The sequence below is a fragment of the Pseudomonas sp. CFBP 5748 genome (assembly GCF_053850495.1).
Genome location: NZ_JBSPTN010000003.1, coordinates 113,259 through 170,256 on the forward strand (window position 1 = coordinate 113,259; position 56,998 = coordinate 170,256).

50 protein-coding genes and 1 pseudogene (2 of these 51 only partly in view) are annotated in these 56,998 nt (G+C 61.0%); 32 read left to right on the forward strand and 19 right to left on the reverse strand.

Annotated features, from left to right (window positions below; genetic code table 11):
- On the forward strand, nucleotides 1-186 hold the end of the coding sequence (locus ACWNZ1_RS08195; RefSeq protein WP_456027551.1) for an energy transducer TonB. It extends 624 nt beyond the left edge of the window; only the last 186 of its 810 coding nucleotides appear in the window; its start codon lies off the left edge, out of view; it ends in the stop codon at nucleotides 184-186.
- 84 nt (nucleotides 187-270) lie between these two features.
- On the opposite strand, the gene ACWNZ1_RS08200 is transcribed toward ACWNZ1_RS08195, so the two are convergent.
- Genes ACWNZ1_RS08200 through ACWNZ1_RS08215 form a run of 4 tightly spaced genes read right to left on the reverse strand, consistent with a single transcriptional unit; the run spans nucleotide 271 to nucleotide 4,893 of the window.
- Nucleotides 271-738 carry a response regulator gene (locus ACWNZ1_RS08200; protein WP_135845397.1) on the reverse strand — a complete coding sequence of 156 codons (468 nt, stop codon included), beginning with the start codon at nucleotides 736-738 and terminating at the stop codon, nucleotides 271-273.
- Nucleotides 735-3,047 (reverse strand): ATP-binding protein, encoded by a 2,313-nt coding sequence (locus tag ACWNZ1_RS08205; protein WP_256452848.1) that lies wholly within the window; start codon nucleotides 3,045-3,047, stop codon nucleotides 735-737. Before ACWNZ1_RS08205 ends, ACWNZ1_RS08200 begins: the two co-directional genes overlap by 4 nt.
- Entirely contained in the window at nucleotides 3,044-3,712 is a 669-nt protein-coding gene (locus tag ACWNZ1_RS08210; RefSeq protein ID WP_135845399.1) for a response regulator, read from the reverse strand. The genes ACWNZ1_RS08205 and ACWNZ1_RS08210 overlap by 4 nt, the downstream gene beginning before the upstream one ends.
- Nucleotides 3,709-4,893 (reverse strand): sensor histidine kinase, encoded by a 1,185-nt coding sequence (locus ACWNZ1_RS08215; RefSeq protein WP_256452849.1) that lies wholly within the window; start codon nucleotides 4,891-4,893, stop codon nucleotides 3,709-3,711. The genes ACWNZ1_RS08210 and ACWNZ1_RS08215 overlap by 4 nt, the downstream gene beginning before the upstream one ends.
- Nucleotides 4,894-5,054: 161 nt before the next feature.
- Between ACWNZ1_RS08215 and ACWNZ1_RS08220 the strand changes: the two genes are divergently transcribed.
- From ACWNZ1_RS08220 to ACWNZ1_RS08235, 4 genes are all read left to right on the forward strand, one after another.
- Nucleotides 5,055-5,576 (forward strand): SgcJ/EcaC family oxidoreductase, encoded by a 522-nt coding sequence (locus ACWNZ1_RS08220; RefSeq protein ID WP_256452850.1) that lies wholly within the window; start codon nucleotides 5,055-5,057, stop codon nucleotides 5,574-5,576.
- 177 nt (nucleotides 5,577-5,753) lie between these two features.
- A complete protein-coding gene (locus ACWNZ1_RS08225) occupies nucleotides 5,754-6,263 on the forward strand; it encodes a sigma-70 family RNA polymerase sigma factor (RefSeq protein ID WP_135845402.1) in 510 nt (169 codons plus the stop codon).
- Nucleotides 6,263-7,207 (forward strand): FecR domain-containing protein, encoded by a 945-nt coding sequence (locus ACWNZ1_RS08230; RefSeq protein WP_456027552.1) that lies wholly within the window; start codon nucleotides 6,263-6,265, stop codon nucleotides 7,205-7,207. The genes ACWNZ1_RS08225 and ACWNZ1_RS08230 overlap by 1 nt, the downstream gene beginning before the upstream one ends.
- Before the next feature lie 67 nt (nucleotides 7,208-7,274).
- Nucleotides 7,275-9,698 (forward strand): TonB-dependent receptor, encoded by a 2,424-nt coding sequence (locus ACWNZ1_RS08235; protein ID WP_256452851.1) that lies wholly within the window; start codon nucleotides 7,275-7,277, stop codon nucleotides 9,696-9,698.
- Between the two features lie 36 nt (nucleotides 9,699-9,734).
- On the opposite strand, the gene ACWNZ1_RS08240 is transcribed toward ACWNZ1_RS08235, so the two are convergent.
- The 3 genes from ACWNZ1_RS08240 to ACWNZ1_RS08250 form a co-directional block, all read right to left on the reverse strand.
- The gene (locus tag ACWNZ1_RS08240) at nucleotides 9,735-10,136 is read right to left on the reverse strand and encodes a hypothetical protein (RefSeq protein WP_135845405.1); all 402 of its coding nucleotides are present in this window, start codon (nucleotides 10,134-10,136) and stop codon (nucleotides 9,735-9,737) included.
- Between the two features lie 251 nt (nucleotides 10,137-10,387).
- Nucleotides 10,388-10,864 (reverse strand): nuclear transport factor 2 family protein, encoded by a 477-nt coding sequence (locus ACWNZ1_RS08245; protein WP_135845406.1) that lies wholly within the window; start codon nucleotides 10,862-10,864, stop codon nucleotides 10,388-10,390.
- A gap of 49 nt (nucleotides 10,865-10,913) precedes the next feature.
- The gene (locus tag ACWNZ1_RS08250) at nucleotides 10,914-11,480 is read right to left on the reverse strand and encodes a TetR/AcrR family transcriptional regulator (protein ID WP_256452852.1); all 567 of its coding nucleotides are present in this window, start codon (nucleotides 11,478-11,480) and stop codon (nucleotides 10,914-10,916) included.
- A gap of 122 nt (nucleotides 11,481-11,602) precedes the next feature.
- On the opposite strand from ACWNZ1_RS08250, the gene pssA reads away from it, so the two are divergent.
- From pssA to ACWNZ1_RS08305, 11 genes are all read left to right on the forward strand, one after another.
- Nucleotides 11,603-12,946 carry a CDP-diacylglycerol--serine O-phosphatidyltransferase gene (gene pssA / locus ACWNZ1_RS08255; protein WP_135845408.1) on the forward strand — a complete coding sequence of 448 codons (1,344 nt, stop codon included), beginning with the start codon at nucleotides 11,603-11,605 and terminating at the stop codon, nucleotides 12,944-12,946.
- Nucleotides 12,947-12,957: 11 nt separating this feature from the next.
- Nucleotides 12,958-13,974 carry an AraC family transcriptional regulator gene (locus ACWNZ1_RS08260; RefSeq protein WP_256452853.1) on the forward strand — a complete coding sequence of 339 codons (1,017 nt, stop codon included), beginning with the start codon at nucleotides 12,958-12,960 and terminating at the stop codon, nucleotides 13,972-13,974.
- A gap of 306 nt (nucleotides 13,975-14,280) precedes the next feature.
- Nucleotides 14,281-15,252 carry an NAD-dependent epimerase gene (locus ACWNZ1_RS08265; protein ID WP_256452854.1) on the forward strand — a complete coding sequence of 324 codons (972 nt, stop codon included), beginning with the start codon at nucleotides 14,281-14,283 and terminating at the stop codon, nucleotides 15,250-15,252.
- Nucleotides 15,253-15,284: 32 nt separating this feature from the next.
- Nucleotides 15,285-16,028, forward strand: a complete 744-nt coding sequence (locus ACWNZ1_RS08270; RefSeq protein ID WP_135845411.1) for a glycosyltransferase family 2 protein — start codon at nucleotides 15,285-15,287, stop codon at nucleotides 16,026-16,028.
- 1 nt (nucleotide 16,029) lies between these two features.
- Complete coding sequence (locus ACWNZ1_RS08275) at nucleotides 16,030-16,323, forward strand: lipid-A-disaccharide synthase N-terminal domain-containing protein (RefSeq protein WP_135845412.1); 294 nt, start codon at nucleotides 16,030-16,032, stop codon at nucleotides 16,321-16,323.
- Between the two features lie 67 nt (nucleotides 16,324-16,390).
- Nucleotides 16,391-17,848 (forward strand): ArnT family glycosyltransferase, encoded by a 1,458-nt coding sequence (locus ACWNZ1_RS08280; RefSeq protein ID WP_256454396.1) that lies wholly within the window; start codon nucleotides 16,391-16,393, stop codon nucleotides 17,846-17,848.
- Nucleotides 17,849-18,043: 195 nt separating this feature from the next.
- Nucleotides 18,044-19,708 carry an AMP-binding protein gene (locus ACWNZ1_RS08285; RefSeq protein WP_135845413.1) on the forward strand — a complete coding sequence of 555 codons (1,665 nt, stop codon included), beginning with the start codon at nucleotides 18,044-18,046 and terminating at the stop codon, nucleotides 19,706-19,708.
- A 16-nt stretch (nucleotides 19,709-19,724) separates the two neighbouring features.
- Complete coding sequence (locus ACWNZ1_RS08290) at nucleotides 19,725-20,486, forward strand: SDR family NAD(P)-dependent oxidoreductase (protein ID WP_135845414.1); 762 nt, start codon at nucleotides 19,725-19,727, stop codon at nucleotides 20,484-20,486.
- Nucleotides 20,487-20,498: 12 nt separating this feature from the next.
- Nucleotides 20,499-21,686 carry an acetyl-CoA C-acyltransferase gene (locus tag ACWNZ1_RS08295; RefSeq protein ID WP_456027619.1) on the forward strand — a complete coding sequence of 396 codons (1,188 nt, stop codon included), beginning with the start codon at nucleotides 20,499-20,501 and terminating at the stop codon, nucleotides 21,684-21,686.
- A gap of 9 nt (nucleotides 21,687-21,695) precedes the next feature.
- Nucleotides 21,696-22,823, forward strand: a complete 1,128-nt coding sequence (locus ACWNZ1_RS08300; RefSeq protein WP_135845415.1) for an acyl-CoA dehydrogenase — start codon at nucleotides 21,696-21,698, stop codon at nucleotides 22,821-22,823.
- Between the two features lie 13 nt (nucleotides 22,824-22,836).
- A complete protein-coding gene (locus tag ACWNZ1_RS08305; RefSeq protein WP_135845416.1) occupies nucleotides 22,837-23,610 on the forward strand; it encodes an enoyl-CoA hydratase in 774 nt (257 codons plus the stop codon).
- Nucleotides 23,611-23,736: 126 nt separating this feature from the next.
- On the opposite strand, the gene ACWNZ1_RS08310 is transcribed toward ACWNZ1_RS08305, so the two are convergent.
- The 9 genes from ACWNZ1_RS08310 to ACWNZ1_RS08350 form a co-directional block, all read right to left on the reverse strand.
- On the reverse strand, nucleotides 23,737-24,888 hold the full coding sequence (locus tag ACWNZ1_RS08310) for an acyl-CoA dehydrogenase family protein (RefSeq protein ID WP_135847990.1): 1,152 nt from the start codon (nucleotides 24,886-24,888) through the stop codon (nucleotides 23,737-23,739).
- Nucleotides 24,889-24,891: 3 nt separating this feature from the next.
- A complete protein-coding gene (locus ACWNZ1_RS08315; RefSeq protein ID WP_135845417.1) occupies nucleotides 24,892-25,998 on the reverse strand; it encodes an enoyl-CoA hydratase/isomerase family protein in 1,107 nt (368 codons plus the stop codon).
- Nucleotides 25,999-26,132: 134 nt separating this feature from the next.
- Complete coding sequence (locus ACWNZ1_RS08320) at nucleotides 26,133-26,840, reverse strand: HPP family protein (protein ID WP_135845418.1); 708 nt, start codon at nucleotides 26,838-26,840, stop codon at nucleotides 26,133-26,135.
- A gap of 176 nt (nucleotides 26,841-27,016) precedes the next feature.
- The gene (locus tag ACWNZ1_RS08325; protein ID WP_256452855.1) at nucleotides 27,017-28,396 is read right to left on the reverse strand and encodes a UDP-glucose dehydrogenase family protein; all 1,380 of its coding nucleotides are present in this window, start codon (nucleotides 28,394-28,396) and stop codon (nucleotides 27,017-27,019) included.
- Nucleotides 28,397-28,492: 96 nt separating this feature from the next.
- Entirely contained in the window at nucleotides 28,493-29,266 is a 774-nt protein-coding gene (locus ACWNZ1_RS08330) for a metal-dependent hydrolase (protein WP_256452856.1), read from the reverse strand.
- A 3-nt stretch (nucleotides 29,267-29,269) separates the two neighbouring features.
- Nucleotides 29,270-30,238, reverse strand: coding sequence for a fatty acid desaturase family protein (locus ACWNZ1_RS08335; RefSeq protein WP_135845421.1), 969 nt, complete (start codon nucleotides 30,236-30,238; stop codon nucleotides 29,270-29,272).
- A complete protein-coding gene (locus tag ACWNZ1_RS08340; protein ID WP_256452857.1) occupies nucleotides 30,231-31,511 on the reverse strand; it encodes an MFS transporter in 1,281 nt (426 codons plus the stop codon). The genes ACWNZ1_RS08335 and ACWNZ1_RS08340 overlap by 8 nt, the downstream gene beginning before the upstream one ends.
- Nucleotides 31,508-32,284 (reverse strand): hypothetical protein, encoded by a 777-nt coding sequence (locus ACWNZ1_RS08345; protein ID WP_178084256.1) that lies wholly within the window; start codon nucleotides 32,282-32,284, stop codon nucleotides 31,508-31,510. Before ACWNZ1_RS08345 ends, ACWNZ1_RS08340 begins: the two co-directional genes overlap by 4 nt.
- Nucleotides 32,285-32,399: 115 nt before the next feature.
- A complete protein-coding gene (locus ACWNZ1_RS08350) occupies nucleotides 32,400-32,924 on the reverse strand; it encodes a hypothetical protein (RefSeq protein ID WP_135845423.1) in 525 nt (174 codons plus the stop codon).
- A 367-nt stretch (nucleotides 32,925-33,291) separates the two neighbouring features.
- On the opposite strand from ACWNZ1_RS08350, the gene ACWNZ1_RS08355 reads away from it, so the two are divergent.
- Genes ACWNZ1_RS08355 through ACWNZ1_RS08365 form a run of 3 tightly spaced genes read left to right on the forward strand, consistent with a single transcriptional unit; the run spans nucleotide 33,292 to nucleotide 36,381 of the window.
- Nucleotides 33,292-34,731, forward strand: coding sequence for a coniferyl aldehyde dehydrogenase (locus ACWNZ1_RS08355; RefSeq protein ID WP_256452858.1), 1,440 nt, complete (start codon nucleotides 33,292-33,294; stop codon nucleotides 34,729-34,731).
- A gap of 19 nt (nucleotides 34,732-34,750) precedes the next feature.
- The gene (locus ACWNZ1_RS08360; RefSeq protein WP_256452859.1) at nucleotides 34,751-35,722 is read left to right on the forward strand and encodes an alpha/beta hydrolase; all 972 of its coding nucleotides are present in this window, start codon (nucleotides 34,751-34,753) and stop codon (nucleotides 35,720-35,722) included.
- Complete coding sequence (locus ACWNZ1_RS08365; RefSeq protein ID WP_135845426.1) at nucleotides 35,722-36,381, forward strand: TetR/AcrR family transcriptional regulator; 660 nt, start codon at nucleotides 35,722-35,724, stop codon at nucleotides 36,379-36,381. The genes ACWNZ1_RS08360 and ACWNZ1_RS08365 overlap by 1 nt, the downstream gene beginning before the upstream one ends.
- A 19-nt stretch (nucleotides 36,382-36,400) precedes the next feature.
- Here the strand turns inward: ACWNZ1_RS08365 and ACWNZ1_RS08370 are convergent, their stop codons facing one another.
- A complete protein-coding gene (locus ACWNZ1_RS08370) occupies nucleotides 36,401-38,230 on the reverse strand; it encodes a sigma-54-dependent Fis family transcriptional regulator (RefSeq protein ID WP_256452860.1) in 1,830 nt (609 codons plus the stop codon).
- A 272-nt stretch (nucleotides 38,231-38,502) separates the two neighbouring features.
- Here ACWNZ1_RS08370 and ACWNZ1_RS08375 point away from each other — a divergent pair, with 272 nt between their 5' ends.
- The 7 genes and pseudogenes from ACWNZ1_RS08375 (at nucleotide 38,503) to ACWNZ1_RS08405 (ending at nucleotide 48,122) form a co-directional block, all read left to right on the forward strand.
- Entirely contained in the window at nucleotides 38,503-39,270 is a 768-nt protein-coding gene (locus ACWNZ1_RS08375) for a coniferyl-alcohol dehydrogenase (RefSeq protein ID WP_135845428.1), read from the forward strand.
- A gap of 110 nt (nucleotides 39,271-39,380) precedes the next feature.
- Nucleotides 39,381-41,027 (forward strand): DUF1302 domain-containing protein, encoded by a 1,647-nt coding sequence (locus ACWNZ1_RS08380; protein WP_135845429.1) that lies wholly within the window; start codon nucleotides 39,381-39,383, stop codon nucleotides 41,025-41,027.
- Nucleotides 41,028-41,045: 18 nt separating this feature from the next.
- Entirely contained in the window at nucleotides 41,046-42,407 is a 1,362-nt protein-coding gene (locus tag ACWNZ1_RS08385) for a DUF1329 domain-containing protein (protein WP_135845430.1), read from the forward strand.
- 85 nt (nucleotides 42,408-42,492) lie between these two features.
- Nucleotides 42,493-43,572: a WD40/YVTN/BNR-like repeat-containing protein gene (locus ACWNZ1_RS08390; RefSeq protein WP_406550132.1), complete on the forward strand. Its 1,080-nt coding sequence runs from the start codon at nucleotides 42,493-42,495 to the stop codon at nucleotides 43,570-43,572.
- A gap of 43 nt (nucleotides 43,573-43,615) precedes the next feature.
- Nucleotides 43,616-46,051, forward strand: coding sequence for an efflux RND transporter permease subunit (locus ACWNZ1_RS08395; protein WP_256452862.1), 2,436 nt, complete (start codon nucleotides 43,616-43,618; stop codon nucleotides 46,049-46,051).
- A gap of 112 nt (nucleotides 46,052-46,163) precedes the next feature.
- A pseudogene (locus tag ACWNZ1_RS08400) lies at nucleotides 46,164-47,267 on the forward strand (methyl-accepting chemotaxis protein); the annotation flags it as partial.
- Nucleotides 47,259-48,122 (forward strand): methyl-accepting chemotaxis protein, encoded by an 864-nt coding sequence (locus ACWNZ1_RS08405; RefSeq protein ID WP_406550174.1) that lies wholly within the window; start codon nucleotides 47,259-47,261, stop codon nucleotides 48,120-48,122. The pseudogene ACWNZ1_RS08400 and the gene ACWNZ1_RS08405, both read left to right, overlap by 9 nt.
- Here the strand turns inward: ACWNZ1_RS08405 and ACWNZ1_RS08410 are convergent.
- Nucleotides 48,037-48,795, reverse strand: a complete 759-nt coding sequence (locus tag ACWNZ1_RS08410; RefSeq protein WP_256452864.1) for a class I SAM-dependent methyltransferase — start codon at nucleotides 48,793-48,795, stop codon at nucleotides 48,037-48,039. The two genes, ACWNZ1_RS08405 and ACWNZ1_RS08410, sit on opposite strands and share 86 nt — an antisense overlap.
- A gap of 63 nt (nucleotides 48,796-48,858) precedes the next feature.
- Nucleotides 48,859-49,488: a LysE family translocator gene (locus tag ACWNZ1_RS08415; RefSeq protein ID WP_256452865.1), complete on the reverse strand. Its 630-nt coding sequence runs from the start codon at nucleotides 49,486-49,488 to the stop codon at nucleotides 48,859-48,861.
- A 293-nt stretch (nucleotides 49,489-49,781) separates the two neighbouring features.
- On the opposite strand from ACWNZ1_RS08415, the gene ACWNZ1_RS08420 reads away from it, so the two are divergent.
- The 6 genes from ACWNZ1_RS08420 to ACWNZ1_RS08445 form a co-directional block, all read left to right on the forward strand.
- Nucleotides 49,782-50,192 carry a hypothetical protein gene (locus ACWNZ1_RS08420; protein ID WP_116642573.1) on the forward strand — a complete coding sequence of 137 codons (411 nt, stop codon included), beginning with the start codon at nucleotides 49,782-49,784 and terminating at the stop codon, nucleotides 50,190-50,192.
- Between the two features lie 70 nt (nucleotides 50,193-50,262).
- A complete protein-coding gene (locus ACWNZ1_RS08425; RefSeq protein ID WP_135845436.1) occupies nucleotides 50,263-50,661 on the forward strand; it encodes a hypothetical protein in 399 nt (132 codons plus the stop codon).
- Between the two features lie 18 nt (nucleotides 50,662-50,679).
- Nucleotides 50,680-51,978: a hypothetical protein gene (locus tag ACWNZ1_RS08430; protein WP_456027553.1), complete on the forward strand. Its 1,299-nt coding sequence runs from the start codon at nucleotides 50,680-50,682 to the stop codon at nucleotides 51,976-51,978.
- A gap of 13 nt (nucleotides 51,979-51,991) precedes the next feature.
- A complete protein-coding gene (locus ACWNZ1_RS08435; protein WP_116642570.1) occupies nucleotides 51,992-52,858 on the forward strand; it encodes an exonuclease/endonuclease/phosphatase family protein in 867 nt (288 codons plus the stop codon).
- Nucleotides 52,855-53,490 (forward strand): hypothetical protein, encoded by a 636-nt coding sequence (locus tag ACWNZ1_RS08440; RefSeq protein WP_116642569.1) that lies wholly within the window; start codon nucleotides 52,855-52,857, stop codon nucleotides 53,488-53,490. Before ACWNZ1_RS08435 ends, ACWNZ1_RS08440 begins: the two co-directional genes overlap by 4 nt.
- Nucleotides 53,491-53,510: 20 nt before the next feature.
- A protein-coding gene (locus tag ACWNZ1_RS08445) for a hemagglutinin (RefSeq protein ID WP_456027554.1) crosses the window boundary here: on the forward strand, nucleotides 53,511-56,998 show its 5' portion. The gene runs 139 nt beyond the window's last position; 3,488 of the gene's 3,627 nt are visible here — the first part of the coding sequence; it begins with the start codon at nucleotides 53,511-53,513; its stop codon lies off the right edge, out of view.

Consider the following 56,998-nt stretch of genomic DNA (forward strand, 5'->3'; position numbering starts at 1 on the left):
GTGGAGTACAGCGTGACGCCGGACGGAAGGATCGCCAGCCCCAAAGTGCTCGACGGTTGCCATCCGCTGTTCATCCGACCATCCCTGGCCGCCGCCCAGACCTTCCGCTACCAACCGCGTATCGTCGAAGGCAAGGCCGTGACCGTGCTGGCGGTGCGCAACACCTTTCACTACCGGATCAAATAAAAAACCGAGCCGATACAGGATCCCCCAGTGGCAGGCGAATTGATACAGGCTCAACTGCCTTTGTGGCGAGGGTATGGTTCGCTTCTAGACCGGATCGACAGTTGGCCGATGCTGACGCAACAGTTCGATCTGCTGGGAGGGGATCAAGTCGCGCAACGCCTTGTACAGCGCTCGGGTCTCCAGCAGGTTCCAGATGCGCAGCATGGTTTCCAGCGCATCCAGGGGTTTGCTGATGAAGTCCCGGGCGCCGAGGGCCAGGGCGCGCAGGCGGGTGTCACGGGTGGCGTCGGCGGTCAGTACCAGGATCGGCAAGTAGTCGTTGGCCGGGATGCGCCGGTTGAGTTGTTCCAGCACGGCGAAGCCATCGAACGCCGGCATGTGCAAGTCCAGGATGACCAGGTCCGGCTCGAAGCTGTTGAACAAGTCGAGGGTGCGCAGGGGCTCGGTGCTGCTCAGCACATTGTGCAGCCCTTCGCGGGCCAGCAGTTGCTCCATCAGGTCCAGGTTGGGGCGCTGATCGTCGACGATCAGGATGCGTAAATCGCGATTCATGCGGGCTCCGGTAAATAGTGCTCGAGGTGGCCCAAAAAGGCCTGGATATGAATGGGTTTGGTCAGGATCGCCGTGGCGCCGGCGTCGTGCAGGGTGCGGTGAGTCAGGTCGCTGGCGTCGGCGGTGATCATCAGCACCGGCGTCGACGCGGTGGCCGGGGAGTGGCGCAGGCGCCGCAGCACCTCCAGGCCATCCAGGTCCGGCAGGGTTACATCCAGCAGGATCAACTGCGGAGCGTGCTGGCGGGCCAGGTCCAGGCCCATCTGGCCCTGCATGCTCGACAACAGCTGAATGCCGGGGCGGCGCTGCATCAGGGTCTCGATCAGCGCCAGGCTCGACAGGTTGTCTTCGATGCACAGGACTTTGCCGTGATACTCGACGGGCGGGCGCGTCACCGTCAGTGCCGCGATGGGTGGCAGATGGGCGCCGGACACCAGGGTGCCAGGCAACTGCAGGGTGAAACAGCAACCTTGTCCCGGCTCGCTGTGTACCTGGAGGCTGCCCTGCATCATTTCCAGCAGGCTCTTGCTCAAGGACAGCCCAAGGCCAGTGCCTTCGACCTGGGGATCGGCGTCCAGGCGCTCGAAGGGCTTGAACAGGTGATCCAACTGTTCGAGAGCGATTCCATGGCCGGTATCGCTGACGGCGATGCTCACTTGTCGGGCCTGTATCGTCACTTCAATGCGTACTTCACCACCGGGCCGGTTGTATTTGATGGCGTTGGACAACAGGTTGAGCAAGACCTGCACCAGACGCTGACGATCGGCGAGCACACCGCTGCCATCGGGTAGTGGCGGCAGGTCGGCCAGATGAATCCCGGCATCGGCCGCCATGGGTGACACCAGCGTCAGGGCTTCGTGCAACACCGTCGACAGGGCGATCGGCTCGATGTTCAGCGGCAGGCGCCCGGCCTCGATCCGGGCGATGTCCAACACCTCGTTGATCAATGCCAGGAGGTGCTGGCCGGCACGCAGGATGTGACTGACTTGGGGGCGCTGGCCTGCCGTGGAGTCCATGTCCAGCAGTTGTGCAAAGCCGAGGATGGCGTTCAGCGGCGTGCGCAGTTCGTGACTCATGCGCGAGAGAAACTCACTCTTGGCCCGGCTGGCGCTTTCCGCTTCTTCGCGGGCGGTGCGCAGGGCGATCTCGGCGGCGCGTCGGTCGGTGATGTCGCGGGTGATCTTGGAAAAGCCGCGCAGGGCGCCGGTACTGTCGTATTGGGCGGTGATGACCACGCTGGCCCAGAAACGGCTGCCGTCCTTGCGGCAACGCCAGCCTTCCTCCATGTAATGACCGTCGCGGGTGGCTTCGCGCAGGGCCATGTCCGGGTGCGCCGGGCATTCTTCGACCAGGTAGAACAGGGAAAAATGCCGACCGAGGATTTCCTGCTCGGTGTAGCCCTTGATCCGTTCGGCGCCGGCGTTCCAAGTGGTGACATAGCCTTGGGCATCCAGGGCGAAGATCCCGTAGTCCTTCACCCCGTCAATGATCAGCCGCAAGCGCTCTTCATTATCGCGCAGCGCACGCTCACGCTCGGCAAGCAGTTGCCCGGCCTCCACCAGGCGAGTGCCCAGTTGGCCGATTTCGTCTTGCTCCGGCGGTTGCGGCAGCAGGGGTTGGCCCAATGCCAGGCGCTGGGCGTTGCCTTGCACCTGCTGGACCCGGGCGACAATGCCCTTGGACAGGAACAGCACTGCGACAATCGCCCCGAACAGCCCGCACACCGCCGCCAACAGGGTGGCGAACAACAACCGCATGCGCGTGGCCGAGGCGGCGGCGCTGCGGTCGGCGAGCAAGGCATCCTCGCGGACCCGCATGGCACTGATCTGCTCGCGCAACACATCCAATACTTGTTTGTTTTCGATCAGGATCGCGGTGATGGCCTCGGTGTCCCCGGCCTTGCCGTTGCGCAACGCGACCAACCCGTCGAGTTTGTCGGCGATCAGCGGGGTGATGGTCTTGAGGTGCTCGCGCATCTTGGCGTCGCGGATGTTCTGGTCCAGTCGTTGCAACGCGGCCTTGATCAGCGGTGTGGCCTGCTCGTAGCTGGGCAGGAAGTCTTCACGGCGGGTCAGCAGGTAACCGCGCACGCTGGCCGCGGCCTCGGCCAGCAGGGTATGCACTGTCTGGATATCACCCTGGACCAGCAGCACCCGCCGCACGTCCTCCTCGGCCCGCGCGGTCTGGCGTTCGGTGATGTAAATCAGTACCAGCGACAGCAACAGCACCACCAGCGGCAGGGAAATCACCACCAGTGCCTTGCCCCGCAATGGCAGGTCGGCCCAGCGGCGGGCGGCGAGAAACCTCATGGCCATTGCCCGGCAGGTTGCGCCACCAGCCCCAGGGCAACGCCGCGCACGGCGGCCTGGGTGCGGTCGGCGGCGCCCAGCTTGCCTATGACTCGTTCCACGTGGGCCTTGGCGGTGCCGGGGGCGATGCCAAGTTTTTCGCCGATTTCACGGTTGCTGAAACCGCCGGCCACCAGCCCCAGCACCTGGCGCTCGCGTGCTGTCAGGGCCTGGACCTGGGTGGCGCCACTGGCACTGCGCTCGGCCATGCGCCGCAGCAGGCGCGCGCTAACGGAACTGTTCAGCGCCTCTTCGCCCTGGGCCACCCGTTTGAGGGCGTCCAGCACTTCATCGCGGCTGGCATCCTTGAGCAGATAACCGACGGCGCCCGCACCGATGGCGGCTTCCAGATGGTCGGGGCTGTCGTCCATGGTGAAGATCACCACTTTAATCGCAGGCTGGCGCTGCTGCAGGATCCGCGCCGCGCCCAGGCCGTTGAGCACCGGCATGCGGATGTCGAGAATCGCGATGTCCGGTTGCAGCCGTTCACACAGGTCCAGGGCTTCCTGGCCATCGCTGGCCTGGCCGACGACTTCGAACCCCGGGTTGCCGGCCAGCATGCTGATAAACCCGGTGCGGGTGACTTCATGGTCATCGGCCAACAGCAGGCGTAAAGGACGGTTCATGGGTGGACTCCGTGGGCCGGTAGCGGCACGCTGGCGAGTAATCGGGTGCCGTTGTCGGGTTGACTGCAGCAGGTCAGGTGGCCGCCCAAGAGATTGGCGCGCTCCTGCATGGCGGCCAACCCCAGGTGGCAGGTGCCGTTGGTCTCGATGGGTTGTTCCAGGGCAAAGCCACGGCCGTTGTCTTCCACTCGCAGGCAAGCGTGGCCGTCCTCCACCGCAAGCCCCAGGCACACGTGGCTGGCCTGGGCATGTTTAAGAATGTTGTTGATACCTTCCTGTGCGATGCGAAACAGGGCGATCTCCGTGTGGCCCGGCAGGCGAGCCGCGCTGTGTTCGGCCCAATGCACCGTCAGGCCCGCGTCACGCAGGCGATCGGCCTCCTTGTCGACGGCTTTGTACAGGCCGAAATCGTCCAGCACGTGGGGGCGCAGGCCGCCGATCAGTTGCCGGCCTTCGCCGACGCAGCCTTGGGCCAGGTCAAGAATCGTGCGCAACTCGTTCGCGAGTTCCGGAGCCAGGGATGGGCAGCGACCAGCGAACCCTTGCAAACGCTGATGCAACCCGGCCAGGTTCTGCGCCAGCCCGTCATGCAGGTCGTAAGCCACGCGCTTGCGTTCGTCCTCCTGGGCGCTGAACAACCGATGGACCAGCTCGGACATGGTGCGCTCACGGGCCTGGAGCGCTTCGAGCAGACGACTGTTCTCCAGGTGCGCCGCCAACAGGGTCGCCAGCAATTGCAGCGACTCGATGTCTTCGTTGTCCGGTGCGCCGAGCGCCACGCTGTTGCCCAGCATCAATGCACCGAACACCGCGCCGTCGGAGGCCCGCAGCGGGACGCGCAGGACCTGGGGCAGGGCGCTGTCGGGATATTCCAGCCATTGCGGGCCGGGCGAGGGCGGCTGGGCCAGGCTGGCGAGCAGATCGAGGCGTTCGCCGCTGCCGTGGCTGGCGACGGTGCGCAGCGGCGTATCTGGCGCCCATTCCAGCAACAGGCCGTGGTCCATGGCCATGAACGCGCAGGCCCGCTGCACGGCGCGTTGACGCATCTGCGCCAATGGCAGTTGAGTCAGCTCATGGCCGGCGCCCAATAACAGGCCAAGGCGCGCGGCACGGCTTTGCGACTGGCGATACTGGCTGCGGATGGCCAGGGCGCTGCCGGGGTCATGAGGTGGGCTTTGCATAGGAAAACTCCAGCGTGAAGGGGCGCGGTGGCGTCATTAAAGCCTGCCATCGACACTGGGCCTATCTGCCGAATGGCATAGACGATACGCACCGGTTGGCCGATGGCGAAGACCGCGAAGGCCGGCAAAGTGGGCTCATTGAAACCCAAAGGAACGCTTTGATGAAAATGAAAACCTGTGCCATCGCTGCCTTTTTCCTGCTGGGCGCGCCGTTGGTTCATGCCGCCGAGGCCACGCCTTACGTGTACCGCACCGTGGCCGAACAGCCCAAGAACGTGAATGACCGTGAGGTCGCTGCGCTGTTCGATCGCTGGAACGCCGCGTTGCAAACCGGCAGCGCCAGCGCGGTGACAAGCCTCTACGCCCCGGACGCAATTTTGCAACCGACTGTTTCCAACAAGGTGCGCAACACGCCAGCGCAGATCCAGGATTACTTCGAGCACTTTCTGGCGGCTAAACCGGTCGGCCAGATCAACTACCGGGAGATCCGTCATCTGGGGCCCGACGCGGCGATGGACAGTGGAGTCTATACCTTCACGCTCACCAATGCCGATGGTTCAAAACGTGATGTCCAGGCGCGCTATACCTTCCTCTATGAGCGTCTCGACGGTCAGTGGAAGATTATCAACCATCACTCATCGGCGATGCCCGAAGTGCCGAAAGCATTGCACGCCAGTCACTGATACCGCGCCTTGTGCCGAGGGTGCTGTCGCTGGGCTGCTTGGCAGCCCAGCGACTTCTCCCAAAGCCATAGGCCTTCAGCGTATTTTCACGGTCCTGCATAAAGAGCTTGGATTAGCCTGCGAACATTAATTAGAATCAGTCTCATTTGAGACATTCTTTGCGCAAGGCTTCCTGACATGTTTGACGCAGCTACGCCGACGGAGCACTCCCTCCATGCGTTGTACCGCGACCACGGCGGCTGGCTGGAAGGCTGGTTGAGACGGCGCATGGGCAATGCCTGGGATGCGGCGGACCTGCGTCAGGATACGTTTCTGCGCGTTCTGTCCAGCGCCCAACCGCTGGCCGATTTGCACGAGCCTCGCGCCTATCTGCTGACGGTCGGCAAGCGTCTGCTGAGCAATTTCTACACCCGCCGCAACCTGGAGCAGGCGTACCTCGATGCCCTGGCGAGCCTGCCCGAAGACAGTGTGCCGTCTCCGGAACAGCGCTGGCTGCTGCTGGAAACCCTGCAAGCCCTGGACGAATTGCTCGACGGCCTGCCGCCCCTGGTGCGACGGGCTTTTTTGTGGAGCCAGCTCGAAGGCCTTGGCTATCGAGAGATAGCCGAGCGCATGCAGGTGTCCGAACGCACCATCAAGCGCTACATGGCCCAGGCCTACGAGCACTGCCTGTTGGTAGACTTTTGATGCGCCCGGCGCCATCGCCCGAAGCCCGTGAAGCCGCCCGGGCGGCTGCGCGCTGGCTGACGCTGATGGAGTTCGACGGTGACGCGTTCGACTCGGCCGCCCTGCAACGCTGGCGCGATAGCAGCGCGGACCACGAAGCGGCCTGGCAAAAGGCGCTGCGCTTGCGCGAGCGATTCGCCGGGGTGCCGCCCTCGTTGGGCATGGCGACCCTGGATCGTCCGGCAATGGCCCGGCGTGCGGTGCTCAAGCGCGCCTTGGGCGTCGCCGCATTGGTGCCGGCCGCGTGGCTGCTGGGGCGAGAGCTGCCATTGGAGGTCTGGCGTGCCGACTTGCACACTGCCACGGGCGAACAACGGCGGTGGTCGTTGATCGATGGCAGCACCCTGCAGTTGAACACTGACAGCGCCGTGGACCTGGACCTCAAGGCCCGGCGGTTGGTACTGGTACGGGGCGAGGTGGCCCTCAAGGTCACAGGCACTACACCATTGGCCGTTCAAGCGCCTTATGGGCTCATTACTGTCAGTCGCGGTGAGGTCTGCGTGCGCTTGAGCGAACACCGCTGTCGGGTCTCGGTGGTTAGCGGTTCGGTGCCGCTGCAGCCGTTGCGCGGGCCGTCGCTGATGCTGGAGCAAGGCCAGCAAGTCAGCCTCCAGGCGGCGGGTGCGGGGCCGGTGGGGGCCTTTGACGGAGCGCAACCGGATTGGCGCGACGGGGTGCTGGTGGCACATAACCAACCGCTGGGGGATTTTCTCCGCGAGCTGGGTCGCTATCGTCCGGGTGTATTGCGCTGGGACCAAGCCCTGGAATCCCTGCGTGTCACCGGCAGCTTTCGGCTGGAAAACACCGACCGTATCCTCGCGCTGCTCTCGGCCAGCTTGCCGCTGGATGTGCAAATGCGCACCCGCTACTGGGTCACGTTAACGCCGCGCAAAAATATTGCGTGAAGCCTGTCCCCTTTTTTTGTCTCGCTTGTCATTCATGGCAACTGAACAAAAATGAGAGCGCCTTCCAATGTCCGCAGCAGTACCTTTGCGTTTTCGTCCAGCCGTTGCCGGCTGCCGCGCGCTGTTCAACCTGAGTCTCATTCTGAGTCTGGGCACCAGTCCATTTTTCATCTCATCCAGCCAGGCCGAAGAAGTGGCCCGACGCAGCTATCAGGTGCCGGCTGGCAGCCTCAGCGCGGCGCTGACTCGCTTCGCCGGGCTGGCGGGTGTCAACCTGTCGGTGGACCCGGCCCTGGTGAGCGGGCGCAACAGCGCCGGGCTTTCGGGTGAGTATGGGGTGCAGGAGGGTTTTGCCCGGCTGTTGCAGGGCTCCGGCCTGCAACTTCAGCCGGTAGGCGAGCAGGCATACATCCTGACCCCCGCGCCAGAAGGCGGCTCCCTGCAACTGGCCCCCACATCGATTCTCGGCGCCGCAGCCTCGACCGAAAACGAGGTGTATGCCGGCGGCCAGGTTGCACGCCGCGGGTCGCAAGGCCTGCTGGGCTCGCGCGACTTCATGGAAACGCCGTTCAGCATGACCACCTACACCAGCCAGACGGTCAAGAACCAGCAGGCGCGTACCTTGGGCGACCTGATTGCCAGCGACCCGTCGGTTCGCGCCACCAATCCGGCTGGCGGGCGTTATGAGCAGTTCACCATTCGCGGGTTGAGCCTGTTCAACAGTGATGTCGCCTACAACGGTCTCTACGGCGTCCTGCCCACCTATACGATCGACATGGAGATGGCGGATCGCGTCGACATTCTCAAGGGCCCGACCCAGCTCATCAACGGTATCTCGCCACGGGGTAGCGTGGGCGGCGGGATCAACGTGGTGCCCAAGCGCGCCACGGACAAACCGATCACCTCGTTCACCGGCAGCTATGCGTCCAACAACCAGCTCGGCGGAGCCGTGGATGTGGGGCGGCGCTTTGGTGAAGAGAACAAGTTCGGTATCCGCTTCAACGGTGTGAAGCAGTCCGGCGACACAGAATGGGATCACCAGAGTGTTGACCGTGACATGGCCGTGCTAGGCCTGGATTTTCGCGGTGAGCGCTTGCGAATCTCGACGGACATCGGGCGCACCGAACGTGATACCGATGCGCCGCAAGAACGTGTCCAGGTCGCCGCCGCTGCGCCGGTACCTCGTGCCAGCGATGTGGATCGCAACTATGCGCAGTCCTGGAGCAAGGCGCGCACCCAGGACACTTTCGGCGCGATAAACGCTGAGTTCGATGTCAACGACTCCGTCATGCTGTACGGTGGTGCCGGGGCGCGCAAAAGTAATCATGAGTTCCTCCGGCATGCCGTTTCGGTCCTCAACGAGGCTGGGGATTTCCGCGTTCAACCCCGTGATTTCACCCGCGACGAGAATGTCCGGACCGCCAATGCCGGGGTGCGCAACTGGTTCCATACCGGGCCGGTCAGCCACGAAGTCAACCTGGCCGCCAGCTATTTCTACATGGACTTCACCAATGGTGGCGCCCGTTACGGTCAGTCCGACAGCAACCTGTATGACCCGGTGGAAACACCAACGCCGAGCGTTATCACGCGGTCAGATCCAAAGGTCTACACCGAGAACCATTACAGCGGCGTGGCGTTGTCGGACACCTTGGGCTTTTTCGATGACCGCTTGCTACTGACCCTTGGCGCCCGCTGGCAGCGAGTGGAGGTTGACGACTGGTCGAATGGCGTCAAAGGCCGCACCGCCTACGACGAGGTAAAGGTTTCGCCGTCGGGCGGCATCCTGTTCAAGGCCACCGACAAACTGTCGCTGTATGCCAATTACATGGAAGGCTTGAGCCAGGGCAAGATCGCGCCATCAACGTCGAACAACGAGGATGAGATCTTCCCACCGTTCATCAGCCGTTCGGTTGAAGTCGGAGGCAAGTATGACGCGGGCCCGTTCGCCTTTACCGTCGCCGTATTCCGGATCAAGCAGCCGGCCTACGAGACCAACGCCACGACGCGGGTTTTCGGCCCCAATGGCAAGCGTGAAAACACCGGTGTGGAACTGAGTGTGTTCGGTGAACCGTTCAAGGGTACCCGTTTGCTCGGTGGCGTCATGTACATCGACAGCAAATTGACCAACACCACCGACGGCAATTTCGATGGCAACCGCGCACCCGCCACACCGAAATACAACGTCAACCTGGGGGCCGAATGGGACGTGCCGACCGTACAAGGACTGACCCTCACCAGCCGCGGCATCTATTCCAGCTCGCAGTACCTGGATCAGGCCAACACCAAGGAAATCGACTCCTGGGAGCGTTTTGACGTGGGGGCACGCTACGCGTTCAAGGTCGACGACAAGCACATCACCCTGCGTGCCAATGTCGAGAACGTGGCGGACAAGCGCTACTGGAGTTCGGCCGGGGCCTCGGATGACAGCGAGCCAGGCTTGACGCTGGCGACCCCGCGCACCTACCTGTTGTCCGCAACCGTCGACTTCTAGGCTACTGTGCGGCTCCAAGGAGGGAGCCGATTGCGTTCAGGCATCGCGGAACAGGTCGTGGGCATCGAGCAAACGCCAGGCGATTTCAGGGCGTTTTTCCAGCCCGCGCCGTATGGCGGTGGGGATCGATTGACGTATCTTGCGGCACAGGCCGGGTTGATCCTGGAATTCGATGGCAATGCCACGCATGGTTCGTACTTCGTTGTAGCCGGGTTCGACGGTCAGGCGGATCCCCAGGTTTTCGTACAGGCGTTGCTGCAAACGCTGGAGTTCATCAAGGCTCTGGATGTTCTCCAATCGTTCAAGCAGGCGCTTTTCTTCCTGGCGGTTCAAGCACAGGATGCGCAGGTCGCTGCCAGGCGTTTGCAGCAACGCATCACGCCCGCAATCGCAGACGCCGGGCGGGCAGGGGGGACGGATCGGGGGCGACGCGGTCATGGGCTTCACAAAGTCTGCAACATCACGAAACTGGCTCCAGGCAATGTGATGCCTGAGGGCACGCGGGTCAACCCTGTTATGTGGGAGCGGGCTTGCTCGCGAAGGTGGTGTGTCAGTCACAGCAATCTTGGATGTGCCGACCCCTTCGCGAGCAAGCCCGCTCCCACAGGGTTTGGTGGTGTCCACAAAGGTTGCGTTCATCACAGATCCATTGTGGGAGCGGGCTTGCTCGCGAAAGCGGTGTGTCGGGCCTACAGCCCCAGCTCAGACAACCCCGGGTGATCATCCGGCCGGCGGCCCAGGGGCCAGTGGAATTTGCGCTCGCTTTCCTTGATGGGCATGTCGTTGATGCAGGCGTAGCGGTTGTACATCAGGCCTTGCTCGTCAAACTCCCAATTCTCATTGCCATAGGAGCGGAACCAGTTGCCCGAGTCGTCGTGCCATTCGTAGGCGTAGCGCACCGCGATGCGATTGCCGGTGAAGGCCCAGAGTTCCTTGATCAGCCGGTAATCGAGTTCCTTGGCCCACTTGCGGGTGAGGAACGCCTTGGCTTCTTCGCGGTTATGGGCGAATTCGGCGCGGTTGCGCCATTGGGTATCGAGGGTGTAGGCCATGGACACTTTTTGTGGATCGCGCGAGTTCCAGCCGTCTTCAGCCAGGCGAACTTTTTCGATGGCTGACTCACGGGTGAAAGGCGGCAGGGGCGGGCGAACTTCAGGGGATGACATGGCAGATCTCCAGGTTAAGTTGCACAAGGGTTCAATGGGACGGGTGTTATCAACGGCTTACTAATAAAGTTTCCAGCATGTCCTGGGCATGATCCGCAGCGCTGTGGTCGCCCATGACCAGCGCCACGGTAATGGCGCCGTCGATCAGAATCAGCAGTTGCCGGGCCAGCGCGTCGGGCTTCTCGACACCTTGCTCTACGCACAACCGGGTCACGTAATCGAGTAACTTCTGTTTATGCAGCTTCGCCAGTTGGCGCACCGGATCCTGTGGATCGCCGGTTTCGCCGCTGGTATTGATGAACGCACAGCCACGAAAACCTTCGCTGTCGAACCACCCCTTGAGCACGGTGAACAGGTTGAGCAACCGTGCTGCCGGTGTCGGGGCCTTGTCGACCTCGGTACTGAACCAGTGCATCCAACGTTCATCCCGCCGCTTGAGGGCGGCCAGGATCAGATCGTCCTTATTGGTGAAGTAGCGGTAGATACTTTTCCTGGAGACGCCGGCAGTTTTCACCAGAAGGTCCATGCCAGTGGCGGCGATGCCACTTTTATAGATCAACTTTTCGGCGACATCGAGAATGATGTCTCGTGTTTCATTGCTATTGATTTCGTTCATGTGGCTTACAGTAGAACGATCGTTCTCCTTGGTCAAATCTTTTTTCATGACGACGGGAAGACCCCACCCCATCCCATGGTGTAAGCTCATCCGTTCTTCGGAATCGACCTTTTGCGAGCCCTATGCCGTCGCTCTTCAAACGCTCCCTGCTGCCCAAACTGCGCAGCTTTGCACTGACCGCCGATGCGGTGACCATCCTCGATGGCGCCGCCGAGTTCCGCCGTTGCCTGCTGGAGAAAATTGCTCAGGCCACCCAGCGCATCTACATCGTCGCCCTGTACCTGCAAGAGGACGAGGCCGGCCAGGAAATTCTCGATGCCCTGCATGCTGCCAAAGCCGCGCGTCCCGAACTGGACATCGTTGTGGTGGTGGACTGGCTGCGGGCCCAACGTGGGTTGATCGGCGCCAAGAAGCAGCCGGGCAACTCGGCGTGGTACCAGGAACAGACGCGCACCCATGCCAGCGAAGTGCCGATCTACGGCGTACCGGTGCAAACCCGCGAGCTGTTCGGCGTGTTGCACTTGAAAGGCTTCGTGATCGACGACTGCGTGCTCTACAGTGGCGCGAGCCTGAATAACGTCTACCTGCACAAGTTCGACAAGTATCGCTACGACCGCTATCACTTGCTGCAGAGCACGCCTCTGGCCGACTCGCTGCAGCACTTGGTGCAGCATGGTCTGATTGCGTCCAAGGCCGTGCATCGCCTGGACCTGCCGAACCTGCCCAGCACCCGCAGCCTGCGCAAGGACATTGGTGACCTGCGCAGCCGCCTCAAGTACGCGACGTATGACACCACCACCGGTAGCGTCGACAAGAGCGGCCTGTCGGTAAGCCCGCTGCTGGGTGTGGGCAAGAACAACCCGCTGAGCCGAGTGATCGGCGAGCTGATCGCCAGCAGCCGTCAGCAACTGACCATTTGCACGCCATACTTCAACCTGCCCCTGGCCGTGACCCGCGAGATCAACCGCGCCCTGGCCCGCGGGGTGAAGATCGACATCATCGTCGGCGACAAGACCGCCAACGATTTCTACATGGCGCCGAGCGAGCCGTTCAAGATCATCGCCGCGCTGCCCTATCTCTATGAGATCAGCCTGCGGCGCTTCGCCAAACGGCACCAGCGCTACATCGACAGCGGCCAGTTGAACCTGCACTTGTGGCGTGACGGCGACAACACTTATCACCTCAAGGGCATGTGGGTCGACGAGCGCTACACCTTGCTGACCGGCAACAACCTCAATCCGCGGGCCTTTCGCCTGGATCTGGAAAACGCCCTGTTGCTGGACGACCCCAAGGGCGAGTTGCTTGCGCCGCGCCAGGCCGAACTTGAGCAGATCTATCGGCATACTCGCCGGATCGAACGTTACCAGGACCTGGAGACCCTGCCGGACTACCCCGCAGCAGTCGGCAAGTTTCTCAAGCGGGTCAGCCGGGTGCGGATCGAGCGGTTGCTTTACCGGATCCTGTGAACACCCGCGCCATGTCGGAAAAAGACACCATCTCCATCCAGTTGGTGCGTGAGGCGCTGCTGCAAAGCTGCGCTCCCGGCGCCGCCACCGAAGAAGTCCTGAGCAAGGTCGGTATCGACCCGGCGTTGCTCGGCGATGCTCAGGCGCGTGTGCCGGCCCATGCCTATGCTCGGCTGTGGCGGTTGCTGGCCCGGCGGCGGGATGACGAGTTCTTCGGCATGGACCCGCGCAAGCTCAAGTCCGGCAGCCTGGCGTTTCTCTGCCAATGCGCCATGGCCCAGCCGACACTGGCGAGCGGGTTGACGGCGGCGCTGGGGTTTCTCTCGCTGATGCTTGAGCACCTGCCGGCCCAGTGGGTCCGCCAGCAGAGTCTGGCGGAGATTGTCCTGTTGGAGGACGAGCAGGAACCGCGTCGCCCGTTCACGTATTTTACCTACTGGATGATCGTCCATGGCGTGGCCTGCTGGCTGGCCGGGCGGCGCATTCCGATTCTTTCCGTCGAGTTACGCTGTCCGGCACCGGATTTCTGCGACGACTACCGGGTGATGTTTTCCCAGAACCTGCGCTTCGACCGGCCCCGCACCCGGATGATTTTCGCCGCCGAGTTCCTGGACCTGCCCATCAAGCGCAGCGCTGAAGAACTCAAGCGCTTCCTGGCCCAGGCGCCGGCCAACATTCTGGTCAAATACCGCGACCCGCAAAGCCTCGCCAGCCGCATCCGGCACGACCTGCGCCAGTTGCCCGCCCAACAATGGCCGGAAACCGAGGCCCTGGCCCAGCAGCTGTGTGTTTCCGCGTCCACCCTGCGCCGCCGCCTGGCGGAGGAGGGCCAGACCTATCAAGGCCTCAAGGACAGCGTGCGCAAGGAACTGGCGATCACCTGGCTGGCCGAGCCTTCGATCAGTTTCGTCGACATCGCCTCGCGCCTGGGTTTCGCCGACGCCAGCTCCTTCTACAAGGCGTTTCGCAAGTGGTCCGGCTCCAACCCGGGGCATTATCGCAGCTTGATTCTCAACGACCTCGACTGACCTGTTGTCGGGCCGCGCCGAATCCTGTGGGAGCGCGCTTGCTCGCGAAGAGGCCGGCAAATCCAGCATCTCCGTGACTGACATACCGCTTTCGCGAGCAAACCCGCTCCCACAGGGATTTCGCTCAGGCGACTGGCACGCTCACAAAACCGTCATTTCTTTTTGATACAAGCCTGTGCAGGTGCCGGAGAAGCCAGGCCATCAAGCAGAGTAAGGTATGCAAGTGACCGTTTTGGGTAGCGGCTATGTCAGTTTGAATGAGTTTTCCTGCCTCGTAGTTGAGCAAGGTCCGCAAGGACGAGGCGAATGAAAATACTGGTAACCGGTGTCGCAGGTTTTATCGGCTTTCATACGGCCAGGCGGCTGTGTGGAGATGGCCACCACGTGATCGGCATCGACAATCTCAACAGCTACTACAGCGTTGAGTTGAAACAGGCTCGACTCTCGCAACTGGCGACCTGTGACAATTTTCAGTTCCAGTGCCTGGATGTCGCAGACAAACAGGCGCTGCTGGATATCTTTGCCGACAACGCCTTTGACCAAGTCGTCCACCTGGCGGCACAAGCCGGCGTGCGTTACTCCATCGACCACCCGGATGTTTATGCGCAAAGCAATCTGGTGGGCTTCCTCAACGTGCTGGAAGCCTGTCGTGCCCATCGGCCGGCGCACTTGATCTATGCCTCAAGCAGCTCGGTGTATGGCCTGAACGAGCGCCTGCCGTATGCCACCACTGACCCGGTCGATCAGCCGGTGTCGTTCTATGCCGCGACCAAGCGCGCCAATGAACTGATGGCGCACGCGTATTCGCACCTCTATGGCATTCCCACCACCGGCCTGCGGTTTTTTACCGTGTATGGGCCTTGGGGGCGGCCGGACATGGCGCCGTTCAAGTTCACCGACGCCATCCTCAACGGCCGCCCCATCGACGTCTACAACGACGGCGCGATGTCGCGTGACTTCACCTACATTGACGACATTGTCGAGGGCCTCGTGCGCCTGCTCCCGCTGCCGCCTACCGATCAGGCCGGAGTCCCCAACAAGGTCTACAACATCGGATTCGGTTCACCGGTGAGGCTCCTGCAATTTATCGAGTGCATCGAGGAAGCTCTGGGGATCCGCGCAATTAAACACTTCTTGCCGTTGCAGTCGGGCGATGTGGTTAACACCTGGGCGGACACCCGTGAACTGGAGGACCGTGTGGGGTTCAGGCCGCAGGTTTCGGTGCCTGTCGGTGTGCAGGCGTTTGTCCATTGGTATCGCAGCTATTACAGCGTCTGACCACTCATTTCCCAGCCTTTTTCTGGAGCATCATGCACGAAATCCCCTATGTGTCGGTCCTGATTCCGGCCAAAAACGAGGCAGGCAACCTTGTTCCACTTCTCGAAGAAGTGCGCTCGGCGCTGGCCAACGAGGCCTTTGAAGTCATCGTGGTCGACGACGGCAGCACCGACGCCACCGCCGCTGAGTTACGCACCTTGCAAGACCGTGGCTACCGGCAGTTGCGGGTACTCAGTCATGCTCGCTCCCTGGGCCAGAGCACCTCGATTTACCACGCCGCCGAGGCAGCGCGCGGGTCTTGGTTAGCAACCCTGGATGGCGACGGTCAGAACGATCCCGCTGACTTGCCGAAGATGCTCGACCTGGTGCGCGGTTCGGAGGGCCAACCGGCAGGGGTCAAGCTGGTGGCGGGGCATCGGGTCAACCGCCGCGACACGGCGAGCAAACGCTGGGCATCGCGCTTTGCCAACAAACTGCGCGCCAGCCTGCTGAAGGACCAGACGCCCGATACTGGCTGCGGCATCAAGTTGATCGAGCGCGAGGCATTTCTACGCTTGCCGTATTTCGATCACATGCACCGCTTCATTCCTGCGTTGATCCGCCGGCACAACGGCCGAATGCTGGTGCACCCGGTGAACCACCGTGAGCGTGGGGCAGGGGTTTCCAACTACGGAAACCTCGATCGGGCGCTGGTGGGCATTGTCGATCTGTTCGGGGTGTGGTGGCTGATCAAGCGCACTCGCCTGGACGTCAACGCACAAGAAACCGAGGTCTGAGATGGGCAGAGAATCTTTGTGGCTGGCCGTTGGCTTCGGTGGCCAACTGGCGTTCACCGGGCGTTTTGCCCTGCAATGGCTCTACAGCGAATACAAAAAGCGCAGCATGATCCCGGTTGGATTCTGGTACCTGAGCATCGTCGGCAGCGCGTTGTTGCTGGCTTACGCGATCTACCGCGAGGACCCGGTTTTTATCGTCGGTCAGTCCTTCGGTTTCGTCGTGTACCTGCGCAACTTGCAGTTGATCGCCAAGCATCACCAGCGGGAAAGCGGCGAACTGGATAAAAAGGGCTGAGACGGTGCGGATACGATTGTCTTCCTCGCGGCTGGAGTTGCTGGCTTTTGTGCTGTTGACGTTGCTCATGGTCGGTGCCGGTCTCGGCTGGCGCCAACCGATGAACGTCGATGAGGAGCGTTTTCTCGGCGTGGCCCTGGAAATGCTGCAGAACGGCTCCTGGTTCATTCCTCACCGCGCCGGCGAAATTTACGCCGACAAGCCGCCACTGTTCATGTGGGCGGTGGCGCTGTTCATACAGTTGACCCACTTGCCAAAAGTCGCCCTGTATTTGCCGGCGCTGCTGGCAAGTGCCGTTACCACGGCCTGTTTGTATGACTTGGGGCGACGCTTGTGGGGGCGGCGTGTCGGGGTAATCGCGGCGCTCCTGTTTCTCGCGACCTACCAGACCTACAGCATCTTGCGGACCGGACAGATTGACGGCTTTCTCGCGCTTTGGACGATTCTGGGGATCTATGGCTTATGCCGGCATTTGTTGCTGGGTCCGGCGTGGCGCTGGTACTACGTGGCCTGCGCAGCGATGGGCTTGGGCATCATCAGCAAGGGCGTGGGCTTTCTGCCGGTGTTGATGCTGATCCCCTACGTCTATGCCGTGCGCAAAGGTTGGAACGGTGTGGTGTCCATGCCTGGCGAGGCGGGGCGCTGGTGGTTGGGGCTGGCCGTGGCGCTGGCAGCCATCGCGCTATGGCTGGTGCCTTTGCTGGTGATCGTGGCTCAGGGCAGCCCCGACAGTTTGGCGTACGCCGAGGAAATCCTGTTGAAGCAGACGGCCGGACGCTATGCCAATGCCTGGGAGCACCGCGAGCCCTTCTGGTATTTCCTGGTCCAGGTGATTCCGAAGTACTGGCTGCCGATCTTTTTCATGTTGCCGTGGCTGGTGCCGGCCTGGCGCAGACAATTGCTCAAGCACGACGCTCGAGTGTTGCTACTGCTCGGCTGGGTCCTGCTGGTGCTGTTGTTTTTTAGCCTGAGCAGTGGCAAACGCAAGCTGTACATCTTTCCGGCGCTGCCTGCCTTGATTCTGCTGGTGGCGCCTCTGCTACCGTGGATGCTGCGCCGTGGGTTCCTCGGGCGGGCGAGGGGCAAGGTGGTATTCACCGTATTGACTGCGCTGTGGCTGGGTGCCTGGTTTGCCCGCGGCTTCATCGAGCCCCACAGGGAAGGCATCAACCCCCACGAAACCCTGATGCGCGATGTGGCACGGCTCAGTGGCAATGCCGAATTGGTGCTGGTGGGCTGGCGGGAGGGGCATTGGGTTTTCGCGCAGCAACCTATCGTGCATTTTGGCTTTTATAACGGCCACTCCCTGGAACAATCCGCCCTCTGGCTGCGCAGTCACCCGCAAGCCTATGCCTTGGTGCCCGCGCGGGACCTGGCACGCTGTTACGACCCGCAAAAAGCCCGCCGTGTCGGCGCTACCTCGAGGGCCGAGTGGTTCCTGGTGGGGGCTGATGCAGACAACCAGCGTTGCCAGTCCCCGGTGCCGGAGAAGGTCTATTCATTCGCCTGGAAACAGCCGCTGTAGCAGCCATCAAAAATCCCTGTGGAAGCGAGCTTGCTCGCGATAGGGCCCTCACTGACAACACATTCCCCGGATCATGGCCAAACCAGTCAAGCAACTTGATGGCTTTGACCATTGCCGCCAAAGCCCTTCGGCGCGAGTATTTCCCTGCTGTTTACGGTTCCCCCCAACCAATAAAAATACAGAGGGATTCTGGTCATGCGCGATCATTCGTCCGCCACGTCGCAGTTCGATTACCTGCACACCGTCAACGCCGCGCTGCACGGCTCGCTCGAGGCGCTCAATGCCTGTGTCGAGTGTTGCGACCGGCACGCGTTGCCGGGGCGTATTGCCTTGTTCTGGGAGGGGCGCGACGGCAGCGAAGCCACCTGGACATACCGTGACTTGCAGGACAACGCCGCGCGCTTCGCCAATTTCCTGCTGGCCCAAGGCGTCGGCAAGGGCGACAAAGTGGCCGGCCTACTGCCGCGTACCGCTGAGTTGCTGATCGTGGTGCTCGCCACCTGGCGCATCGGAGCGGTGTATCAGCCGCTGTTCACCGCGTTCGGGCCCAAGGCCATTGAGCACCGCCTCGGCAGCTCCGGCGCCCGCATCGTCGTCACCGACGCCGTCAACCGCCCGAAACTCAACGAAGTCGCCGCTTGCCCCACCATCGTCACGGTCGGTGGTGAAAAAGGCCAGGGTATCGTCCGGGGTGACTACAGTTTCTGGGCTGAAGTGGCGAACCATTCCAGCCAGTGCGAACCGCTCATGCTCACGGGCGAAGACCCGTTCCTGCTGATGTTCACCTCCGGCACCACCGGGCCGGCCAAGGCCCTGTCGGTGCCGCTCAAGGCCATCGTTGCGTTCCAGAGCTACATGCGTGACGCCGTGGACCTGCGCCCGGAAGACGCCTTTTGGAACGTCGCCGACCCGGGCTGGGCCTATGGCATCTACTTTGGCGTGACCGGGCCGCTGGCCATGGGGCATCCCATCACTTTCTACGATGGCCCATTCACCCTGGAAAGTACCTGTCGGATCATCAATAAATACAGCATCACTAACCTCGCGGGCTCCCCCACGGCCTATCGTTTGTTGATCGCTGGGGGCGAGCAGTTCGCCCGCTCGATCAAGGGCAAGCTGCGCATCGTCAGCAGCGCCGGTGAGCCGCTGAACCCGGAGGTAATCCGCTGGTTCGCCGACAACCTGAACGTGGTGATCAACGACCATTACGGTCAGACCGAGCTGGGCATGGTGCTGTGCAACCACCACGGGCTTGAACACCCGGTGCACCTGGGGGCGGCCGGTTTCGCCTCGCCGGGCCACCGGATCGTGGTATTGGATGATAACTACCAGGAACTGGGCGTCGGCCAGCCAGGCATTCTCGCCGTCGACCGCAGCCAATCACCGATGTGCTGGTTCGCCGGTTACGAAGGTGGGCCGACCAAAGCCTTCGTCGGCAACTACTACTTGAGCGGCGATACCGTTGAGTTCAACCCCGACGGCAGCATCAGCTTCGTCGGCCGCAGCGACGACGTGATCACCACCTCGGGCTACCGCGTCGGCCCGTTCGACGTGGAAAGCGCCCTGATCGAACACCCGGCCGTGGTCGAAGCCGCCGTGATCGGCAAGCCCGATCCAGAGCGTACCGAGCTGGTGAAGGCCTTCGTGGTGCTCAGTGCCCAATACCGCGCAGCGCCAGAACTGGCCGAAGAGCTGCGCTTGCACGTACGCAAGCGCCTGGCGGCTCATGCGTACCCTCGTGAAATCGAATTTGTCAGCGACTTGCCGAAAACCCCCAGCGGCAAATTGCAGCGCTTTATCTTGCGCAACCAGGAAATCGCTAAAGCCCAAGAGGCTGCGGCGCATAACGTTTCGGCTTGAATCCAAGGAAACCATGATGCAGATCGACAACAAGATTTTCCTCGTCAGCGGCGGCGCGTCCGGCCTCGGTGCGGCCACCGGCGAGATGCTGGTCAAGGCCGGCGCCAAAGTGATGCTGGTGGACCTCAACGCCGACGCCGTGGCCGCCCAGGCGCAAAAGCTCGGCTGCCAGAGCGTGGTGGCGGACATCAGCGACGAGGCGGCGGCTGAAGCGGCGGTCAAGGCCACCGTGGCGGTGTTCGGTGGTCTCAATGGCCTGGTGAACTGCGCCGGTATCGTGCGCGGCGAGAAAATCCTCGGCAAGAACGGCCCGCATGCCTTGGCCAGCTTCAGCCAAGTGATCAACGTCAACCTGATCGGCAGCTTCAATCTGCTGCGCCTGGCTGCCGCGGCCATCGCCGAAACCGAGGCCAATGCCGACGGCGAACGTGGCGTGATCATCAATACCGCTTCGGTGGCAGCCTTCGACGGCCAGATCGGCCAGGCTGCCTATGCCGCATCCAAAGGCGCCATCGCCAGCCTGACCCTGCCGGCGGCCCGGGAACTGGCCCGCTTCGGTATCCGCGTGATGACCATCGCCCCGGGCATTTTCGAAACCCCGATGATGGCCGGCATGACCCCTGAAGTGCGTGACTCCCTGGCCGCCGGCGTGCCGTTCCCGCCGCGCCTGGGCAAACCCGCCGAGTACGCGGCGCTGGTCAGGCATATCATTGAGAACAGCATGCTCAACGGCGAGGTGATCCGTCTCGACGGTGCCTTGCGTATGGCTGCCAAATAAGGAGGATTTATGATGTCCAACGATCCGATTGTCATCGTCAGCGCTGTCCGCACCCCCATGGGCGGTTTCCAGGGTGAACTCAAAAGCCTCACGGCCCCGCAACTGGGGGCTGCCGCGATCAAGGCCGCGGTGGAACGTGCCGGCATCGCGCCGGATTCGGTTGAAGAAGTGCTGTTCGGTTGTGTACTCGCCGCCGGCCAGGGCCAGGCTCCGGCACGTCAGGCCGCGCTGGGCGCCGGGCTCGATAAGTCGACTCGTTGCACCACGCTCAACAAAATGTGCGGTTCGGGCATGGAAGCGACGATCCTCGCCCACGACATGCTCATCGCCGGCAGTGCCGAGGTGGTGGTGGCCGGCGGCATGGAAAGCATGTCCAACGCGCCGTACCTGCTCGATCGCGCCCGCGGCGGTTACCGCATGGGCCACGGCAGGGTACTCGACCACATGTTCCTCGACGGCTTGGAAGACGCCTACGACAAGGGCCGCCTGATGGGCACCTTCGCCGAAGACTGCGCTGAAGCCAACGGCATCAGCCGCGAAGCCCAGGATGCTTTTGCCATTACCTCCACCACCCGCGCCCAGCAGGCGATCAAGGACGGCAGTTTCGACGCCGAGATCGTGCCGTTGCAGGTCATGGTCGGCAATGAGCAAGTGACCATTCGCCACGACGAGCAGCCACCGAAGGCGCGGATCGACAAGATCGCATCCCTCAAGCCGGCGTTCCGGGAAGGCGGCACCGTGACAGCTGCCAATGCCAGTTCGATTTCCGATGGCGCCGCGGCCCTGGTGCTGATGCGCCAGAGCCAGGCGCAGCAGCGCGGCTTGCAGCCGTTGGCGGTGATTCATGGTCATGCGGCGTTTGCCGACACGCCGAGCCTGTTCCCCACGGCCCCGATCGGAGCCGTGCAGAAGCTGATGCAGAAAACCGGTTGGTCGCTGGCTGATGTTGATTTGTTCGAAGTCAACGAAGCCTTCGCCGTGGTCGGCCTGGTGACCATGAGCAAGTTGGAAATTTCCCATGACAAGGTCAACGTTCATGGCGGTGCCTGTGCACTCGGTCACCCGATTGGTGCCTCCGGGGCGCGAATTCTGGTGACGCTGCTCTCGGCCCTGCGCCAGAAAGGCCTCAAGCGCGGCGTAGCGGCCATCTGCATCGGCGGCGGCGAAGCCACGGCCATGGCCGTCGAATGCCTGTATTAAGGAATCACCATGCTCCCGACTGAAGAACAGACCCAAATCAGCGAAGTGGCCCGGCAGTTCGCCCAGGAGCGCTTGAAACCGTTTGCCGCCGAGTGGGACCGTGAGCACCGCTTTCCCAAGGAAGCCATTGGTGAAATGGCCGAACTGGGCTTTTTCGGCATGCTCGTGCCGGAGCAGTGGGGCGGTTGCGACACCGGTTACCTGGCCTATGCCATGGCGTTGGAAGAAATCGCCGCCGGCGACGGGGCGTGCTCGACCATCATGAGTGTGCACAATTCGGTGGGCTGCGTGCCGATCCTCAAGTTCGGCAACGATGAGCAAAAGGCCAAGTTCCTCACGCCCCTGGCCAGCGGCGTGATGCTTGGCGCCTTCGCCCTGACCGAACCCCAGGCCGGTTCGGACGCCAGCAGCCTCAAGACCCGGGCGCGGCTGGAGGGTGATCATTACGTGCTCAATGGTTGCAAGCAGTTCATCACCTCCGGGCAGAACGCAGGGGTGGTGATCGTGTTTGCGGTGACTGATCCAAGTGCCGGCAAGCGCGGCATCAGCGCGTTCATCGTGCCGACCGACTCGCCGGGCTATAGCGTGGCGCGGGTCGAGGACAAGCTCGGCCAGCACGCCTCCGACACCTGTCAGATCCTCTTTGAGGATGTGAGGGTGCCGCTGGCTAATCGCCTCGGGGAGGAGGGCGAGGGCTACAAGATTGCCCTGGCGAATCTGGAAGGCGGGCGCGTGGGCATCGCCGCACAATCGGTGGGCATGGCTCGCGCCGCCTTCGAGGCTGCCCGGGACTATGCCCGGGAGCGGGAAAGTTTCGGCAAGCCGATCATCGAGCACCAGGCCGTGGCATTTCGCCTGGCGGACATGGCGACCCAGATCGCCGTGGCCCGGCAAATGGTGCATTACGCCGCCGCGCTGCGGGACAACGGCCAGCCTGCGCTGGTAGAGGCGTCCATGGCCAAGCTGTTCGCCTCGGAAATGGCCGAAAAAGTCTGCTCCATGGCGTTGCAAACCCTGGGTGGCTACGGTTACCTCAACGACTTCCCGCTGGAGCGCATCTACCGCGACGTGCGGGTCTGCCAGATCTACGAAGGCACCAGCGACATTCAGCGCATGGTCATTTCGCGCAATCTTTGAACAGGAGTCCTGCATGAGCTACGAAACGATTTTATTGGAGATCAAGGACCGGGTCGGCCTGATCACCCTCAACCGTCCCCAGGCATTGAATGCCTTGAACGCGCAGATCGTCAGCGAGTTGAACCAGGCGCTGGACAGCCTGGAAGCCGATCCGAAGATTGGCTGCATCGTGCTGACCGGCTCGAAGAAAGCCTTCGCCGCCGGGGCCGACATCAAGGAAATGGCCGATCTGACCTACCCGCAGATTTATCTGGATGACCTGTTCAGCGACAGCGACCGCGTGGCCAACCGTCGCAAACCGATCATCGCGGCGGTGAACGGCTTTGCTCTGGGCGGAGGCTGCGAGCTGGCGTTGATGTGCGACTTCATCCTGGCCGGTGACAACGCCAAGTTCGGCCAGCCGGAAGTCAACCTCGGCGTACTGCCGGGCATGGGCGGCACCCAGCGCCTGACCCGGGCGGTGGGCAAGGCCAAGGCCATGGAAATGTGCCTGACCGGACGCTTTATCGACGCGGTGGAAGCTGAGCGTTGCGGCATTGTCGCGCGTATCGTACCGGCCGATGAGCTGCTGGATGAGGCGCTGAAAACGGCGGCGTTGATCGCTTCCAAGTCAGTACCCATCAGCATGATGGTCAAGGAAAGCGTCAACCGCGCCTTTGAAGTCAGCCTGTCCGAAGGTGTGCGCTTCGAGCGCCGGGTATTCCACGCGGCCTTTGCGACGCAGGATCAGAAGGAAGGCATGGCGGCATTCGTGGCCAAGCGGGCGGCCGAGTTTCAGGACAAGTAAGGCGGCGTCCTTACTGACGCCATCGCGAGCAAGCCCGCTCCCACAGTGGATCTGGGGTGTACGCAGTATTTGCGTACACCATTGAACCCTGTGGGAGCGAGCTTGCTCGCGATGCTTTTCCAGCCATCAAACCAGGTAGTGTTTCAACTCCCGGGCAATCACCATCCGCTGTATCTCGCTCGAGCCTTCGTAGATCTGGGTAATCCGCGCATCACGGTAGTAGCGCTCCACCGGGTAATCCTCGAGATACCCATACCCACCATGAATCTGTATCGCCGAGGAACAGACCTTCTCGGCCATTTCCGAGGCGAACAGCTTGGCCTGGGAGGCTTCGGACAGGCACGGTTTGCCAGCGCTGCGTAACCGGGCGGCATGCAGGATCAGCAAGCGCGTGGCGTTCAGGCGGGTGTGCATGTCGGCCAGCAGGTTGGCGATGCTCTGGTGCTCGATGATCGGTTTGTCGAATTGCACCCGGTCCCGCGCATAAGCCAGGGCCGCTTCAAACGCAGCACGGGCGATGCCCAGGGCCTGCGCGGCAATGCCGATGCGGCCACCTTCGAGGTTGGAGAGGGCGATCGCCAGGCCTTTGCCGCGAGCCCCCAGCAGGTTGGCCTCGGGGATGGTGCAGTTGCTCAAGGTGACAGCACAGGTGTCCGAGGCGCGGATACCCATTTTGTGTTCAGTGCGATCGACGATGAAGCCCGGCGTATCGGTCGGCACCAGGAACGCCGAAATACCTTTCTTGCCCAGCTCAGGGTCGGTCACTGCGAAGACAATCGCCAGTTTCGCCCGTTTGCCGTTGCTGACGAACTGCTTGGCGCCGTTGATCACCCATTGACCGTCCCGCAGTTCGGCGCGGGTGCGCAGGTTGTGTGCTTCGGAGCCGGCCTGGGGTTCGGTCAGGCAGAAGCAGCCAATGGCCTGGCCGCTGGCAAGATCGGCCAGCCAGGTCTGTTTCTGTTCATCGGTGCCGAAATTGAGCACCGGCCCGCAACCCACCGAGTTGTGAATGCTCATCAACGCCCCAGTGGCGCCGTCGCCCGCGGAGATCTCTTCCACCGCCAGGGCATAGGCCACGTAATCGACATAGGTGCCACCCCATTCCTCCGGCACCACCATGCCCAGCAGGCCCAGTTCGCCCATTTTCGACACCAGGCCGTCGTCGATCCAGCCGGCCTTTTCCCAGGCCTGGGCGTGGGGGGCGATTTCGCCACGGGCGAAATCCCGGGCCATGTCGCGGATCATCACTTGTTCTTCGGTCAGTTCGAGGTCATGCATCATTCAATTCCCGTGGTCGTCGAAGCCGTCGAAGAAACTCGCCACGTGGCGGGCGTCCAGCGCCTCCAGGGTCGGAGGGTTCCAGCGCGGATTCTTGTCTTTGTCGATCAGCAAGGCGCGCACGCCTTCGATCAGGTCGCCGCGTTCGAACCATTGCCGGTCCAGGTGCAGCTCCAGGGCAAAACAGTTTTCCAGGCTCAGGTGCCGACCCCGACGCAGCATTTGCAGGGTCACGGCCATGGCCAGGGGCGAACGGGTGTCCAGCAGGTCGGCGGTTTTCACGGCCCAATCGTGGCTGTTGGCGACCGTGACCTGGCGCAGTTGCTCGACCATGCTCGGTACATCGGGGAGGGCAAAAAAATGATCGATAACCGGGCGCAGGTCGGCCAGGGGCGGGGCGGGCAGTTGTTGCACGCCGAGTTTCGCCAGCAGGCTTTGCAGGTCCTTGAGGGGGGTATCACCCCATTCCAAGCGATCGAGGCGCGCGTCGAGCTGTTCAAGCTTGCGACTGTCCAGATACCAGTCGGCCAGCCCGCAATACAAGGCGTCAGCCGCGCGGATCTGCACACCGCTGACGCCCAGGTAGGTCCCCAGTTCGCCAGGAATACGCGACAGGAAGTAACTGCCACCCACGTCCGGGAAGTACCCGATGCCGACTTCCGGCATCCCCAGGCGGCTGCGCTCGGTCACCACCCGCAGGTCGGCGCCTTGGGCCAGCCCCATGCCGCCGCCCAGCACGAAGCCATCCAGCAGGGCGAGGATCGGTTTGCGGTAGTGATGGATCGTCAGGTCGAGGGCGTACTCCTCGACGAAAAACTCTTCATGCAGGGTATCGCCCTGCTTGTGGCTGTCGTACAGCGAGCGGATATCGCCACCCGCGCAAAACGCCTTGTCGCCGGCGCCACGCAGGACCACTGCGTGAATCTGTGGGTCGAGGGCCCAGGTATCGAGTTGTTGCTGCAAGCTGCGCACCATGCCCAAGGTCAGGGCATTGAGGCCGGCGGGGCGGTTCAGGGTCAAGTGACCGATATGGTTGCGGACTTCGACCAGCACCTCATAGGCCATCGCCTCGACGGTCCCTGTGGCTTGGGATGAAACCTGAGCAGTCATCGCTAACTCCCTGCTTTTATTGTTCTTTATAAATTGTGTCGCGCGTACCTGGCCAGGATCGTAACAGTGCAAATTTGCCTTGCACAACCGGGATACGTGCAGGTCCTCTCTGCATATTTATAGCAGCCACAGGATCAGCCGCGACCCGAAAGCACCTCCGTGATGCTCCGCCGCTTGGCATTTCGCTCGCTGACGTGAATCAATTGCTCAAGATCCTCAGGGGTGACGTCAAAGAACGCTTCCATCTCTGCCAGGGCCTGTTTCAGGTCTTCGCGGGTGATGGCCTGGCGGTCCACGGGAGGATGGTCCGCCGGTATGACGCCCGCCGGCTCACTGGCGCGCTTCGGATAGCGCACGCGTGTCAGGTTGTTGTAGGCCAGCGCACTGACCAGCAGGCCGGAACCGGCCAGCATGGCCGCACCCACGGCCTGCCAGTCCAGGGCAATGATGGAAGGGTCTGCCAGTACCAGCGTCGCCGCTACCGCACCCGCCGGAGGGTGCACGCAACGCAGCCAGCACATCAACACCAGCGCCATGCCGGCAGCCAGGCACGCGCTGCCCAGCGTGCGCCCCAGCACGTGGGCCACCAGCAACGCCACGACCGACGCGCACAGATAGCCGCCAAAAATCGACCAGGGTTGGGCGAGGGCGCCCGAAGACACGGCAAACAACAGCACGGCCGATGCACCGAGAGGGCCGATCAGATGTTGCGCCACCTCGAGGCCATAGACCTGGCTACAGAGCCAGACACTGAACATCGTCCCCAGGGCCATGCCGATGGCGGCGCGACTCCATTCAGTAGGACGGGTATTGATCGCAGCGGGGAACCAGCGAGAAAGCATTCAGCAGAAATCCAAAAAACGAACAAAAAAATGGGCTTACGGGAAGATCCCTGAAAGCCCTTTAAGTGTTCCAACAGTTGGGGGAGGAACGATGCACAGTGTGCCGGTCGTTCCTCTCGCTTACAAATTCATATTAATGCTGCTTGAGTGCATTTATTTTGAGGTAAGGGGCGTTCTCACGCACTTCTCGAGGCTTGGAACCAGGTTTGCGGGGCGATGGGCAGGTTGCGCGATTGCCCTCGGCCCATCGGGAAATAGGTAAACCCCTTGTCGGCCATGCGTTCCGGGTCATACAGATTACGCCCATCAAAAATCACCGGGGCCTTGAGCCGTTGCTGGATAAGCGCGAAGTCCGGCGCCTTGAACGGCTGCCATTCGGTACAAATGACCAGCGCATCAGCGCCTGGTAGCACCGACTCCGGCGTGCCCATCAGCATGAGCTTCGACTCATTGGGGTAGAGCAGTTGGGTCTGCTGCATCGCCTCCGGGTCAAAAGCACGGACGCTGGCACCGGCGGCCCATAGCGACTCCAGGAGCGTGCGGCTCGGCGCATCGCGCATGTCGTCGGTGTTGGGCTTGAAGGCCAGTCCCCACAGGGCAAAGGTTTTGCCGCGCAGGTCGCCTTTATAGAAGGCATTGATCCGCTCGAACAGCTTGTGTTTCTGCCGGCGGTTGATGGACTCCACCGCTTGCAGCAGGTCGCTGGAGCAGTGGGCTTGCTCAGCCGTGTGGATCAGCGCGCGCATGTCCTTGGGGAAACACGAACCACCGTAGCCGCAACCCGGGTAAATGAAGTGATAACCGATGCGCGAGTCGGCTCCGATGCCCAGGCGCACCGATTCGATGTCGGCCCCCAGGTGTTCGGCCAATTCGGCGATCTGGTTGATGAAGCTGATCTTGGTCGCCAACATGCCGTTGGCCGCGTATTTGGTCAGCTCGGCACTGCGCACATCCATGAACAGGACGCGGTCGTGGTTGCGATTGAACGGTGCGTACAGGTCGCGCATGATCTCGCGGACTTCATCGCGCTCGCAGCCGATCACGATGCGATCCGGGCGCCGACAATCGGCAACGGCCGAGCCTTCCTTGAGGAATTCGGGGTTGGAGACGATATCGAACTGCAGCAGGCGACCGGCCTTGAGCAGGCATTTGTCGATGTGCTCCCGCAGGACATCGCCAGTGCCCACCGGCACGGTGGACTTCTCCACCAGGATGAGGGGGTGCTCACGGTAGCGGGCGACAGCTTCGCCGACGGCCAGGACTTGGCCCAGATCGGCCGAGCCGTCCTCCCTGGAAGGCGTGCCCACGGCGATAAACAGTACCTGGCCGTGCTGCACGGCAAGCTGCTCATCGCAGGTGAAATGCAACCGCCCGGCCTCGAGCCCTTCGCGCACCAGCGTCGCCAGCCCAGGTTCGAAGATACTCACCTGGCCCTGGCGCAGGTTGTCGACTTTGCGCTCGTCGATGTCCATGCACACCACGTCATGACCGACCTCGGCCAACACAGCGGCTTGGACCAACCCTACATAACCACTTCCCAATACACTGATTTTCATGGCGGACTCCCTGGATCATTTCCGAGCGGGCGGACATGCACAACCAGCCGTTCGCCGCAGTGCGCTGCGCTCAGAATAAGTCGGGGATGTTGCAGTTCACTGACAGTCCCTAGCCTTGTTGGCTTTCAGCGGAAGAAAGTAGGCCGCCCAACCGCGCGCCATCAACATCAGGTTGGTGCCATCGCGTAACAGCAGGCTAGCGGTTGCCCGGCGCACCTCTTTGACGCTGACGCGACCGCGGGCGATGTCGAGACGGGCGAAGCCGTGCAGATGTCGCAGCACGTCGAACGCCATGAGTGCCGATGCCGCCAGGAAATAAAGGATGCGCTGCCAATAGGGAATGCCCAATGCTTGCAGCAGATCTGTGGTGACGTGCTGATGCGCGACTTCTTCCTGACAGTGCCATCGCCACAGGCGCGTCTGTGACGATGCGTTGGCCGAGAGCAGGCCGTGCTTGCGCAGGGCCACCCCGGAGATCACCGCCGTCACGTGTTCGAACGCCGCAGCCAAGGCCAGTTGCGCATTCAGTGACCATTTCGATTGCAGGGCTTGGAGATCCTTTTCGATCCCCAGTTCGTACTGCTTGACCTCAAAGCCCTGCTTTTCCAGCTGCTGGTTGTAGAGCCTATGGGCGCGTTGGTGGGCCCGTTCCTCGGCGACAAAGCGGCGCGAGTCCTCAGCAAGCGCCGAGGTCTGTTGCAGCTGCGCGGCGGACTTCTCCACCACCGAAATCACGAATTGTTCGCCGGCAGGGAGCAGCACCGAAAAGGCATCGAACAAGTACGTCTTGATCGGCGTGTCGTTCCAGAAAGGCTTGAAAGTATCGGCGTCGCAAGGCTTGTCGATGACCTGCTGTGGGGAAAAGTCCAAGGGTCAGTCCTTCATGCTTGAATGCGTGGCGCCGGCGGCAGCTATCTCGCGGATCAGCCCGGTGCAATAGCCATGAGTGACCTGCGCTTTTCGGGCATACACGTCGTCCTTCATGAGCGCGGCATGCACGTGGGGCAGGCGAAAACCCGGGATAGCCGGGTATAGGTGATGCTCGGCATGAAAGCCGACCCCGTGGGGGGCGATCAAGAGACGCTCCCACCAGGATGCAATGACCGTTCGAGAGGCGCCGTGGCCGGGCTGAGGCATCGCGAAGTGCTCCGCCACGTCGCGCCAATACAGCAGCGCCATCAACACCGTGAACATCGGTATAAGCCAGTACACCAGTGCCGCCAGCCACAAGTGGAACCCGGTCAGCACCGCCGCGAGCAGCAGGGCGAAAATCCATTGCCTGTACTGAGTGGCGGGAGGGCACTGCGAGGCCATTTTTGACGTCACCAGGGCGGTTCTGAATTCGTGGAGGCTGAACAGCCCGACGCAGTGCTTCAACATCAGCACAAGCATGCCGATGGCCGATTTGGGGAACCTGAATCGGTCCTGTCCCTTGCATGACACCCAGTTGGGGTCGTGGTCAGTGGCGGTATGCCGATGATGGGCGGCGTGGTCGCGACGAAAACCGAACAAGGTAATGGTGAAGGGCAGCGCCGTGAGAAAATCGCCCAATGTGTCGTTAAGCTCGGGACGAGTCCGGCTGAATTGCCGATGTGAAAACTCATGCATCAGGATCAGCAATGCATGCTGCCGGGTGGCGATGAACACAACGGCCAGCACCGAGGCGAAAATTGTCTGGGCCTGGATGGCCAGGCCCGCCGCAGACAGAATCAGCGCCCATTCCCAAAGCGTGCTGGCAAGCAAGCGCAAGGGCGCGGGGCGCCCCCACTCCAGTAACCGGGCACGCTCGACGGTATGTTCGTGCTGCCTGCGTGATTGCGCAGGCTCGGTAGGGTTAAACATCCGACAGCCTCCTCAGGCCCGAACCAAAGTAAGAAATGAGTACGGCTGCCAGGAGCAGCGCGCCGGTGGCAAGGAATACGGCCTGGAGGGACACGAACTGCAGAACCCAGCCCGCAATCGCCGCCGAGACTGGCGCCAGGCCAAAAAACACCAGCATGAACAGGCTCATGCCGCGCCCAAGCAGCCTCGGCGGCAATGAGCGCTGCAGCCAGGTGAATGCCATGACCTGGACGAAACCGCCGCAAACCCCGATAGCAAACAGCAATGCCACGCCTTGCCAAAGGGCGTCTATCCATCCCAATGGCATCAGCAGTACGGCGATGGCGGCGTCCACGACGAGCAGGGTGATGCCCAGATTGACCATTCGCAGTTTTGGCCGGGCGGTAAACATCAGCATGCCAAGCAGCGTGCCAGCCCCCTGCGCGCCGAACAGCCATCCCAGCGCGGTCGCCTCGGGCGTGAAGCGTTCATGGGTCAGCAGCGGCAAGGCGACCTGCACCGGCCCGCTCATGAGTAATGTCATGGCGGCCATGTAGGTCAGGTACGTGCGCAGACGTCGATCCTGAAAGAAATACCGCAAGCCCTCTGCCGTCGTCGTGATGACGCCGGCTTCGGGGCCAGGGGCTCGGCGCACAGGCAAGGCGCGTAGCCCGAACGCCGCCAGGGCGAAGGTGAACGCGTCGAGGGCGAATGCGATGACATAGCCGTCCAGCGCACCGTTAGCTGCCGACCTGGCGCCAGCGGGCAAGAATGCGCTGGCGATGACGCCTCCGGCGGCCACCGGACCGAGGGCGATGGTCACTTGCCGCAGTGCCAGGAAAACCCCGTTGGCCCGCTCCAGGTCGCGGGCATTGACGATGCCAGGCACCAGCGCACTGCCGGCGGGCAGCGTCAGGGCACTGAACAACCCCAACAGCGCCGCGCCCCCATAGATCACCGGTAAGCTCGCGTGACCGTGATAGACCGCCCAGGCCAGGCCGGACAACGCCAGCGCACTCGCGTAGCAGCCAAACATCCAGATCGAGCGGGCACCGAAGCGGTCAACCAGTGAGCCGCCCGTCAACAGGAACAGGGCACGGGGCAGGGCGAGTGCGGCGAATGCCCAACCAAGTGCCATCGGGTCTGGCGATACCACCATGATCAGCAAGGGGAAGGCGACCAGGGTGAACTGATCACCCAACATCGATGCCACGGCGCACGCCAGCAGGCGCCGGAAGTTTCGGTCGCGAGCCAGCGCCGGTGCCGGGCGCTCCAGCGCGAGGGCGGTGTTCACAGGCACGCGAAGAACAGTTTTTTCATGCGTTGCAACCAGGGCAGCGGGACACGCTTCCATATGAACGAAAGCCCGGACAGCGGCACTTTACCCAGAATCAACACGCCGACATCCAGCGAAGGCTCGTGGGGGAAATAGTTGTCTTTGATGGCGACAATCTTGCGAAAGCCTTTTTTGAAGTAGTAGCGCAACTGTGGGTCCAACGGCAGGCCCTGGCGCTCACTGCGCACGTACTGGGCGACCGTGATATCGGGATTCTTCGACAGCCAGCCCCTCAGGCCCGGAACGGGGGAGCCCAGGTAGACGTCTGACCATCCCTGTTTCAAGGCATAGGGCCAGAAAAATTCGAAAATGGCATTGGCCGCTTTCGAGTCGACACTGCTCAAGCTGATGCCGAACAACGTGCCGGTTCTGATGGCATCGTCACCGTGCTGTTTCCTGGCGCAATCTGCCCAGGTCGAGCACTGGCGTATGAGATCGTGGCGGGTAGGTTTCATGAACAACGACGCCAGCGCGGTACCGGTACGCGAACAAAACGCACCGACGCTCAGGGCAGGAAACGCGGCGATTCGTGAGGCCAGCATGGAAGCATCGGCACGCTGTTCCTCTGTCCATTTCCTGTGCTCGAGTTCGAGCAGTGAGGGGATATCGTCGCGGGATAGAAATCGAACGTTGATCTCACCAGCAAGGGTGGAGTCGTGGGGCTGCACGTCATGCGCCTGTTGCCAGGCGTTCGGGTATTCGGAAGCTGGGTTCTTCAGAAGTTTTTGCATCGCGTGGGCGGCTCACCGATTGAAGTGGATTGAATCAATCGGCGCCCACGCTATGGCACTGGTGTGAAAATCTGATGACGAAATGAATTTGGGCAAGCGAGGCCTTTGGCAGCGCCTACAGGTACTGGATCACCTCTCGCAACTCGCCAAGATCCGGCACGTTGCTGATGGCCGCTGCGGGGCTGGACCATGGATAGTCCAGGCTCGAGACCCAGGCCATGATGGCCGGCAGATCGCTCGCCGGCAGGGTTTTCATGTGCTCGATGGTGATGGTCAGGCGCTCGGCCAGTCTCGACTGGGGGTTGAATTGCCAGTCATACAAGCCACAGCCAACACGGGCCTCGCCGCTGCTCTTGTCGGACATCGCCACCAGCCATTTGCACCGGAACACGTTGGCGTCCGCCGCCGGTGGGGCGCCCAGGCAAAACGTGTAGACGTTTTCGAAGGTCTGGCCAAAGCGCCGGACCAATACGTCGCCAATGGCCGCCCGGCCTTCAACGTGGCCGGGAAAGGAAATAGAACCGGTGCGCACCACCATGTCCAGAACGGCATCTGGCGCAAAGGCCTGGTTCAGCAGGTGAGGGCGGTTACCGTCCTTGGCGTGGATGTACTGTTGAATCGAGAGTAGAGCCGTGTTCATCGCATGTCCTTATCAGGTTGAGAACGGCCTCGACCGAGGCTCACACATCACTGTTACATAAACCGAGCTCATGAAGATTGCCGGCAAACAGGTTAACTAAATTAATCAGTTTTCAGTCATTTGCGAATTTCCGGCAATTGCTTAAGCTTCCAGAGTCGCAATGCATTGGTCCGGCGTTATGCCTGAGATTATCAATATCGCCTTATTTTGCGTCTATCGATGGCTTTTATGAGCCTAAAAATTAAGAAACTTAACGGTTTCCTTTGGCGTTTTTTTTGGCATACTCCCTCCAGCGAGTCTGCCTCGGTGCCTGCTCGCTGAATATTAGTGCTGAATAATAACAATCCAACCAGCAGGAATTCACGCCATGAGCATCATCGGTCACCAAGCTGCGGCGGTCAGCGCCGAACAACTCGCCACAACGCTCGCGCAAATGAAGCAGGCCCATCTGGAGGAGGGGCCCGCAAGCCTGGAACTTCGCCACGATCGCCTCGACCGGGCAATTGCCCTGCTTCTGGAGAACCGCGAAGCCATCGTTGCCGCGGTGTCGGCGGACTTCGGTAATCGCGCCCGCGAGCAGACGCTGCTGTCCGATATCGCCGGTTCCGTGGCAAGCCTCAAGCATTGCCGCGAGCACCTGGCCGAGTGGATGCGACCAGAGTCGCATCCGGCGCCGTTCCCCGGTTGCCAGGCGCGGGTCGACTACCAGCCGGTGGGTGTGGTGGGTGTCATCAGTCCGTGGAATTTCCCTATCGTGCTGGCTTTCGGGCCCCTGGCAAGCATCTTTGCCGCCGGTAACCGGGCCATGCTCAAACCCTCTGAACTGACCCCGCGCACTTCGACGTTGATCGCCGAACTGATTGCCCGTTATTTCGACGCCCGTGAACTCACCACGGTGTTGGGTAGCGCTGAGGTTGGTGCGCTGTTCAGTGCGCAACCCTTCGACCATCTGATCTTTACCGGGGGCACCGCGGTGGCCCGGCACATCATGCGCGCAGCCTCGGACAATCTGGTGCCGGTGACCCTGGAGCTGGGCGGCAAGTCACCGGTGCTGGTCTCGCGTAGCGCCGACCTCGCCACGGTGGTGCAGCGGGTCCTGACAGTGAAGACGTTCAACGCCGGGCAGATCTGCCTGGCTCCAGACTACGTGCTGCTGCCGGAAGAGTTGTTGGAGGACTTCGTCGCCGAGGCCGTAGGCTTTGTCAGTGCCATGTACCCCACCTTGCGTAGCAACCCTGATTACACTTCTATCATCAACCCGCGTAATTTCGACCGTTTACAGGGTTACCTCGTCGATGCCCGCGCCAAAGGCGCGCGGCTGGTCGAGATCAACCCGGCCCAGGAGGATCTGAGCGATCGCGAGGTTCGCAAGATTGCCCCGACCCTGGTGCTCGATACCCACGAGCAGATGCAGGTGCTGCGCGAGGAAATCTTCGGCCCGCTGTTGCCGATCAAGACCTATCGCGATTTCGCTACGGCGATCGACTACGTCAACAGCCAGCCACGACCGTTGGCGGCCTATTATTTCGGCGAGGACGCCGCTGAGCGTCAGCAGGTGCTGGAGCGAACGACTTCGGGCGGCGTGGTGATCAATGACGTCATGAGCCATGTGCTGTTCGAGGCGCTGCCGTTCGGCGGTGTCGGTCACTCTGGTATGGGGGCCTATCACGGCGTCTATGGTTTCCGTACCTTCAGCCATGCCAAGGCGGTGGTGGTGCAGAGCCCGATCGGTGAGTCGAACCTGGCAATGCGCGCGCCCTACGGCGCAATGATCCATGGCTTGCTGGATCAATTGCTGACGGCTTGAGCCGCGAAGGAGTTTGACCATGAACGCGATGCAAACCCTCAAGGCCAAGCTGCTGCGCGCCTTTGCCAAGCGCATGAAAGGCAAGTTCACCTATGACGCGGCGCAGTATCCGCTGCGCGCGGTCGACGAGAAACTCATCCCGACGGCCTGGGGGCCGGCGCGGGCGCTGTTCTATTGGCCCAATTCGCCGTCCAGCGAACCTCTGCCGGTCTATCTGAACCTGCATGGCGGCGGTTTCGTGGCCGGGGTACCGGAGCATGACGACAGTTATTGCCGTCGCCTGGCACACAACCTCGGTTGCCTGGTGGTCAATCTGGATTATGTCCTGGCCCCCGAACATCCCTTTCCCGCAGGCTTGCGACAGAGCTTCGAGGTGCTTGAGTGGCTGGCCGGACAGGCCACGGCCCTGGGGATCGACCCACAACGCATCGCCGTCGGCGGGCACAGCGCCGGGGGCAACCTCGCTACCGGCGTGGCCAATCTGGCGCGGGGGCACCAACGGTTGCGGGTGGTGCATCAGGTCATCGACTATGCGGCATTGAATTTTACCCAGGATCCCGAGCTGAAGCTTTCGCCTCTCGACAATCCGTTACTCGGCACTGGCCTGATGCGCTTCTTCAATAGTTGCTACCTGAGTGATCCGGCCCATGCCCACGACCCACTGGCCTCACCGTTGCTGGCGCCGGTCGAGGCGTTGCAGGGAATGCCCGCCACCACGTTGATCACCGCCGAGTACGACATCCTGCGCGCTGAAGGGCAGGCCTATGCAGAGAAACTGCGTCAGGCCGGCGTTCCGGTAAACGAAAAAATGTTCCCAGGTTGCGACCATATGTTCACCCATCTGGGGCCGGATGCCTCGGCGCAGGAGGCCTGGCAACTCATCGAGGACTCCCTGCGTGAGGCGTTTTCAGGCCATTGCGTTAAGCTAGACACCTTTGCGAATGCATCAGCGCCGGGACACGTGCACCATGCCAATCAACAGGGCTCGTAATGCCTGACATCACTGCGCGGCCCGCCAAACGCGGTCGCCCGCCGCTGCGCAGCCGCGAGGAGCAGATGAGTCTGCTGCTGGATGCGGCGGCGCAGGCGCTCGGCAGCGGCAACTTCGCCAACGTCACCATGGATGCCATCGCCCGCGCCGCCGGCATCTCGAAGAAGACTGTGTATCTGTTGGTGGCGAGTAAGGAAGAGCTGCTCTCGCAGTTGGTGGCCCGTGACTTGTCCACCCTTGAACTGCTACTGGAAAGCGGTATCGACTGCGCCGAGGATCTGCTCAGCGAATTACGCATGTACCTGACCCTGTGGGCGCGCCTGACCCTCTCGCCATTGGCTCTGGGTCTTTATCTCATGGCTGCACAAGGGCGCGAGAATGCACCGGGCATTGCCCGGATCTGGTATCAGGAAGGCGCCGAGCGCTGCCTGAGTCTGTTGCGTGGCTGGCTGGGCAAGGCGGCGGGCAAGGGGTTGCTGGCAAACGAGAATGTCGAGGCGGCAATCGAATTGATCGATGCGCTGCTGATCTCCCAACCGCTCAAGCTCTTCACCCTCGGGGTGCAACAGAGCTGGTCCGACGAGCAGATCGAGCAGCGGGTCGAAGTGGCCATTGGCATGTTCGGTCGCTGTTTTATCCAGCATGCGCCCGCGCCTTGAGCGCACTCGGACGACACCGTTACTCCCTCGCCGATCTGCGCGACAGGCGATAGGACAACTGGGCGCGGGTCAGGCCGAGCCGACGGGCCGCTTCAGAGACATTGCCTTTCACCTCGCTCAGGCAGTGGTCAATCATGGTGTCCTCGATCTCTTGCAGCGACAGTCGACTCAGATCCTTTCCGCCGAACAGGGCCTGGATCGCTTCATCGCCTGTGTCGGCTGCCGCGGCAGTCGGACGCTGGACGGGTGCCTGGTCATTCGGGGCTGCAGCCAGTTGGCCGCGAGTGCCGATGGAGAACATCGGCAGGGCCAGGCGTTCACCGCTGGTAAACAGGTGCGCCAGGTCGATTGCGCCGCCATCCGGGGCGCTGATCACGCCACGTTCCACCAGGTTCTGCAACTCGCGAATATTGCCCGGAAAGTCATAGGCCAGCAGGGTGTCGGCGGTGCGCGGGGTGAAGCCGCTGATCTGCCGACCGTGGCGCTGGGTGAAGCGATGCAGGAAGTGAGTCATCAGCAGCGGGATGTCTTCCTTGCGTTCGCGCAGCGGCGGCAGGTGAATCGGAAATACGTTCAGACGGAAGAACAGGTCCTCACGGAACTCGCCACGCTGGGCGGCGGCGCGCAGGTCGACGTTGGTCGCAGCGACCACCCGTACATCGACTTTCAGGGTACGACTGCCGCCAACCCGCTCGACCTCGCCTTCCTGGAGTACGCGGAGCAGCTTGCCCTGGGCCACCAGGCTGAGGGTGGCGATCTCGTCGAGGAACAACGTGCCGCCATCGGCGCGCTCGAAGCGTCCAGCGCGCGATTGAGTGGCACCGGTGTAGGCTCCGCGCTCGACACCAAACAGCTCCGACTCCATCAGGTTTTCCGGAATAGCCGCGCAGTTGATGGCGACGAAGGGCTCATCGTGGCGTGGGCTGATGCGATGCAGCATCCGGGCGAACACTTCCTTGCCGACCCCCGACTCACCGGTAAACAGCACCGTCGCCTGGGTCGGCGCGACCCGCCTTAACATGTGACAGGCGGCGTTGAAGGCCGAAGAGATGCCGACCATGTCGGTGTCTTGCGCCGGTGTCGGATCCGCTTGCAGGCCAGCGGGCAGGGCACCTTTATCGTTACGGCTGTCCGCCGACACGCTGCGCCCGCCGGTGCTGACGAAGGGTTCGGCGTTGAGGTCGGCCAGATCCGCTTCGGCGTCTTCCCATTCCTCGGCGGGTTTTCCGACCAACCGGCAGATGCTGGAGCCAGTGGAGCGGCATTCGACCTCGCGGTAGAGGATCAGTCGCCCAACCATCGCCGAGGTGTACCCGATCGCGTAGCCGGTCTGCATCCAACAGGCCGGCTCGGTGCCGATGCCGTATTGGGCGATGTGCTCATCATCCTCGCTGGAGTGGTGCCAGAGGAACTCGCCGTAATAGGTGCCCAGATTCATGTCGAATTCGAAGTGCACCGGCTCGACCTTCACCGCGCCCTCAAGCGCATGGATGATCGGGCCGGCGGCAAACAGCGCGAGGATGTCGGCTTCGGGAAAGCGTTCCTTGATCAGTGCCGCGTCCCGCGCGCCGCAATGGTAGCCGGTGCGCAGCATGATCCCGCGCGCGCGGGCCAGGCCCATGCTTTCAATCAGTTCCCGGCGTAGCGCACCGATACCGCTGTTGTGCATCAGCAGCATGCGTGCGCCATTCAACCAGATGCGCCCATCGCCGGGGCTGAACAGCAGGCATTCGGTCAGGTCTTGCAGGGTGGGGGCAGCGCCGGGTGGCAATTGCTCGCTGGCGCCACGCCCGGGTTTCTTTTGTGCTCCACGGGAGAGTTCGGCCAGGGAAATCAGCTTGTCTGCCATAAGAAACCCTTAATTTGAGTAATCATAATCTGCATAGTGCAGCATGAAATTACTGAAATCATCACTTTTCTGAAGCCCTCCATCCCACTCGCTTCACGCCTTTTATCCCTATGTCGGCTGAATGCCCCGTGCTTGAGCGGTTGCCTTGTCATTGCCAAGAGATGGCATATCGCTTGCTACAACTAGTTACCGATATTAACTAATTCGGCAAGAACAATATGGCTTGGTTGTCGCTTTCGTGAGGCAGCACAAGCGTGAATCGGGGAACCCGTATGAAGCTGACTAATAAAAGGATCGTCGTGACCGGGGTCTCCTCGGGCATCGGCGCTGAAACAGCTCGAATCCTGCGTGCCCACGGCGCCATCGTCATCGGCATGGATCGCAATGAACCCCACCTGAGCCTGGATCATTTCATCCAGGCTGATCTCAGCCACCCAGACGCCATCGACGCGGCGGTGCAGCAACTGCCGGACACCATCGACGGCCTCTGCAATATCGCCGGGGTGCCGGGCACCGCCGATCCACAACGGGTTGCCCAGGTCAACTACCTGGGGCTGCGCCATCTCTGCGCAGCGGTGCTGCCACGCATCCAGGCCGGTGGCAGCATCGTCAACGTGGCTTCGATCCTTGGCGCGGAGTGGCCACAGCGGGTGGATCTGCACAAGGCGCTGGCCCGTACCGATAGTTTTGCTGACGGCCAGGCCTGGCTGGCCGAGCACCCGGTACCCCGGGAAAGCTGCTACCAGTATTTCAAAGAAGCCTTGATCGTCTGGAACGCCCTGCAGGCCCAGCCATGGTTTATGCAGACCTCGGTGCGTATGAACTGCGTGGCACCTGGGCCGGTGTTCACCCCCATCCTGGGTGATTTCGTCGCCATGCTCGGTAAAGAGCGCATCGACGCTGACGCCCATCGCATGAAGCGCCCGGCCTACGCCGACGAGGTGGCGGGCGCTATTGCCTTTCTGTGCGCCGACGAATCTCGCTGGGTCAATGGCATCAATCTGCCCGTTGATGGCGGCCTGGCATCCACTTACGTCTGAACGAGGAACCTTAAGCCAACGCTTTTTCGTGCAACTCACTGCCGGTCGTTTTCGAGCGAACGGTCGGCTCATAAAACATGCTTCCAACAACAAGAATAATGAGGAACAACATGCATAACTCTCGTTGCTATCCAGGCTTCAAGCGTTCCGCCATGGCGCTCTCGGTTTGTCTGGCGAGCTGGGCCACCCAGTCCCAGGCCGCGCAAATAGATTTGGGCGACAGTGAATGGCGTTTGCGTTGGGACAACACCATCAAGTACAGCCAGGCCTGGCGACTCAAAGGCGCTGACAACAACCTGGTCAACGCCCCCACGGCAGGCGGCTTGTATCCCTCGATACAAAGTCAGGGCGACAAGAACTTCAGCAGCGGCCTGGTCTCCAATCGCCTGGATCTGTTCAGTGAAATGGACCTGAGTCGAGAAAACTACGGCCTGCGCCTCAGCGGCGCGGCCTGGTACGACGATGTCTATAACAAGGACACCGACAGCAGCGAACAGCGGGATTTTCTCGACGATACTCGCGAATTGCACGGGCGTGACGCCGAGTTGTTGGATGCCTTCGTGTTCGTGCGTGGTGATGTCGGCGAGTCGAGCCAGGGCACCGTGCGCCTCGGCCGGCATAGCCTGATCTATGGTGAAAGCCTGTTCTACGGTGGCAATGGTATCGCCGCCGCCCAGGGGCCTAGCGACATCGTCAAGTTGCTCAGCGTACCGGGTACCCAGTTCAAGGAAATCCTGCGTCCGGTCAATCAAGTGTCCGGGCAATTGCAGATCAACCCGCAATTGTCCGTGGGTGCCTACTATCAATTCGAATGGGAGCGTTCGAACCTGCCAGGGGCGGGCAGCTACCTGAGCGATAACGATGGCATCGGCAAAGGTTCGGGCGATTGGACTGAAGTGTTTGGCAACACCACCGTCCATGCCTCCGATATCGAGGCCAAAAATTCCGGGCAGGGCGGCATGCAACTGCGCTACAAGCCGGAAGGCACCGAACTGGAGCTGGGCTTTTACGCCGCCAAGTACCACGACAAGGCCCCTAGCGCGCTCTATGCCTACCTGGACGGTGCGGCGGCGGCCGCCACCGGGCTGCCGATCCTCGGCTCTTACCGCCAGGTCTACGCCGAAGACATCAAGACCGTCGGGGTCAGCTTCTCCACCGCTCACGGCCCGTTCAACTTCGCCGGCGAGACCTCGGTGCGTTGGGATGCCCCATTGGTGAGCAACCTGCAGGTGGTGACGCCTGGCATGGCCGCGGACAACAGCGGCGACGCGCTCTACGCCAAGGGCAAGACCGCCCACGTTAACCTCTCGACCATCTACCTGCTGTCGCCTGGCGCGCTTTGGGACGGTGGCTCGGTACTCGCCGAACTGGCCTGGAACCGCACCCTCAGCGTCACCGAGAACCGCGCGGCATTGGACTCCAACACCACCCGTGACGCCACTGCTCTGCGCGTGCTGGCCGAACCGGCTTACTTCCAGGTGGCTGATGGCCTCGACCTGACCGTACCGATGGGTTTTGGCGTGGTGCTCGATGGGCGTTCCTCAGCGGTCAGCAAGGCCGGTTTTGGCAATACCCACGCCGGCGACTGGAGTGTCGGCCTCAAGGCCACCTACCTGCAGCGCTGGGACTTCGGCATCAATTACGTGAACTTCTTCGGCAAGACGGCGGCAGGGCTGCGCGAAGACGGCAACTTCAGCTACGGGCAATCGCTGGCCGACCGTGACTTCGTTTCCATGTACGTGAAAACCACATTCTAATAAGAGGTTTCATCCGCTATGCAAAGCAAATTTTCCTTGCGTATTTCGGCCTTGGCCATTGCCTTGTTGAGCGCCGGCCTGGTGCAGGCGGCGGTTTCCCCAGAGCAGGCCGCACGGCTTAACACCGATCTTACGCCGCTGGGCGCCGAGCGCGCCGGCAACAAAGACGGCAGCATCCCGGAGTGGACGGGGGGCTACACCAAAGCGCCGGCAGGCTACAAGAATGGCGACAAGCGTGCCGATCCATTCGCCGCCGACAAACCCCTGTACTCGGTCAGTGCCTCCAACATGGCCCAGTACGCTGACCAGTTGGCCGAGGGGACCAAGGCCCTGCTGCAGAAGTATCCGGCCTACCGCCTGGACGTCTATCCGACCCGGCGCAGTGCCGCAGCGCCCCAGTGGGTGTATGACAACACCCTGAAGAACGCGACCCGTGCCACCCTCGATGTGGCCTCCGAAAAGGTCAGCGGCGCCTATGGCGGGATTCCGTTCCCACTGCCGCAAAACGGTGCCGAGGTGTTGTGGAACTACCGGCTGTCCTGGCAGGGCGGCGATACCTTCTATGCACCTTTTGACACCTGGCTGATGACCGCCGGCGGCAAGAAGATCCAGGCCACCCGCGCACGTTTCTGGTACCAGCACCCCTACTACTTCAAAGAGGGTAGCCTGGAGACCTTCGACGGTAAGTTTCTGGTCGGCAAGCTGGCCACTGAGCTACCGTCCTCCAAGGCCGGCGAGGGGTTGATGACCCACTGGGACATGGACCCCGGCAAACGTGCCGCCTGGCAGTACCTGGTCGGCCAGCGTCGGGTACGGCGTGCGCCGAACATTGCCTATGACACGCCGGACTTCGTCACCTCGGGCGTCGGTTTCTTCGACGAGGCCTTCATGATCTTCGGCCCGACCGACCGTCACGACCTCAAGCTGGTTGGCAAGAAAGAGTTGTTGGTGCCCTACAACAACAACCGCGCGGCAGCGGCGAGCAGCGACGAGTTGGTCAAGCCAGGCTTCCTCAACCCGGATCTGGTGCGTTGGGAGAAGCATCGGGTATGGGTCGTGAGCGCCACGCTCAAGGACGGCAAGCGTCACGTGGTGCCCAAGCGCACCTATTACGTGGACGAGGACTCCTGGCAAGTGCTGCTGCTCGATGGCTATGACGCTCAAGGCAAGTTGGGGCGGCATAACTATTCGCTGACGCTGCTGGCGCCAGAAATGCCTGCACTGACAGCTCAAATGATGTGGGGCAGCTACAACCTGGAAACCGGTGCCTACTTCCTGAACTCCTCGGCCAATGACCTGGATGTGCAGTACCAGAGCTATCCGCGTCCACCGTCCGCGTTCTTCACCCCTGATGCCATGGCCAGCGACAGCATGCGCTAAAGGATTGCCCAGGGCGCCGAGGCCCAGGTTTCGGCGCGTGGTGTGATGGGTGTTTGGATAACTCTTATGGGTGGTTGGAGCAGACATGATCGGTAACTTTTCACTCACGAGGGTGCTGCCGGCGACCTTGATGCTGGCGGCGCTGCTGGTACCGAACTGGGCGGCGGCAAGCCCGCGAATCTCCCTGCTCGACCAGGCGGCACTGCAGAGTGCCAAGGCAGAGCATGCGGTGCTGCTGGCGGTAACCCGTGCCGGCGAACGGCTGGTGGCGATTGGTGAGCGGGGCATCATCCTGCTCTCTGATGACTCCGGCAAGCGTTGGCGCCAGGCCCGCGTACCGGTAAGCGTCAGCCTGACGGCGGTGCAGTTCGTTGATGCCGAGCAGGGCTGGGCGGTCGGCCATATGGGCGTGATTCTTCACAGCTCGGACGGTGGCGAAACCTGGGTCAAGCAACTCGATGGTGTCGCCGCTGCGCAGTTGGCGCTGCTCTCGGCTCAAAAAGGTGACGACGCCAAGCAGCTCAAAGACGCCGAGCGGCTGGTTGCCGATGGCCCGGACAAGCCATTTCTCGACCTGTATTTCAGCGACCGCCGTAACGGCTATGCCGTCGGTGCCTATGGCCTGATCCTGCGCACCGTGGACGGCGGCGATAGCTGGCAGCCGTGGATGCAGCAGGTGGATAACCCCGAGGGCCTCAATCTGTACGGCATTCGCGCCGCTGGCGACGCGCTGTTCATCGTCGGTGAACGCGGCTTACTGCTGCGCTCCAGCGACAATGGGCGGAGTTTCCAGGCGCTCGAGTCGCCTTATGACGGCAGTTTCTTCGGTTTGCAGGGCAGTGCGAGCGGAGAGTTGGTGGTCTTCGGTCTGCGCGGCAACGCTTATTGGTCGGGAGACCAGGGCACCCATTGGCGGCGCATCGAAACCGGCCTGGAGGTGGCCTTGTCCGCCGCAACCAAATTGACTGATGGGGCGGTGCTTCTGGCCAGCCAGGCCGGCGATCTGCTGCTGAGCCCTGACCGGGGAAGCAGCTTCCGCCACCTGACAGCCCCGGTCGGCAGCTCGGTAGCCGGCCTGGTGGCGGCCCCAGACGGCAGTTTGATCTGCGTCGGCCTGAGTGGCCTGACCCGTCTCAAACACGACCTTTCCTCGGCCCAACGCTGAAACAACCTGCTCGAGCCCTACACGGCCGTATTTGGAGTCCGAAGTGAACGACCATAATCCCTCCCTCGAACAGCAAGTGGTGATCGCCCGCCTGGAGGATTTCGATCCGCGCTCCGGCAATCTGGGTGAGCGGGCGATCTTCAATCACCGACCTTGGGTGATTCTGCTCTGCTTGCTGGCGACCTTGGTACTGGGCTTCCAGGCCAGCAAGATCGGCCTCAACGCCAGTTTTGAGAAGACCATCCCGGCGTCTCACCCTTACGTCGCCAACTTTCTCGAGCGGCGCAGCGAACTGAGCGGCCTGGGCAACTCGATTCGCATCGCCGTGGAGATCAAGGACGGCAGCATCTTCGACAAGGACTACCTCGACGTCCTGGCCAAGCTCAACGACGAGATCTATCTGCTGCCAGGCGTCGACAAACCCTATATGAAGTCGCTCTGGACGCCGACTACACGCTGGACTGCGGTAACGGAGGAGGGGCTCGATGGTGGTACGGTGATCCCGGACGCCTACGACGGTTCCGCCGCCAGCCTTGAGCAGGTGCGGACCAACGTGGCTCGCTCCGGCGAGATCGGCCAACTGGTGGCCGGCAATTTCCAGTCCAGCGTGATCTTCGTACCGCTGCTGGAAATCAATCCGGTGACCGGCAAGGCATTGGACGCGGGCGAGTTCTCGCGGCAACTGGAGGCCTTGCGCGACAAGTATCAGAACGATCGAATCCAGATCCATATCACCGGATTCACCAAGATCATCGGCGACCTGATCGCTGGATTGATGCAGGTCATGCTGTTCTTTGTGGTGGCCGTGCTGGTCACCGTGGCAGTGCTCTACTGGTACACCCGTTGTGCGCGCAGCACCTCGCTGGTGGTGCTCTGCTCCCTGGTGGCGGTGCTCTGGCAGATAGGCCTGCTCGCCACTCTCGGTTACGACCTTGACCCTTACTCGGCGCTGGTGCCGTTCCTGGTGTTTGCCATCGGCATGAGCCACGGCGCGCAGAAGATGAACGGCATCATGCAGGACATCGGTCGAGGCACTCACCGGGTGGTTGCCGCGCGCTATACCTTCCGTCGTCTGTTCGCCGCGGGCATGACCGCGTTGCTCTGCGATGCGGTGGGCTTCGCCGTGCTGATGGTGATCAAGATCCGGGTGATCCAGGACCTGGCGATCACCGCGAGTATCGGCGTGGCGGTGCTGATCTTCACCAACCTGATTCTGTTGCCCATTCTGCTCAGCTATATCGGCGTCGGCGCCAAGGCGGCCGAGCGCAGCTTGCGGGCGGAAACCGCCGAGCTGAAAGCGAATGTCAAACATCCGCTCTGGAGTTTTCTCGATCTGTTCACCCGTCGTTCCTGGGCCTATGTGGCGTGCCTTGTCGGCCTGGTCCTGGCGGTCGGCGGTTTCGCCGTCAGCCTGCACTTGAAGATCGGCGACCTTGACCCCGGTGCTCCGGAGCTGCGTCCCGACTCACGCTACAACCGCGATGCGGCTTTCATGACGCAAAACTACGCGGCCAGTTCGGACATTTTCGTGGTCATGGTCAAGACCCCGGAAGACCAGTGCACCCGTTACACGACCCTGGCGGCGGTGGACTCGCTGGCCTGGCAGCTCGAGCAATTGCCCGGCGTCGAGTCGACCAACTCCATGGCGGCCCTGAGCAAGATCGCCGCCGCGGGTTATAACGAGGGCAACTTCAAGTGGTACGAATTGATCCCCAACGACGGTGCCCTCGGCGCGGTACAGACACGCGCACCACGGGAGTTGTTCAACCAGGGCTGTTCACTGCTCTCGCTCTACGTCTATCTGGCCGACCATAAGGCCGAAACCCTGGAGCGGGTGGTGCAGGCCAGCGAAGCGTTTATCGCCCAACAGCAACTGCCGGAGGTGAAGTTCATGCTCGCCGCGGGGAGCGCCGGAATCGAGGCGGCGACCAATATCGTGGTGAAGAAGGCCATGCGCGAGATGCTGTTCTGGGTCTACGGGGCGGTGATCCTGCTCTGCTGGGTGACCTTCCGTTCCTGGCGTGCGGTGCTCGCGGCGGTACTGCCGCTGATGCTCACCTCGATCCTCTGCGAGGCGCTGATGGTCGGCCTGGGCATGGGCGTCAAGGTGGCGACCTTGCCAGTGATCGCCCTTGGGGTGGGCATCGGCGTCGATTATGCGCTCTACGTGCTGAGCGTGATCCTGACGCACATGCGCGCCGGGGCCTCGCTGTCCGAAGCCTATTACCGCGCGCTGTTGTTCACCGGCAAGGTGGTTCTACTGACTGGCATCAGCCTGGCCATCGCCGTGGCGACCTGGGCTTTCTCGCCAATCAAGTTCCAGGCCGACATGGGCATCCTGCTGGCCTTCATGTTCCTGGTGAACATGCTCGGCGCCCTGATCCTTCTGCCTGCGTTGGCGTACTTCCTGTTGCCGAAACGGTTGTTCGCAAAAAAGCCTGAGGTTGCCAGCGCGTTGCAGCCGGTCGGGGAGGGCTGACTCGCGGCGCGCTGACAACCATGGATTCTGGCCAGGCAAGCCAATGCGGCTTGCCTGGCCTGGGCAGGCCGACACTGCTGCTGAATTCGCTTCAGGCATAAGGATAAGAATAATGCTGAAGAAATCTGCCCGACTGCTCGCCGACTCTTCGGTGGGGCAAAAACTGCTGCTCGGTTTCGGCCTGGTGTCCTTGCTCGCGGTGGCCGCGATTGCCCAGGGCTTATATGCAACCGCCAGCTTGCTTGAACACAGCCGCCAGGTCAGCGCCATGGTGGAGATCAATCACCTGACGCTGCAGATGCGCAACGCCGAGAAAACCTATGCACTCGATCCCCAGCCCTTGGCGATGCAAGAGGTCAAGGCGCTGATAGGCGCACTCGGCGCTCGGCTCCACGAGGTAAAGGCCCAGGCATCCGCGGACGATGTACCCTTGCTGGCCGCCATGCGGCAATCCATCGACGATTACCAAGGCCAGTTCGTCCATTTTGTCGATCACCAACGTCTGGCAGCGCAGGCGTTGCGTCATATGCAGGAACAGGCCGAGCAGGCCCGCCTGCAGTTCGAGACGGTCGAACTGGATATGTACGACCAGGTACGCGATGTATTGAGCAGTGGCCAGGCCCAGGAGGGTGATCCACTGAGTCTGGCGGAACAGGCCTCGGCACTGCAGCGAAAGCTGTTGGTCGCTCGCAATAACGAGTTCCTTTATGTGGGCGAGGGGCAGCCTGCCGCTCTCCAACGCTGGGACGAGTTGGTGGAGGAAATGAGCAACGCCCTGGAGCTGCTTCAGGGCCGGGTGGATGAGAACTCTGAAGCGTCCCTGGCGGCGGCCAAGGCGGCTTTGGTCGAATACCGCAAGGCGTTTGCCCGCTATCGCGATAGCCGTTCATTAAGCAAGCAGACTGCCGTGCAGATGGACGTCCAGGCGCAAACCGTACTGAGTCAGGTCGAACAGGCTGCCGCCGACAGGCAGGTACAGATGGGCGAACGAGGCCATTCCGTCATGCGTCTGCAGGCAGTGGGGGCCGTGGTGATCGTCGTCCTGGCGTTGTTGGCCTCTTTGATTATCCGGCATCTGATCGTTGTGCCTCTGCGCGAAGCGTTGCAGACCGCCCGGCGTATTGCCCATGGCGACCTGAGCGCAGCGGCCCAAAGTACGACGGCACGGCGGGACGAGTTGGGGCAGTTGATGGTGGCGGTGGGGGAGATGACGGCCAATCTGCGCCAGTTGGTAGCGCGCATCGGATTGAGCGTTACCGGCCTTGGGCAAACGACCGCGACCCTGAGCGCATTCAGTACGCAGAGTCATGGCGCTGCCCAACGCCAGAAGATCGAAACAGAGCACGCGGCCACCGCCATGCAACAGATGACCCTCACTGTTCAGCAAGTGGCGCAGAATGCCGAGCAGGCCTCGAAAGCTGCCGACGAGGCTGATCACCAGGCGCGCCGTGGTGAGCAGATCGTGCAACGCGCCAGTGAGCAAATCGATCGCTTAGCGGCAGAGATGGTGCGTTCCGAGCAAGCCATCCACTCCTTGCAGCAGCAGGTCGAGAGCATCGGTAGCGTTGTCGATGTGATTACCTCGGTCGCCGAGCAGACCAACCTGCTTGCACTCAATGCTGCCATCGAAGCCGCTCGGGCGGGGGACCAGGGACGTGGTTTTGCCGTGGTCGCCGATGAGGTGCGGGCGCTGGCGCGGCGTACCCAGGAGTCGACTCACACGATTGAGACGCTGATCGCCGGTTTACAGCATCTCTCCCGGCACAGCGTCGAGCAGATCCAGGGGTGCGGGCGTTTGATGGCGGACACGGTGTCGCTTGCCGATCAGGTAAGCACTGCGCTGGGCGGAATTGCCGGAGCGGTGTCGACAATCGAGCAGATGAACCAGCAGAACGCCGCCAGTGCGCAACAGCAGAGCGTTGTGGCCGAGGAGGTGAGCCGCAATGTCATGCAGGTGCGAAACGAAGCCGAGCACTGCGCGGGGGTTAATCAGCAAGTGTTGCTGGCGTGTGGTGATCTGGCGAACCTGGAGCATGAGTTGCGTGAGGCGGTTGCTCAGTTTCGGACCTGAGGCACTTTGTCGGTTCAGCCACCAACAGCAGCGATTGCGGCACGGGACTCTGCGGGTGTTGCGGTTCCTGCAGGCCGACCAGATGAAAACCGGCCATGTCCAAGGCATTGAGCCAACTGGACAAGGTGCGAAAGTACCAAGGCATGGAGTGCCACTGACCGGCGAACCCGGCGAAGGTCTCCTCCCGCCAACCGTCCTGATAATCACCTGCTGCCACGGTCCATGGATGCAGCGTCTGGATCACCAGCGCGCCGCCTGGGGCGAGCAGGGCGTTCATGGCGGCGAGCAAGGGGATGATGTCCTGATGCAACAGGGCGAAATTGGCACAGATCAGGTTGTAGCCGTTGCCGATATCCACCTGCGTTTCCACCAACGCTTCATAGCTCGCCAAATGCACCGGCGAGGAGCCCGCTGCCCGCGCCGCATCTACAAGCGTCGCATCACCATCCACGCCGACCGCCTCGATGGAACGATCAGTCAGGGCCCGCAGTAACCAGCCTTCACCGCAGCCCAGATCGAGTACGCGCTCGGGCTGGCGACTTAGCACCGCCAGCAGGATTGCCTGGTCCGTGACCGTCCGGCGGCTTTCGATGGCGCCCGTGCGGATGGCTTCGATCCAGGACTGGGCGTTGTGGTGCCAGCTTTGGAGGAGGGTGGATTCGGCGGCTGGCATGATCTGGCTCCGGAGGGCGTTGGACTAGAGGATAGAACAACGGGCTGCGGAGTGTTCCCATGATCAAAGCGGGCGGTCAAGAAACAACAAGCGCGCCGCCAACGCTGTCATGACTGTGGCAAAGCCGTACGTCCCCAGACGCTTCGAGATTCCGCCGCCTGCCAGTTTTCCTCTCAGTTGACCGGCACAGACTCCAAGTACGCTATGGAAGATGAGTGCAATCAGCGCCAGCAACACGCCAAGGAATACCAGTTGGAGACTGACGTTGCCGGCCTTTACAGTGACGAACTGAGGCAGGAACACCATGAAGAAAAGAAGCGCCTTGGGATTCAACAGGCTGTTTAGGGCACCTCGGCCGAAGATTCTCCAAAAGGACGTCATCTGAGGTTGAGTGGCCGTGGGCAGCGCGGGTGTTCTCAGCGCTTGCCAGGCAAGCCATAGCAGATAAGCGGCCCCGGCCAGACGCAGCAACTCGAACGCCGGTGCCCAGCTCATTACCAGGGCGCCAATACCGGCGCTGACCATGAGCGTCATCAGCAGGTCCGAGAAGGAAATGCCGAGGGCGGCAGCGAAACCTCCACGCCAACCGTGGGCCAAGGCATGGCTGGTGACAAAAGCCATGTTCGGGCCCGGAACGATCAGCAGAAGCAGGGCGGCGATCACGAACAGATAAAGATTGGCGGCATCCGGCATGGACATCACTCCTTGGGGTTGAGCCATGACGGTAATTGAAGGGCTTAGATGGCGTTAGCTACAGTCGGCACCTATCTGATAGCTACAGTCGCTTTACTGCAGCATTTCGCGACGCCCAAATCTGGCGGAGCAAGAAAATCCAATCACTGAAATGACCGTTCACTGGGCACGCTATATAGGGGGGCTGAACGAGCCTAAAAATTTCTTTGGATTAGCTTGCGCAATATGCCCCTGTTTACTAGCCTCAGATTCGCATATGACATGCAGCTAAACTACCAAATGGAAGGCCAAGGATGAGCACATTCGTACGTTCCCTTACCATCGAAATCTTCAATGCAAGCGGTGCTGATATTACTGTCAACTACGGCCTTCTGACGGGTGGAGAGTGGGCGTCGGCACCGGTTCCCGGCACAGTGATTGAAGCAACGACCCAGCAATCCTACGTTAACGGTGTATCTAACACCCTGACGGCGCTCGGAGGTCAGATCCTACTGACACCTGCCGCTGGGGGCAGCATCACTCCGGTCTGGAGTTGGCCGTCGGGCTCCCCGGTCTCCGGCAGTGTGAACAACACGGCGACCGACCTGGCTGTCACTTACCAGATTATCAACGCCCAAACCAACAACCCCACTCAGCAAGTGATCATCACCAATGCGAGTACGAGCACTAAGTTCGTAGCCTCAGTCAAGAACGGCGACTACTGATCGTCTCTGAACAAGAAAGGGCTGGCACCGAAGTGTCAGCCCTTTCTGCGCTACGGGGAGGGTCAGTCTCATGCTGGCTGAGCAAGCGAACGATGTCTATGTCGTTCAAGTTGCAATTCAGAATTCAAGTGACACCGCTTTAACGCTGACGGTTGGAGTGCTGACTTATGGAAGCTGGGTTCCTCAGGATGGGAACGGCATCCCCCTGCCGAACACGATTCTCGCTCCCGCAGGTGCGCTTACTTACTTCAATGCGGCAGTCAATGCCTTCTCTGCTGTTGGCGGAAGTATTTCCTTCTTGCCCGCCAATGGTGGATCGCTAGTTGTCTCCTGGGAACGAAAACAGGGGGCTGCCTTGACGGTAAACGTATCGGTCACCAGCGATACCCTCACGGCACAATGTAGCAGCATCAATGCCGGGACGCTGAGTCCAACAGCTCAATATCTCATCACTAATATCAGCAGTTGAGCAGGGAAAGGTACGCGAATGGCTACCAGCTCTTATAGTTTTTCGAACGCGCTGCCCCCGACTGTATCCAGTGGAATCGAGGGGCCGTTTCTGATTCCACCTATAACGGTGGGGACGCCGGATTATACCAAGCCACTGTTGATCTACGTCATCTCGGTGTGTGCGCCCAATACAACGGTGGCAACACCGGGCATCACCAGTTCCCAGAACTCGGTGTTCACACTCTCGTTTGTGCAATCGAGTTACTCGAGTACGACGTTTCTTGCATTGATCAGCGTGACCGCTGCGTCGGTATATAGCCAGGATCCAACGATTCGGACCCAAATGCTTGCGGCTTTCAAACAGTTTCGCCAGCAGGTTGAAGCACTCGAAGTGCCTGGCTCATCGACAAGTGGCGGACTTCTACCCGGCGCAGCTGTGACGCTACTCAATCGTGTTGCGTTATCCATGCCTCTTCGGATCGACGAGGTTCTCCCGTACCTCTATAGTTTCGATCCGGTCAATCAACTCGTCGACCTTGCCCCAGGAATGAACTTGCGAGTTGAATGGGCAGGTTACCAATACTGCGACCCACCCGGCGGGCCTGGCTATGGATTCAATGCCTTCGCCAACACCGGTACCAGCCGGCTTCGCGTGGTTCAAAGACCTGATATTTCTCTCGCGCTGGATGCTTTTGCTGGCGCCTTCGCTCCGGGATACGGGACCAATCCAGCGTCGACCTGCCCGATACTGGCCGCGGGGCCGCTCGATCTGTGCCTTGGGGGCAATGCCCGGCGCCATCTCAGAGTGATTCTCCCGACGATAATCACCGGTTCCGCCTCACTGGATAATAGCGGCCCGCAGCAACAGCTCAGCTCGTGGTTAATCGGAGCCGACACATTTGCCGATCTCGAAGCCGCCACTACCGACATTCTCAATGGCGGGACCGGCTGCGGCAAGCAGGCAAGCGGAAACCCGATTGTAAGCATCAGCTTTACCAGCAGGGTCATGCTGGTTCCCGAAATTACAGTGCTTCTGAACGGCAATCCGATGTCCGTTCCATTAGGGACCACGATCAAAAACCTGGTTGCAGAATATGCCGACCCGACATCGACCCAATACAGAAACAGCAACAATATAAATTCCGACTTGAACCTCGGCATGAACCGACGACTTCAGAACACTGGCGCGCCCAGCGCCGCGGCGACCACCAAGTACTATCAAGCCAACTTTATCTTTCTTCCGAGCAATTCGGCACAGCCTCCGATCTATTCGGGTAAAGCTGGGGATCAGTATGACGCGCCACTTCTCAAGGGCGACTCTATAAACATCACCTGAAAGGGGTGGAATTATGCTTCGGCAGATGAGCGTTTTCCTCTCGGCCTGGGTTGTTGCGCTTTTCTTGATCGCCAACGCACGTGCAGCTGATCTGACGGTCGGCTCCTTGAATGCGTTGCATCTTGGGTGGGGAACGACGGCGACCACAAAGAGCAAATGTGACCAAATAAAAGTGCTAATGGCCACAGTGGATATATTATTTTTACAAGAGACAATGCAAACGTCCGTACCCTGTACTGGCCTGGGTACCGGCATTCAGCAAGATTGCTCGGTGATGAAGGGGGCAAGCTCTTACAAGGAGGCTTACTGCTATGTTTATAAATCCAGCAAAATAACAGTAATCGCCTACATCAATGCGTCAAGCGCTTCTTTCAGTCGCCCTCCCTACGCGATACTCACAAAAGTAAAGGTGACGGGTAAGGCAGATAAATATGCATGGTTTGCTAACATCCATTCTGTTTTCGGTAAGACGGTGAAACCACGTCAGGACGAAGCCACGGCAGCGGGTGCGTTTTTCAAGAGCCTTACCACAACGACCTACGGAACAATAACGGTTCCGCCCAAAGGCTTTCCAGTGATAATCGGCGGCGACTGGAATCTCGCGGTGACCAACAAGAAAAACGTCTATCAGACAGGCTTTAAATGGGTGGATCCAGTAGCGAACCCAACAACCGCTCCGGAGGCTTGCCCGGATAATGATCCGACCAGCCTGACCACCAAGGGGGCTCCTTCCAGTCCTTATGATCACCTCGTAATAACCGGCGTCTCCCTGACGGGTGATGCCACTTGTTACTTCACCACCAACAGCCTGTCCGGGCTCGGTTGGCGGCAGAATGTATCCGATCATATGGCGATATACTGGGGGGTGACATTCAAATGAACCGCTACCTAGTATTATCAGCCATTGTTTTTATTTTTCTGGCACCTCGACTGTACGCGGACACAGACTTCATTATCCCTGAACAATGTATTCAGGGCGCAACTGGAGCAGCTTCCACCGATCTGGCAACAGGAGGGGATCCGCCGATCGTAGAAGTTTCCAGGTTGTTTACAGCGACATCAGACAAATACGCGACTGTAACCAATATATATACTGACGACAGTAAAAACTGGTACGTCGAATTCGATGCCCCACAATATGACGCTTATGCTATCAAAACAACGTACACTCCGTTCCTGACCACTTTTCAGTCGGCCTATTATTATCAGGGGCCGTCTGGCAAGGTTGCCCTTGCTTTGCCTGTAGGCAGTCTGCTGAGTCGTATCTGGGAATATTACAACATAAAACTCGGAAGTGCTTTGGGCGACGCTTTTATCGAATTTGTGCCAGATACCGTCGCGAATGATCCATTTACCATGCAGGTAGATGGGAACGGTGACATTACGGTGTATTGCTATCAAGAAGTTTTCGGCGGTCAGGCCGTAACGGTTTACGACAAAAATCACGAGCTTTATGGCACTGGCATTATACAAAGCGACGGCACTATCCGTTGGGATCAGTCACAACAATAGCTATATTACGAGGCAAGACAATGTCAGCCCTTTGTCAATATCCGTCGCAGACCAGCTTATATGTGCCAGACACCTTATCGCCGGGTGATAGCGTGCGGATGGCATACCTGCTGCCGGCGGGTGTGACGGGGCCTCAAACTTTGAGCTTGTCCGATGCCATCTCTTCAGGGGGCTGGTTCGTCGTTGTGCCTGGACTGATACCGGCTCAAATAGACAATTTTGTTTCAGCCGCTCAAGTCTATTTCGCCAACAGCGCCAGAGCGGGCGCGTTCGCCGCGTGGTTTCAAGACATTGAAAATCCTGCGGCCGGGTTAAGTGGAACGGTTGTCTATGCGACCCGCTCCAACGCGCAGGCTGTCGTAATCCGGTCGGCGCTGATCCAGGGTGCCAATTTATCCATCAATATCGACAGTGGTTCCATTCTTGCCGTTTCCGAAGATGGATTGAGCTTGTCCATCTCCGGAAACGGCAATAGCTGGTCAGTAACGCCGTTCGGCTCTCGCCAGCCTTATCAACTGCCCTGGCTGAGTGGCGGCGCTATCAATGTGCTTGGTCCCAATACCATCTCTGGTTGTTTCCAGTTCTCGGTGTCCGTCACAGAGGCCGCAGCCGAACAGTTGGATGTCGGTCTGCGTTCCTACACCGCGCCGGTTGGCGGCGGTTACGCTCAGAGCGCGAGCCACCGGTTTCTGGTTTTCGGCACTTCTGGCCTTTCGCTGGACATGACGCTCGACCCCTTGGCTCCGCTTGACCATCTGCGTAGTTTCGCAGGGTTTATCGCCAATCAGTCGCCACTGGCCTCAACCTACCGTACAGCCGTTGGCGAAACGGTCAATCTTGCACCCGCAGCCAATGCCTCGCTGGTATTCACTGAGCGGCTTCTTGCCGTTGACGCCAGCGGCAACCCTGTCGTTCTGCCAGGCAACAAGACTGTTGCCATGACGCCCTGCGGGGATTTTACAGTATCGCTGCCCGGGACCAGGAAGACGTCGCTGCCCGGTTCCGCCCCCGATCTCAGTTCAACGCTGATGTGTGGCTTATCAGCGGTGGAGTATCTTGGTATCAATGCGTCAGCGACGCTGAGTTTCGTTCCGGATCAACCGGCGTTTTCTGCGACGCTCAGAGCCGCCACCGGCACCGGAGCCAGTGACACGAAGCGCGTCTATGGGCCGCTCACTGGCGCAGGCCGGACTTCATGGGCCTACCTGTCCGTAAACGATGGCTCGGCCTATTTCGCGCAACCCGACAGTTCGGTCCTGCACAATGGGCCGGGGGACGCGTCCTCTCCGTTCTTGAACTATCTGCCGGTGGAACTCGGAGTACTCCCACCTTCAGCGCTGCGCTCAGATGCGTTTGGAGATGGGCTGGATGGCTATCCGTTATTGCCTTACGCCGGTGTGACGGTCGGCGTCGGCCTGACCACCGATGACATCTCGCAGTTCGAAATGCAGGCCTGGGCCCCCAAGCGCAAGGCGCTGATCCAGCAGGCGGTCAATCTCAGCGCGAGTCGTCTCACTGCATCCGCCGCAACGCTGCCCTCACCGCCGTTCGGCACAACCCCCCAAGGTCTGCTGCTTGAGTTCAACCAGGCCGGAAACGAATTGGGCTGGGCTCACCTGACCCTGGGTAACTCTCCTTCAGTCGTGCCGATGTATCGCAGCGACACAGTCGTTCTCAGCGCTGTCGATGGCACATTGAAGGACGCGCTACAAACAAACCAGTTGGCGCTGATCATGTCCTCTGGCGATCGCTTTGCGGCCTGTGGCAGCTTCCCATATGTACTGACGCAGGAACGCTACCTGACCCTGAAAAATGTCATCACGGATGCGAGTGTAACGACGGCGATCGCCCCCTTGGTTGTTGGCGTCAGCCCCGGTTCTGGTATGTGGCCAGATGAAGCCGCGCTGAACATTTCGCTGCAGAGTGTCCTGACGACAACTCAGTACGATACCTGGGCCCAGACAATCCGTTCTTATACCGGCGACTTCAGTCTCTTCGTCGCTGATTGGGAGTTTGACTTGTCCCCATGGCGCTGGGCGGATCACAACTCAATCGTCATTTTTAAATTCTGCAATAAGCAGTTGGTACAGATCGTCGCAGACACCGCTCAATGGACTGAGGGCGACGCCTTCAATACTTCAACGGCTGCGACTCAAAAGATCATCTCCGACATTTTCGATGACGCAACAAGCCGGCTGAAAGCAGGCGATACCGACCTCAGCTACTTCGTCAATACTGTGATGCTGAGCGCCAACTGGAACGGCATACTTGTGTTGAATGGGGAAGTCCCCCTTTCCGGACTGCCGCCGCAGTTGGAGGGACTTGCCGCCGGTATCGACGCGTCGAAGTTCCAGGCCCACCATTTAGGCATCACCGTCACCCCGGTCGTCACCGGTGCCGCCGAGTACGTGACGACAGCGAGCTCGGCGTTCGGCCTTATCGACTATAACTCGCTTGAACCTTTGACCAGCACTCAGCCATATGACTACAAGGTGCTGTCACTGAAGGTCGGGATCGCCAACTCAGAAATCATTTCCTTTTCCAGTTCGATCGAACTGATGATTAATGAATTGTTCGGCGAACAATCAACGCAGGAGAACGCGTCCGACAACAATCTGGTGCTCTACGGCACTTATCAGAAGAGCGGTGGGGTAGGGGCCTACTCCTTTACCAGCAATGGCCCCACGTCCTACAGCATGTCGAGCAGTACGCTCTACATGGTCAACATTCAGACCGCGTCCTTCATCACGGTTACCAGCGGTGAGGACGATCCAGGCGACACCACGGTTAATTCGCTTTTCCAACTGAGCGGTTCGGTTTCGTTCCTGCCGCAGACCGGGTTCGATCTTTTTTCCTATGGTCCCGAGCAAGCTGTCATCGATATCGGCGGAATAGGGAGCGGCCTGGCCTATTCGGCGTTGTCGATCGACATGACCTTCGATCAAGCATCGCCCACTTATCGGACGTTTGTGTTTGATGCCACAAAGATTTTGCTCGACCAGGGCGCCAGCCAGGTCCGAGTACTCAGTCTGGCCGCCCACTTCCCGATGAAGCTAACGGGCTTGGTGCAGGGCACAGGGCAGACAACCCCGGACTCGATGGGCTTCATGCCTGTAGATTCTCCGATTCAGGGAAGCATGCTCACAGCACCATGGTTCGGCCTGGAATTCGAACTCGATCTCGGGTCTCTGGGCGCTCTCGCTGCGCAGGCGGGCTTTACCGCATCGCTGATGTTGGGATGGGCGCCCAATATGAACGGTGTAACCAACTATGTAGGCCTCAGCATGCCAGGCGTCAGCGGAGGTGATCGCGCGATCTCGCTGCAAGGCGTGCTCAAGCTGGCGTTCGGCGATGTTTCGTTCCTGGTTCAGCCACCGACCTACATTCTTCAGCTCAAAGACATCGCGTTGAAGTTCTTGAGCCTCAGTTTCCCGCCGAACGGGCAGATCAACATGCTGATGTTCGGCAATCCGGACGCCCAAACCAGCGGCGCGCTGGGCTGGTACGC

Coding starts and splice junctions, on each gene's coding strand:
- ACWNZ1_RS08240 (WP_135845405.1), bottom strand. CDS start 10,136: ATGACCGCGTCGCCCCCGATCCGTCCCCCCTGCCCGCCCGGCGTCTGC.
- ACWNZ1_RS08320 (WP_135845418.1), bottom strand. CDS start 26,840: ATGCTTTCTCGCTGGTTCCCCGCTGCGATCAATACCCGTCCTACTGAA.
- ACWNZ1_RS08385 (WP_135845430.1), top strand. CDS start 41,046: ATGCAAAGCAAATTTTCCTTGCGTATTTCGGCCTTGGCCATTGCCTTG.
- ACWNZ1_RS08250 (WP_256452852.1), bottom strand. CDS start 11,480: ATGAACGAAATCAATAGCAATGAAACACGAGACATCATTCTCGATGTC.
- pssA (WP_135845408.1), top strand. CDS start 11,603: ATGCCGTCGCTCTTCAAACGCTCCCTGCTGCCCAAACTGCGCAGCTTT.
- ACWNZ1_RS08310 (WP_135847990.1), bottom strand. CDS start 24,888: ATGCATGACCTCGAACTGACCGAAGAACAAGTGATGATCCGCGACATG.
- ACWNZ1_RS08230 (WP_456027552.1), top strand. CDS start 6,263: ATGCGCCCGGCGCCATCGCCCGAAGCCCGTGAAGCCGCCCGGGCGGCT.
- ACWNZ1_RS08415 (WP_256452865.1), bottom strand. CDS start 49,488: ATGCCGGATGCCGCCAATCTTTATCTGTTCGTGATCGCCGCCCTGCTT.
- ACWNZ1_RS08315 (WP_135845417.1), bottom strand. CDS start 25,998: ATGACTGCTCAGGTTTCATCCCAAGCCACAGGGACCGTCGAGGCGATG.
- ACWNZ1_RS08380 (WP_135845429.1), top strand. CDS start 39,381: ATGCATAACTCTCGTTGCTATCCAGGCTTCAAGCGTTCCGCCATGGCG.
- ACWNZ1_RS08355 (WP_256452858.1), top strand. CDS start 33,292: ATGAGCATCATCGGTCACCAAGCTGCGGCGGTCAGCGCCGAACAACTC.
- ACWNZ1_RS08270 (WP_135845411.1), top strand. CDS start 15,285: ATGCACGAAATCCCCTATGTGTCGGTCCTGATTCCGGCCAAAAACGAG.
- ACWNZ1_RS08365 (WP_135845426.1), top strand. CDS start 35,722: ATGCCTGACATCACTGCGCGGCCCGCCAAACGCGGTCGCCCGCCGCTG.
- ACWNZ1_RS08325 (WP_256452855.1), bottom strand. CDS start 28,396: ATGAAAATCAGTGTATTGGGAAGTGGTTATGTAGGGTTGGTCCAAGCC.
- ACWNZ1_RS08275 (WP_135845412.1), top strand. CDS start 16,030: ATGGGCAGAGAATCTTTGTGGCTGGCCGTTGGCTTCGGTGGCCAACTG.
- ACWNZ1_RS08370 (WP_256452860.1), bottom strand. CDS start 38,230: ATGGCAGACAAGCTGATTTCCCTGGCCGAACTCTCCCGTGGAGCACAA.
- ACWNZ1_RS08430 (WP_456027553.1), top strand. CDS start 50,680: ATGGCTACCAGCTCTTATAGTTTTTCGAACGCGCTGCCCCCGACTGTA.
- ACWNZ1_RS08435 (WP_116642570.1), top strand. CDS start 51,992: ATGCTTCGGCAGATGAGCGTTTTCCTCTCGGCCTGGGTTGTTGCGCTT.
- ACWNZ1_RS08290 (WP_135845414.1), top strand. CDS start 19,725: ATGCAGATCGACAACAAGATTTTCCTCGTCAGCGGCGGCGCGTCCGGC.
- ACWNZ1_RS08390 (WP_406550132.1), top strand. CDS start 42,493: ATGATCGGTAACTTTTCACTCACGAGGGTGCTGCCGGCGACCTTGATG.
- ACWNZ1_RS08260 (WP_256452853.1), top strand. CDS start 12,958: ATGTCGGAAAAAGACACCATCTCCATCCAGTTGGTGCGTGAGGCGCTG.
- ACWNZ1_RS08265 (WP_256452854.1), top strand. CDS start 14,281: ATGAAAATACTGGTAACCGGTGTCGCAGGTTTTATCGGCTTTCATACG.
- ACWNZ1_RS08440 (WP_116642569.1), top strand. CDS start 52,855: ATGAACCGCTACCTAGTATTATCAGCCATTGTTTTTATTTTTCTGGCA.
- ACWNZ1_RS08295 (WP_456027619.1), top strand. CDS start 20,499: ATGTCCAACGATCCGATTGTCATCGTCAGCGCTGTCCGCACCCCCATG.
- ACWNZ1_RS08375 (WP_135845428.1), top strand. CDS start 38,503: ATGAAGCTGACTAATAAAAGGATCGTCGTGACCGGGGTCTCCTCGGGC.
- ACWNZ1_RS08235 (WP_256452851.1), top strand. CDS start 7,275: ATGTCCGCAGCAGTACCTTTGCGTTTTCGTCCAGCCGTTGCCGGCTGC.
- ACWNZ1_RS08305 (WP_135845416.1), top strand. CDS start 22,837: ATGAGCTACGAAACGATTTTATTGGAGATCAAGGACCGGGTCGGCCTG.
- ACWNZ1_RS08210 (WP_135845399.1), bottom strand. CDS start 3,712: ATGAACCGTCCTTTACGCCTGCTGTTGGCCGATGACCATGAAGTCACC.
- ACWNZ1_RS08360 (WP_256452859.1), top strand. CDS start 34,751: ATGAACGCGATGCAAACCCTCAAGGCCAAGCTGCTGCGCGCCTTTGCC.
- ACWNZ1_RS08205 (WP_256452848.1), bottom strand. CDS start 3,047: ATGAGGTTTCTCGCCGCCCGCCGCTGGGCCGACCTGCCATTGCGGGGC.
- ACWNZ1_RS08405 (WP_406550174.1), top strand. CDS start 47,259: ATGACGGCCAATCTGCGCCAGTTGGTAGCGCGCATCGGATTGAGCGTT.
- ACWNZ1_RS08300 (WP_135845415.1), top strand. CDS start 21,696: ATGCTCCCGACTGAAGAACAGACCCAAATCAGCGAAGTGGCCCGGCAG.
- ACWNZ1_RS08425 (WP_135845436.1), top strand. CDS start 50,263: ATGCTGGCTGAGCAAGCGAACGATGTCTATGTCGTTCAAGTTGCAATT.
- ACWNZ1_RS08280 (WP_256454396.1), top strand. CDS start 16,391: ATGGTCGGTGCCGGTCTCGGCTGGCGCCAACCGATGAACGTCGATGAG.
- ACWNZ1_RS08200 (WP_135845397.1), bottom strand. CDS start 738: ATGAATCGCGATTTACGCATCCTGATCGTCGACGATCAGCGCCCCAAC.
- ACWNZ1_RS08335 (WP_135845421.1), bottom strand. CDS start 30,238: ATGTTTAACCCTACCGAGCCTGCGCAATCACGCAGGCAGCACGAACAT.
- ACWNZ1_RS08345 (WP_178084256.1), bottom strand. CDS start 32,284: ATGCAAAAACTTCTGAAGAACCCAGCTTCCGAATACCCGAACGCCTGG.
- ACWNZ1_RS08420 (WP_116642573.1), top strand. CDS start 49,782: ATGAGCACATTCGTACGTTCCCTTACCATCGAAATCTTCAATGCAAGC.
- ACWNZ1_RS08225 (WP_135845402.1), top strand. CDS start 5,754: ATGTTTGACGCAGCTACGCCGACGGAGCACTCCCTCCATGCGTTGTAC.
- ACWNZ1_RS08285 (WP_135845413.1), top strand. CDS start 18,044: ATGCGCGATCATTCGTCCGCCACGTCGCAGTTCGATTACCTGCACACC.
- ACWNZ1_RS08220 (WP_256452850.1), top strand. CDS start 5,055: ATGAAAATGAAAACCTGTGCCATCGCTGCCTTTTTCCTGCTGGGCGCG.
- ACWNZ1_RS08350 (WP_135845423.1), bottom strand. CDS start 32,924: ATGAACACGGCTCTACTCTCGATTCAACAGTACATCCACGCCAAGGAC.
- ACWNZ1_RS08245 (WP_135845406.1), bottom strand. CDS start 10,864: ATGTCATCCCCTGAAGTTCGCCCGCCCCTGCCGCCTTTCACCCGTGAG.
- ACWNZ1_RS08215 (WP_256452849.1), bottom strand. CDS start 4,893: ATGCAAAGCCCACCTCATGACCCCGGCAGCGCCCTGGCCATCCGCAGC.
- ACWNZ1_RS08410 (WP_256452864.1), bottom strand. CDS start 48,795: ATGCCAGCCGCCGAATCCACCCTCCTCCAAAGCTGGCACCACAACGCC.